Source organism: Myxococcus sp. AB036A (assembly GCF_006547355.1).
Classification (GTDB): domain Bacteria; phylum Myxococcota; class Myxococcia; order Myxococcales; family Myxococcaceae; genus Myxococcus; species Myxococcus virescens.
In genome coordinates, this window is record NZ_VHLC01000078.1 from 1 (window position 1) to 43,287 (window position 43,287).

At 69.7% G+C, this 43,287-nt stretch carries 35 protein-coding genes; 19 read left to right on the forward strand and 16 right to left on the reverse strand.

Annotated features, from left to right (window positions below; genetic code table 11):
* Positions 1 to 76: 76 nt before the first annotated feature.
* Complete coding sequence (locus tag FL344_RS26965; protein ID WP_141620548.1) at positions 77 to 1,840, forward strand: OPT/YSL family transporter; 1,764 nt, start codon at positions 77 to 79, stop codon at positions 1,838 to 1,840.
* Between the two features lie 279 nt (positions 1,841 to 2,119).
* The gene (thrS, locus tag FL344_RS26970) at positions 2,120 to 3,322 is read left to right on the forward strand and encodes a threonine--tRNA ligase (RefSeq protein WP_141620549.1); all 1,203 of its coding nucleotides are present in this window, start codon (positions 2,120 to 2,122) and stop codon (positions 3,320 to 3,322) included.
* A 51-nt stretch (positions 3,323 to 3,373) separates the two neighbouring features.
* Here thrS and FL344_RS26975 read toward each other — a convergent pair whose 3' ends face one another.
* Positions 3,374 to 3,811 (reverse strand): CBS domain-containing protein, encoded by a 438-nt coding sequence (locus FL344_RS26975; RefSeq protein ID WP_228558049.1) that lies wholly within the window; start codon positions 3,809 to 3,811, stop codon positions 3,374 to 3,376.
* A 189-nt stretch (positions 3,812 to 4,000) separates the two neighbouring features.
* Between FL344_RS26975 and msrB the strand changes: the two genes are divergently transcribed.
* Positions 4,001 to 4,423, forward strand: a complete 423-nt coding sequence (gene msrB, locus FL344_RS26980) for a peptide-methionine (R)-S-oxide reductase MsrB (protein WP_090489950.1) — start codon at positions 4,001 to 4,003, stop codon at positions 4,421 to 4,423.
* A gap of 72 nt (positions 4,424 to 4,495) precedes the next feature.
* Here the strand turns inward: msrB and purL are convergent, their stop codons facing one another.
* The 3 genes from purL to FL344_RS26995 all read right to left on the reverse strand — a co-directional run bounded on the left by purL (position 4,496) and on the right by FL344_RS26995 (position 10,976).
* Positions 4,496 to 8,404, reverse strand: a complete 3,909-nt coding sequence (gene purL, locus FL344_RS26985; protein ID WP_141620550.1) for a phosphoribosylformylglycinamidine synthase — start codon at positions 8,402 to 8,404, stop codon at positions 4,496 to 4,498.
* 295 nt (positions 8,405 to 8,699) lie between these two features.
* A complete protein-coding gene (locus tag FL344_RS26990) occupies positions 8,700 to 9,554 on the reverse strand; it encodes a metal-dependent hydrolase (RefSeq protein ID WP_141620551.1) in 855 nt (284 codons plus the stop codon).
* Between the two features lie 36 nt (positions 9,555 to 9,590).
* A complete protein-coding gene (locus FL344_RS26995; protein ID WP_228565404.1) occupies positions 9,591 to 10,976 on the reverse strand; it encodes a hypothetical protein in 1,386 nt (461 codons plus the stop codon).
* 510 nt (positions 10,977 to 11,486) lie between these two features.
* On the opposite strand from FL344_RS26995, the gene FL344_RS27000 reads away from it, so the two are divergent.
* On the forward strand, positions 11,487 to 11,855 hold the full coding sequence (locus FL344_RS27000; protein ID WP_228565405.1) for a hypothetical protein: 369 nt from the start codon (positions 11,487 to 11,489) through the stop codon (positions 11,853 to 11,855).
* A gap of 93 nt (positions 11,856 to 11,948) precedes the next feature.
* Entirely contained in the window at positions 11,949 to 13,043 is a 1,095-nt protein-coding gene (locus FL344_RS27005) for a hypothetical protein (protein WP_141620554.1), read from the forward strand.
* A 13-nt stretch (positions 13,044 to 13,056) separates the two neighbouring features.
* Here FL344_RS27005 and FL344_RS27010 read toward each other — a convergent pair whose 3' ends face one another.
* Both FL344_RS27010 and FL344_RS27015 read right to left on the reverse strand, forming a co-directional pair.
* Positions 13,057 to 13,830, reverse strand: a complete 774-nt coding sequence (locus FL344_RS27010) for a hypothetical protein (protein WP_090489643.1) — start codon at positions 13,828 to 13,830, stop codon at positions 13,057 to 13,059.
* A 219-nt stretch (positions 13,831 to 14,049) separates the two neighbouring features.
* Positions 14,050 to 14,487, reverse strand: coding sequence for a DUF2383 domain-containing protein (locus tag FL344_RS27015; RefSeq protein ID WP_194858428.1), 438 nt, complete (start codon positions 14,485 to 14,487; stop codon positions 14,050 to 14,052).
* A 694-nt stretch (positions 14,488 to 15,181) separates the two neighbouring features.
* Here FL344_RS27015 and FL344_RS27020 point away from each other — a divergent pair.
* The 7 genes from FL344_RS27020 to cysI are packed head-to-tail and all read left to right on the forward strand — an operon-like array spanning position 15,182 to position 23,521.
* The gene (locus tag FL344_RS27020; protein ID WP_141620555.1) at positions 15,182 to 15,904 is read left to right on the forward strand and encodes a phosphoadenylyl-sulfate reductase; all 723 of its coding nucleotides are present in this window, start codon (positions 15,182 to 15,184) and stop codon (positions 15,902 to 15,904) included.
* Complete coding sequence (locus tag FL344_RS27025) at positions 15,901 to 16,566, forward strand: bifunctional precorrin-2 dehydrogenase/sirohydrochlorin ferrochelatase (RefSeq protein WP_141620556.1); 666 nt, start codon at positions 15,901 to 15,903, stop codon at positions 16,564 to 16,566. The genes FL344_RS27020 and FL344_RS27025 overlap by 4 nt, the downstream gene beginning before the upstream one ends.
* A complete protein-coding gene (gene cobA / locus FL344_RS27030; protein ID WP_141620557.1) occupies positions 16,563 to 17,363 on the forward strand; it encodes a uroporphyrinogen-III C-methyltransferase in 801 nt (266 codons plus the stop codon). Before FL344_RS27025 ends, cobA begins: the two co-directional genes overlap by 4 nt.
* Entirely contained in the window at positions 17,356 to 18,273 is a 918-nt protein-coding gene (cysD, locus tag FL344_RS27035; protein ID WP_141620558.1) for a sulfate adenylyltransferase subunit CysD, read from the forward strand. The genes cobA and cysD overlap by 8 nt, the downstream gene beginning before the upstream one ends.
* A complete protein-coding gene (locus FL344_RS27040) occupies positions 18,273 to 19,985 on the forward strand; it encodes a sulfate adenylyltransferase subunit 1 (RefSeq protein WP_141620559.1) in 1,713 nt (570 codons plus the stop codon). The genes cysD and FL344_RS27040 overlap by 1 nt, the downstream gene beginning before the upstream one ends.
* Positions 19,982 to 21,808 (forward strand): assimilatory sulfite reductase (NADPH) flavoprotein subunit, encoded by a 1,827-nt coding sequence (locus FL344_RS27045; protein ID WP_141620560.1) that lies wholly within the window; start codon positions 19,982 to 19,984, stop codon positions 21,806 to 21,808. Before FL344_RS27040 ends, FL344_RS27045 begins: the two co-directional genes overlap by 4 nt.
* A 24-nt stretch (positions 21,809 to 21,832) precedes the next feature.
* The gene (gene cysI, locus FL344_RS27050) at positions 21,833 to 23,521 is read left to right on the forward strand and encodes an assimilatory sulfite reductase (NADPH) hemoprotein subunit (protein WP_141620561.1); all 1,689 of its coding nucleotides are present in this window, start codon (positions 21,833 to 21,835) and stop codon (positions 23,519 to 23,521) included.
* Between the two features lie 21 nt (positions 23,522 to 23,542).
* On the opposite strand, the gene FL344_RS27055 is transcribed toward cysI, so the two are convergent.
* Complete coding sequence (locus FL344_RS27055) at positions 23,543 to 24,505, reverse strand: trans-aconitate 2-methyltransferase (RefSeq protein WP_194863269.1); 963 nt, start codon at positions 24,503 to 24,505, stop codon at positions 23,543 to 23,545.
* 372 nt (positions 24,506 to 24,877) lie between these two features.
* On the opposite strand from FL344_RS27055, the gene gspC reads away from it, so the two are divergent.
* A complete protein-coding gene (gene gspC / locus FL344_RS27060; RefSeq protein WP_141620563.1) occupies positions 24,878 to 25,747 on the forward strand; it encodes a type II secretion system protein GspC in 870 nt (289 codons plus the stop codon).
* Between the two features lie 15 nt (positions 25,748 to 25,762).
* Here gspC and FL344_RS27065 read toward each other — a convergent pair whose 3' ends face one another.
* The gene (locus tag FL344_RS27065) at positions 25,763 to 26,626 is read right to left on the reverse strand and encodes an NAD-dependent protein deacetylase (RefSeq protein WP_141620564.1); all 864 of its coding nucleotides are present in this window, start codon (positions 26,624 to 26,626) and stop codon (positions 25,763 to 25,765) included.
* 128 nt (positions 26,627 to 26,754) lie between these two features.
* The gene (locus FL344_RS27070; protein WP_228565409.1) at positions 26,755 to 27,825 is read right to left on the reverse strand and encodes an AbrB family transcriptional regulator; all 1,071 of its coding nucleotides are present in this window, start codon (positions 27,823 to 27,825) and stop codon (positions 26,755 to 26,757) included.
* A gap of 93 nt (positions 27,826 to 27,918) precedes the next feature.
* Here FL344_RS27070 and FL344_RS27075 point away from each other — a divergent pair, with 93 nt between their 5' ends.
* The 3 genes from FL344_RS27075 (at position 27,919) to FL344_RS27085 (ending at position 31,596) form a co-directional block, all read left to right on the forward strand.
* Positions 27,919 to 28,392 carry a GNAT family N-acetyltransferase gene (locus FL344_RS27075; RefSeq protein ID WP_194863270.1) on the forward strand — a complete coding sequence of 158 codons (474 nt, stop codon included), beginning with the start codon at positions 27,919 to 27,921 and terminating at the stop codon, positions 28,390 to 28,392.
* 100 nt (positions 28,393 to 28,492) lie between these two features.
* Complete coding sequence (locus FL344_RS27080) at positions 28,493 to 30,067, forward strand: DUF1570 domain-containing protein (RefSeq protein WP_141620566.1); 1,575 nt, start codon at positions 28,493 to 28,495, stop codon at positions 30,065 to 30,067.
* A 137-nt stretch (positions 30,068 to 30,204) separates the two neighbouring features.
* A complete protein-coding gene (locus FL344_RS27085) occupies positions 30,205 to 31,596 on the forward strand; it encodes an aldehyde dehydrogenase family protein (RefSeq protein WP_141620567.1) in 1,392 nt (463 codons plus the stop codon).
* A 7-nt stretch (positions 31,597 to 31,603) separates the two neighbouring features.
* On the opposite strand, the gene coaA is transcribed toward FL344_RS27085, so the two are convergent.
* Together coaA and FL344_RS27095 are read right to left on the reverse strand one after the other, a co-directional pair.
* Positions 31,604 to 32,557 (reverse strand): type I pantothenate kinase, encoded by a 954-nt coding sequence (gene coaA, locus FL344_RS27090; protein ID WP_141591208.1) that lies wholly within the window; start codon positions 32,555 to 32,557, stop codon positions 31,604 to 31,606.
* 69 nt (positions 32,558 to 32,626) lie between these two features.
* A complete protein-coding gene (locus FL344_RS27095; RefSeq protein ID WP_194863271.1) occupies positions 32,627 to 33,358 on the reverse strand; it encodes a M90 family metallopeptidase in 732 nt (243 codons plus the stop codon).
* 116 nt (positions 33,359 to 33,474) lie between these two features.
* Between FL344_RS27095 and FL344_RS27100 the strand changes: the two genes are divergently transcribed.
* A complete protein-coding gene (locus FL344_RS27100) occupies positions 33,475 to 34,845 on the forward strand; it encodes a BamA/TamA family outer membrane protein (RefSeq protein WP_228565406.1) in 1,371 nt (456 codons plus the stop codon).
* A 107-nt stretch (positions 34,846 to 34,952) separates the two neighbouring features.
* The gene (locus FL344_RS27105) at positions 34,953 to 35,210 is read left to right on the forward strand and encodes a DUF504 domain-containing protein (protein WP_171410160.1); all 258 of its coding nucleotides are present in this window, start codon (positions 34,953 to 34,955) and stop codon (positions 35,208 to 35,210) included.
* A gap of 101 nt (positions 35,211 to 35,311) precedes the next feature.
* Here FL344_RS27105 and FL344_RS27110 read toward each other — a convergent pair whose 3' ends face one another.
* The 5 genes from FL344_RS27110 to FL344_RS27130 all read right to left on the reverse strand — a co-directional run bounded on the left by FL344_RS27110 (position 35,312) and on the right by FL344_RS27130 (position 42,584).
* Positions 35,312 to 36,100: a nucleotidyltransferase domain-containing protein gene (locus FL344_RS27110; RefSeq protein ID WP_194863272.1), complete on the reverse strand. Its 789-nt coding sequence runs from the start codon at positions 36,098 to 36,100 to the stop codon at positions 35,312 to 35,314.
* Positions 36,097 to 37,392 (reverse strand): nucleotidyltransferase domain-containing protein, encoded by a 1,296-nt coding sequence (locus FL344_RS27115; RefSeq protein WP_141620570.1) that lies wholly within the window; start codon positions 37,390 to 37,392, stop codon positions 36,097 to 36,099. The genes FL344_RS27110 and FL344_RS27115 overlap by 4 nt, the downstream gene beginning before the upstream one ends.
* 83 nt (positions 37,393 to 37,475) lie before the next feature.
* Complete coding sequence (gene gor, locus FL344_RS27120; protein WP_141620571.1) at positions 37,476 to 38,894, reverse strand: glutathione-disulfide reductase; 1,419 nt, start codon at positions 38,892 to 38,894, stop codon at positions 37,476 to 37,478.
* 123 nt (positions 38,895 to 39,017) lie between these two features.
* On the reverse strand, positions 39,018 to 41,852 hold the full coding sequence (locus tag FL344_RS27125; protein ID WP_141620572.1) for a response regulator: 2,835 nt from the start codon (positions 41,850 to 41,852) through the stop codon (positions 39,018 to 39,020).
* A 42-nt stretch (positions 41,853 to 41,894) separates the two neighbouring features.
* Entirely contained in the window at positions 41,895 to 42,584 is a 690-nt protein-coding gene (locus FL344_RS27130) for an EF-hand domain-containing protein (protein ID WP_141620573.1), read from the reverse strand.
* A gap of 306 nt (positions 42,585 to 42,890) precedes the next feature.
* Between FL344_RS27130 and FL344_RS27135 the strand changes: the two genes are divergently transcribed.
* Positions 42,891 to 43,287: RIO1 family regulatory kinase/ATPase (locus FL344_RS27135; RefSeq protein ID WP_305021774.1), on the forward strand; the 397-nt coding region annotated here is incomplete at its 3' end.

Sequence of the window (43,287 nt, forward strand, 5' to 3'; positions counted from 1 at the left end):
CCCGGAGCCCCCTCCCCCGTCCTCGGGCGGCGCCCTCGCGGAGCCCTCCCAACGTCGCTTCCACTGGCTGCCCCCCGTGGGGACGTGGAAGTACCACCTGCTGCTGAGCGCCGTGGCCCTGTTCATCCTGGGGCCCCTGGGCGGCATCGCCGCGTCGTACATGAACTTCAGCGTGGGCTTCTTCGTCGGCGGCCAGGTGCTGGCCGGCATCCTCGGCAGCGCCGTCACCTACGGGTACGGCGCGGAGGGCAAGCACGGCGCCAACTACATGCAGACGATGGCCGCGTCAGTGGCCTCGCTGTGCGCCATGTCCGTGCTCATCCAGTCCATGGTGTGGCTGGGCATGGAGATGCCCGCGGCCTGGCAGCTCATGCTCTTCGTCGGCTGCGTGGGCATGTTCGCCGTGGGCGTGGGCATGCTCTACACGCCCCTGCTCGTGGACAAGCTCCAGCTCGACTATCCGTCCGGGCTGGCGGTGGCCAACATCCTGCGCGCCCTCACGGACAAGCGCCTGCTCAAGGCGTCCATCTCCAAGCTGGGCGGCGGCACCCTGCTGGGCGCCCTGGCGGCGTGGATGACGGAGAAGGTGGCCTTCGTCGCCTCCATCGGCACCAGCGCGGCGACGCTGGGCGCGGGCATGATTGTCGGCAGCCGCATCACCGTCCCCGCCATCGTGATGGCCGTCATCGGCGCGGTGCTGGTGCCCACCCTCCGAGAGATAGGCTGGCTCGGCCCTCAGGACCCGTTCCGTAAAATCGGCTTCGTCATCGGCCTGGGGATGATTTGCGGCGCGGCCGTGGTGGACCTGTCGCTGCTGGCGGTCCAGGCGGCGAAGCGCATCCGCGAACGGGCCTCGGCGAAAGACGAAGAGGCGGAGGAGTCCTGGAAGAAGGTCAACATCCCCCGGCTGCTGGCCTGGGTGGTTGTCTGGGGCGGCGCGACGCTGGTGGTGGGCACGCAGGTGCTGAATCAGCCCGTCGGCTGGCTCCTCTTCGGCATGCTGCTCGCCCTGCTGTTCGTGCTCATCAACGGCATCTCGTTTGGAATCACCGACCAGAACCCCATCTCCAGCGCCTTCGTCATCTCCGTGCTGATGATGTCCATGATGGGCCTGCGCGTTCCGCTGGTGGGCATGATGGCCGCCACCATCCTGCTCATCTCCACCTCCGTGGGCTGCGACATGCAGCAGGACCGCTCCACCGGCTGGCGCCTGGGCACCAACCGCGTCACCCAGTTCCGCTATCAGGTGCTGGGCGTCATCATGGGCGCGCTGCTGTGCGTGGGCCTGGCGCGCGTGTTCATGACCGCCTACCCGGCGCTCACCATCAACCAGCTCGACAACCCCAACGCCGAGGTGGGCCAGTGGGGCTCCGCGATGACGTACAAGCTGGTGGGCGCCATCCGCGACCTCGGCTCGCTGTCGCAGGCCGTCGTGAATGCCCTGCTCCTCGGACTGGCCATCGGCTTCATCTACGAACTGCTGCGCAAGGTGGTGCGAGGCAACGCGCGCTACCAGCGGTACGTGAAGGGCTCCCGCCAGGGCTTCGCCGTCGGCTGGACGGTGGACGCCATCCTGCTTCCCAGCCCCTACGCGTCGTCGTTCGGCGGCTTCGTGGCGTTCCCGGTGTCGCTGTGGTTCGGCGCGGGCGGCATCGTGACGTCCGTCTGGAACACGTTCTCCAAGCGTGGAGCGCCCGCGGTGAGTGGCAGCCCGGGTGAAGGCGAGGCCCTTCCGGAGGACATGAGCACCATGTCCCTCATGGGCGGTGGCCTCATCGCCGGTGAGTCGCTGTTCTTCCTCATCGCCGGCCTCATCGGGCTCGCGTCGCTGTTGGCGTAGCAACACCTGCACGGGCCCTCCCAGTAGCGCAGGGTCCGTGCAGGGGGCCGAGTTGACAATTCTCCGCCCCCCTCGCATCTTCTTCGCCGTGAGCTTCGTCATCACCACCACGACCACCGGCACCACGACTCGCTTCGGCGGGCGTGGAGCCGTGCGCGTCACGTGGTGAGCTGACGAACGCACGGTTCCCTGCCCCGCCTTCTCCGGCCGGGGCAACCGTGCGCTCGCTCAGCGCTCCGACCGGATGGCGTTTCACCCTTCCGAATCGGAGACGAAGCAATGCTCGACGAACACGACCACCGCGCGCTGGGCCAACGCCTGGACCTCTTCCACCTGCAGGAAGAGGCACCCGGCATGGTGTTCTGGCACCCGCGCGGACTGGTGCTGTACCGGCTGCTGGAGGAGCACGTCCGCCAGCGCATGCGCCGCGAGGGCTACCAGGAAGTCCGCACCCCACAGCTCTACGCGCAGCCCTTGTGGGAGCGCAGCGGCCACTGGGACAACTTCCGGGAGAACATGTTCCTGGTGGAGGACGGCGCGCGGCACCTGGGCGTGAAGCCGGTGAGCTGCCCCGGCCACATCGAACTGGTGCAGCGCATGGCGCCCAGCTACCGCGACCTGCCGCTGCGCCTGGGCGAGTTCGGTCTGGTGCACCGCGCGGAGCCCGGCGGCGCGCTCCATGGCCTGTTCCGCCTGCGGCAGTTCACCCAGGATGACGGCCACATCTTCTGCGCCGAGCCGCAGGTGGTGCCGGAGGTCGTCCGCTTCGCCCGCTCGCTGAAGGACTTCTACGCGGGCTTCGGCTTCGACGACGTCCAGGTGGCCTTCTCCGGCCGGCCCGCGTCGCGCGCGGGGCGCGATGAGCTCTGGGACAAGGCCGAGTCCTGGCTCCTCCTCGCGGCGAAGGAAGCGGGGCTCCAGTGCCACATGCAGCCGGGCGAGGGGGCCTTCTACGGGCCCAAGCTGGAGTTCGTCTTGAAGGACCGGCTGGGGCGTGCGTGGCAGTGCGGAACCATCCAACTGGACCTCGTGCTGCCGGAGCGCTTCGACCTCCACTACGTCGACGCCTCCGGTGCCCGCGTCCGTCCGGTGATGCTTCACCGCGCGCTGCTCGGGAGCCTGGAGCGCTTCATCGGCGTCATGCTGGAACACCACGGCGGCGCGCTGCCGCCCTGGCTGGCGCCGCAACAGGTGGTGGTGGCCGCCGTGGGTGAAGCCGCAGGCGACTACGCCGAGCGCTTCGCCGCGAAGCTCCAGGAGGCAGGCTGCCGCGCCAGCGTGGACCGGCGGGGTGAATCCCTGTCCCGCAAGGTCCTGGATGCCCACGCGGCGGGCGTCCCGTGGCTGGTGGTGGCGGGCGCACGCGAGGTGGCCGCGGGCAACGTCCGCCTGCGGCAGCGGGACGGCGCGCAGCGGGACGTCCCGTGGGAGGACGCCGCGGCGGAGCTCGTCGCGTCGTGCCGGCCGGCCCCGGACGCCTGAGGGTGACACCAGGGCGCGAGCGGTGAACCGCACCGCTCGCGCCCCGTCGCTTCAGACCTGCTGGAGCCGCTCCAGCACCTCGCCCGCGTGCAGGACTTCCTCTGGCACTGTGGCCAGGTCGTCCAGGCTCAAGAGCCCCACCGGCCGCCGCTCACCGTCCACCACCACGAGGCGACGCACCATCTTCTCCTCCATCACCTTTTCCGCCACGTCGAGCGTCGCGTCCACGTCGCAGGTGATGACCGTGGCCGTCATCACCTCGCGCACGGGCGTGGTGTTCGGGTCCTGCCCCAGCGCCGCGGACCGCACCGCGATGTCCCGGTCCGTCAGCATGCCCACCAACTGCCCACCCTCCAGCACCGGCAGGGAGCCGATGTTGCACGTGCGCATCCTCAGCGCCGCGGCCCGGATGGGCTCGCCCGCTTCGATGGTCTCCAGGTTCTTGGTCATCAGCTCGCCAATCCGCATTGCACGCTCCTCACTTGGCATGACGCCCCTCCCCACTCCCGTTGAACCCCGACGCCCCGCCGTCGCCTCCCGGATTGCGCCTGGCCCTGGAGCGAGGAGCCGGACGAGCTCCCTCACACCTTGCTGCCCACCAGGCGCGACGCTGGGGCAGGATGCGCATCTGATGTGCGCGTGGGCCCCGGTCCGGGCCCGGACAAGGAGCAGGAAGGCATGGTCGACAAGCTCACCCTCAGCGACGACGAATGGCGCAAGCGCTTGAGCCCCCAGGAGTATGAAGTCCTCCGCCGCCAGGGCACCGAGCGGCCTGGCTCCGGGTGCTTCCTGGGCACGAAGACGCCCGGCACCTACGTGTGCGCAGGCTGCGGCAATCCCCTGTTCAAGGCGGGAACGAAGTTCGAGTCCGGCACGGGCTGGCCGTCCTTCACGCAGCCGGTGGCTCCCGACGCGGTGGCGGAAATCCAGGACGTCTCGCACGGCATGATTCGCACCGAGGTCCGCTGCGCGCGCTGCGACGGGCACCTGGGCCACGTCTTCCCCGACGGCCCCCCGCCTACCGGCCTGCGCTACTGCATGAACTCGGTGTCCATGAAGCACGTCCCCGAAGGCCAGCCGCTGGAGCTGGTCAAGGCATAGCCTCCTCACGGAACGGGTGAGCGGGCCGGATGCTGTCCCGGCCCTGCTCCCCGCCCAGCGAACCCGCGGCGCTCAGCCCAGCCAGACGCGGGCGTTGCGGAACATGCGCATCCAGGGGCCGTCGTCGCCCCACTCGCGAGGCCGCCACGAGTGCTGCACGGAGCGATGCACCCGCTCCGGATGCGGCATGGTGATGGTGAAGCGGCCATCCCGCGTCGTCAGCCCCGCGATGCCGTGCGGCGAGCCGTTCGGATTGGCGGGATACGACTCCGCCACGCGCCCGTGGTTGTCCACCCAGCGCGTCGTCACCAGCCCCAGCCCGTTGACGCGGGCGGCGTCCTCCGCGCTAGGGAACTCCGCGCGGCCCTCGCCGTGCGAGGTGACGATGAGCATCCGGCTGCCTTCCATGCCCTGGTAGAAGAGTGACGGCGTCTTCGACACCTCCACCAGGGACAAGCGCGCCTCGTACTGCTCCGAGGCGTTGCGCACGAAGCGGGGGAAGTGCTCCGCGCCCGGGATGATGTCCTTGAGCTGCGACATCATCTGGCAGCCGTTGCACACGCCCAGGCCGAAGCTGTCCGGCCGCGCGAAGAAGGCGGCGAAGGCGTCTCGCGCACGCGGGTTGAAGAGGATGGACTTCGCCCACCCGCCGCCCGCGCCCAGCACGTCGCCGTAGGAGAAGCCGCCGCACGCCAACACGCCCTTGAAGCCTTCGAGCGACACCCGCCCCGACAGGATGTCACTCATGTGGACATCCACCGCGGCGAAGCCCGCCCGCGTGAAGGCCGCGGCCATCTCTTGCTGGCTGTTGACGCCCTGCTCGCGCAGCACGGCCACCCGAGGACGAGCCCCCTTCGCGATGAAGGGCGCGGCCACGTCCTGGGCCGGGTCGAAGGTCAGCTTCGGCGACAGGCCCGGGTCCGCCGCGTCAGTCCTCGCGGCGGACTCCTGGTCCGCACAGGTGGGATTGTCGCGCAGCTTCTGCATCTCGTAGCTGACGCGGGACCACGTGCGGCGCAGGGCCAACGTGTCCTCCGCCAGCAATGTGTCGCCGCCGTGGCGCACGCGCACCTGCAACGCCGTCACCGGGCGGCCCAGCTCGTGGACATCCCGTGACAGGCCGTGCTGTGCCAGCACCTCGCGCACGCGCGCCACATCCGAGGCGCGCACCTGCACCACCGCGCCCAGCTCTTCGTTGAAGAGGGCCGCCGCCACGTCACCGCCCAGCGGCGCCAGGTCCACATCCAGTCCGCAGCGACCCGCGAAGGCCATCTCGCACAGCGTGGCCCACAGACCGCCGTCGGAACGGTCGTGGTACGCCAACAGCGAACCGCTTTCGCTGAGCGCCTGCACCGCGGCGAAGAAGCCACGCAGCAGCGCCGGGTCCTCTACGTCCGGGCTCTCCGGCCCCACCTGCCCGTTGACGTGCGCCACCACGGAGCCGCCCAGCCGCTGCTTCCCGCGCGCCAGGTCGATGAAGAGCAGCCGGGTGTCGTCCGCCACGTCTACCAGTTGCGGCGTCAGGGACTTGCGCACGTCCAGCACCGGCGCGAACGCGGAGATGATGAGCGACACCGGCGACGTCACGGCCTTGCGGGCACCGCCCTCCTCCCAGACGGTGCGCATGGACATGGAGTCCTTGCCCACGGGGATGGTGAGGCCCAGCGCGGGGCACAGCTCCATGCCCACCGCGTGGACGGCGGCGTAGAGGCTGGCGTCCTCGCCCGGGCTGCCCGCCGCGGCCATCCAGTTGGCGGACAGCTTCACATCGGACAGCTTGCCGATGCGGGCCGCGGCGATGTTGGTGAGCGCCTCGCCCACCGCCATGCGCGCCGAGGCCGCCGCGTCGATGAGGGCCAGCGGCGTGCGCTCGCCCATGGCCATGGCCTCACCCGTGGTGCTCGTCACGGTGGACAGCGTCACCGCGCAGTCCGCCACCGGCACCTGCCAGGGGCCCACCATCTGGTCCCGGCTGCTGAGCCCGGACACGGTGCGGTCGCCAATGGTGATGAGGAAGCTCTTGTCCGCCACCGTGGGGTGGCCCAACACGCGCTCCGCCAGCACCGCCAGCGAGCCATCCAGCGTCAGCGGCGCGAACGACACCGGGCGCGACGTCACGTCACGGTGCATGCGCGGCGGCTTGCCGAACAGCACGTCCATGGGCAGGTCGATGGGCGCGTTGCCGAACTGCGTGTCCCCCAGCTTCAGGGTCTGCTCGGCGGTGGCGTCACCCAGCACGGAGAAGGGCGCGCGCTCCCGCTCGCACAGCGCGGCGAAGCGGGCCAGGTCCTCTGGCGCCACGCCCAGCACGTAGCGCTCCTGCGCCTCGTTGCACCAGATCTCCACCGGCGACATGCCCGGCTCTGCGTTGGGCACCGCGCGCAGCTCCAGGCGTCCACCCAGGTCGTTGTCGTGGGCCAGCTCCGGCACCGCGTTGGACAGACCGCCAGCGCCAACGTCGTGGATGGAGCGGATGGGGTTCTTGTCGCCCAGCGCCCAGCAACTGTCGATGACCTCCTGGCAGCGCCGCTCCATCTCCGCGTTGTCCCGCTGCACGGAGGCGAAGTCGAGGTCCGCCGCGCTCGCGCCCTGCGCCATGGAGGACGCCGCGCCACCGCCCAGGCCGATGAGCATCGCGGGCCCACCCAGGACGATGAGCTTGTCACCCGGCTGCAGACGCCCCTTCTGCACGTGCGACGCGCGGATGTTGCCCAGGCCACCGGCAATCATGATGGGCTTGTGGTAGCCGCGCACCTCCACGCCGCCGGGCGTGGGGACCTGCACCTCGTAGCTGCGGAAGTAGCCCGTGAGGTTCGGCCGGCCGAACTCGTTGTTGAAGGCCGCGCCGCCCAGGGGGCCGTCCACCATGATGTCCAGCGCGGAGACGATGCGGTCCGGCTTGCCGTAGGGCTGCTCCCAAGGCTGCTCGAAGCCCGGGATGCGCAGGTGGCTCACGCTGAAGCCGGTGAGGCCCGCCTTGGGCCGGGCGCCACGGCCGGTGGCCCCTTCATCGCGAATCTCGCCGCCCGCGCCGGTGGCGGCGCCCGGGTACGGGGAGATGGCCGTCGGGTGGTTGTGCGTCTCCACCTTGATCATGATGTGGGCCGGCTCGCGCACGGAGCCCCACTCACCGGATTCGGGGGACGGGAAGAAGCGGTCCACCTCGAAGCCTTCGATGACGGCCGCGTTGTCCTTGTACGCGCCGAGCACGCCTTCCTTGTGCTGGACGTAGGTGTTCTTGATGGCCTGGAAGAGCGAGCGCTCCTGCGGCTTGCCATCGATGGTCCAGCTCGCGTTGAAGATCTTGTGCCGGCAGTGCTCGCTGTTGGCCTGCGCGAACATCATCAGCTCGACGTCGGTGGGGTTGCGCTTCAGCTCGGTGAAGCGCGCCACCAGGTAGTCCATCTCGTCGTCGGCCAGGGCCAGGCCCAGCTCGCGGTTGGCGGTCACCAATGCCGCGCGGCCTCCGCCCAGCACGTCCACCGTCGTGAAGGGCCGGGGCGTGTGCCCGGCGAACAGGATGGCCGCGTCTTCGAGACGCCCCACCACCGCCTGCGTCATCCGGTCATGCAGCACCGGCTTCAGGCGCTCCAGCGCCGCGTCCTGCAACGCCTGCCCGTCGGGGCCCGCGATGAAGAAGGCGGTGCCGCGCTCCATGCGCCGCACCCGCTCGCCCAGGCCGCAGTTGTGGGCGATGTCCGTGGCCTTGGAGGACCAGGGGGAGATGGTGCCCGGCCGAGGCAGCACGAGCAGCAGGCTGCCGGTGCGCGCGCCCGTGGCCACGCGGGGCCCGTAGTCGAGCAGGCGGCCCAGGGTGGCCAGGTCCGCCTCGGAGAGGGGCGCCGGAGCGTCGATGAGGTGCACGAACTCCGCATAGACGGATGAAACGGAGGGCACCCGCTCATGGCACTGGGCCAGGAGCTTGGCGAGCCTGAAGTCAGAAAGGGCCGGAGCCCCACGCAGGGTGTGCATGCTGGACATGGGTCGAGATCGTGGCTCTGGGTAACAGCGGGGCCGTCCTTATCACCGTGTGTCGGCCCGGCGCGTGAAGAGTTCGCGCCGGGACGCCTGCCGGACATGCGGGGAGGAGCCACGGTAGGTGTCAGCCGCACGTCAGAGCCTGCGCGGCGCACGTGACAAAGCCGGAAGCTCCGCCAACAGCCCTATCGGTTCCCCCAGGGCGCCGGACGGGGCATCGCAGGAGCAAGCAACCTTCACGCTCCTCCAGGGCCCCCCCCGCGTGGAATACCCCCTCGCCAGGCGCGCGCTCACGCCGCTATGCCGCTTCGCGCTCCGGGACCTCCGGAGGCGGCGCCTCCAGCGTCGCCAGGTGGGCCCTGGCCAACTCCAGGTTGTCATTGTCCAGCGGGTGGAAGGAGGGGCGCAGGTACTGCTGCAAGCCCCGCCCCAGCACTTGGAACAGCACCGGGTCCTTCCGGTGAGCGCGCCACAGCTCGCGCAGCAGCCCCGTCCACCCCAGCCCACGCTCCTGGCGCAGCAGCGTCACCGTGGCGGCGAACCACAGGGCGAAGAGCGACAACACGCCCAGCACCATGCCCAGCACGCGCAGCCCGTAGCCCGGTGCCACCTTCCGCAGCACGTCGAAGGCCACCGCCTTGTGCTCAATCTCCTCGGCGGCGTGCCACTCGATGAGGTTGCGCATCGCCGGGTGGCCGTCCGCGAACACGCCCAGCGTCAGCGTGTTCTCGCCCATCAGCGCCGTGTAGTGCTCCAGCGCGGCGGTGATGGACAGCCGCAGCGACGGCGGAAACTTCGCGTCGATGACGCCCCAGAGGAATGACTCGTACCGCCGCATGAAGCGGCGGATGTCGTAGCCCTGGGACTCCAGCAGCTCGATGTAGTCCTGGTGCTCGCGCGCGTGCTTGCCTTCCTGCGCGAAGAAGGCCTTCACCTGCGCGTGCAGCGCGGGCGTGTCCGCCAGCTGCGGCATGTAGTGGTTGACGCTGCGCACGAAGAACCGCTCCCCCTGGGGGAAGAGCATGTTGAGCCCGTTCCACAGGTGCGTGGTGCCAGGGCCGTTGCGGTGCCAGATGCGCGGGAAGCTCGCGTCGAAGGGGAACTGGAGGTGCGGTCGCGGCCGGATGCGTCCGGGGTCGTGGGGGGAGACCATGGAGAGCTCTCGTGACGGAAGACCAGGAAGGTTCATTCAAGGGAGTGCCGGACGTCGCGGCCGGACCCTGCTGACCGCCTCCGCGACGAGCACATCCCGGAAGGCCAGCAGCTTCTCGCGCGTGCCCAGGGCACCACTGCCCGCGAGCGCCGCGAAGAAGCGCTTGCGCACGCCCGAGGGCGTCGCGTGGAGGACCTCCGTCACGCAGAGGGCCACGCCGCCCCCCACGGCACACAGCGGTCGCATCGTGTTGAAGAAGAGCGGGGAATGCCGCGCCAGCGCTTCATCATCGTCGACCTCCAAGGTGATTTTGGACAGCAGGGCATTGCCTCCCAGGGCGGCGGGCACCTGCCGCAGCAAGGGCGTGAAGGCGAAGCCGTGCGTGGTGAGCGAGGGCAACCACCACGGCAGCGCCGGTGAGTACAACGTGGAGAAGATGTCCTTCAGCACGCCGCCGCCCCGCCGCGTCTGCTCCAGCAGGTGCGCGACGTGCGCGGGCGTCATCGGCCCTGTGCGCGTCCGCGAGGGCACCACCGCGATATCAATGCGCCGCCACTTCCGCGCCACGGTGTGCGGCGACGCGGGCAGCACCGGCACCAGCAGCGTGGGATTGTCGACGGGGAACACACCCTCGCCGGCCCGCTGCACCGCCTGGAGCATCGCGCAGGTGAGGTTCCGGAAGTCGAGCCCCTCCGGAAGCTCCACTCGCAGCAGCGGCGACGGCTCCGCGGGACCGGTGAGCCATTCGCCCGGCGCCGCGCGGCCCTCGCTGCGCGGCAAGCCCTCCGAGGCCGCCAGCGAGAGCTCGGCCATCGCGGTGCCATCCATCACCAGGTGGTCGAAGCTCAGCTCCAGGGCGCCCGTCGCCGCGTCCACTCTCGCACCGAGCCAGGCGCTCGACGTCAGCAGGTGGGACGTCCAGGCGCTGTCGCCTCGCGAGGCGCGGTCCACCAGCACCTGCGGGAACAAGCCATCCCGCCGCGCCTCGGCCAGCGAGCGGCTGGGCGTGCGCGCCAGCAACGCCGCCACCGCATCAGGCGTCAACGCCGCGTCGTCCAGCGACAAACGCACCACCTGGAACCCACCGTCCTCGCACGTGATGGCGGCGGTGAGCACATCCGCGTCCTGGACGCGTTGGCGTGCATCGGAGCCTTCACGACCCAGGCGCGCCACCCAGACGTCCAGGGGCTGGTTCTGCCGGCGCACGCCGCGGCTGTCGCGGTACCAGCGCGCCACACGCGCCAGCAGCACCGGTGCCCACGTCCCACCGTCCGTTTCCACGCCCAATGGCTGCACCGTCACCATGATGCGGCGCGAGCGGGGCTCGGTCGTCAGGAACTGCTCCCACGTCGTCAGCGCGGGCACCACCTGGGTCGGCCGCCGCGCCGGAAACAGCCGCCGCCACCCGTCGCAGAAACGCACGAGCCCGCTGATGGCATGACGCGCCGCCGGATGCAGGTGTGGAAACTGATGTGTCAGCGCAGCATGCACGCGTCCGATGACGCCAACGTCCTGGGCTTCAACCGGAAACGGGAGGGGACCGGATCCGTCCATGGCACACCTCCGAGTGGTCAACGGGGGGATGACCCACGGCATTGGCTGCGTAGCCTACCGGACACGCCACCTGTACCGTCAGGTCATAGCGTTATTTCACTTACAGCCATGCTTTTTGACCTGCCTGCGCGGGTGAAACACGACTCACGAAGGCGTCCCCTCACGGAGCGCATGGGCAGCTCACGCAGCGGGCGTGATACGCAGTGCATCAGCCGGGACGGAATCTTCGCGCGACGTGCCACGTCGGCCGGCACGAATGTCTGACATTGAATGCAAGCGAGCAAGAACGCGTGCCTTCACCCCAGACACATCCTGGTATTCTTTGACAGCCTGACATTCCCATGCACTCCCGCCCGGGGTGTCGGCTCAGGAGCATCCATGTCTTTCATCCCCAGTCCCTTCGCCTGGAGTGCCGCCCTGCTGCTGACGTTCGCGACCGTCGCGGCGGCTGAACCCGTCAGCTCCGGGCCCGAGGCGCTCTGTGAGAACAGCGCGAGCGCCGAGTCCTCGCTGGCCATCTGCTTCCAGTCCTTCTGTGACGAGGACTGGGAGTGTGCGAACGCGTGTCCCAGTGCGCAGACGGCCGCCTGCGTGAACTCCATGTGCGAGTACACCTATCGAACGGGCGGAGGCTCCGGCGGCTCAGGTGGCCCCTTCTGCTCGGCGATGTTCTGTGCGGATGACTACGACTGTCAGTGCGGAGACCGTCAGGGCTACTGCGGCTTCGACTCCATCTGCTACTTCTAGGCCGCTCGACGCGTCGTTCCGCTCGTCAGGCTCCGGGAAGAAAGCCCGCGCCAGTGAGTCCGGCGCGTCGGTGGACACATTCCCGGAGCCGCCATGCCACGCATGCTCGACAGCCTTCCCCTTCTCTACCGCGACCTTCTTCCTGACTTCTTCCGGCAGGACGTTCCCGAGGAGAGCAAGGCCACCTGTTCGAACTGCGCCATGAGCCAGGACTCCGCGCAGGGCGCCGTCGACTCCGTGGACGGCGTGAGCCGCATGTTCCGGCCGGACACCAAGTGCTGCACGTACTCGCCGCGCCTGCCCAACTACCTGGTGGGCGCGCTGCTGTCCGATGACCGCCCCGAGCTGGCCGAGGGCCGGCGCCGCATGGAGGCAAAAATCGCCAGCCGCGTGGGCGTCACGCCGCAGTGGGTGAAGCCTCCCGCCAAGTTCCAGTTCCTCTACAAGAACGGCCACCAGTTCTTCGGCCGGGCCGCGTCCCTGCGCTGCGGCTACTTCTCCGCGGACAGCGGCGGCTGCACCATCTGGCCCTACCGCGAAGCCGTTTGCTCCACCTTCTTCTGCAAGTACGTGGCGGGCGCGGACGGTCGCAAGTTCTGGATGTCCCTCAAGACGTACCTGACGCTGGCCGAAATCCAACTGTCACGCTGGACGGCGCTCCAACTCCTCCCCGACTACGTGCTGTCCGGAAGGGACCGCGCGGAGACGCAGCCCGGGCCGCTCACCGTCGAGGACCTGGATGACACCGCGCCGCCCGCCAAGACCTACGCGGCGCTGTGGCAGGGTTACGAGGGACTCGAGCTCGACTACTTCCGGGAGTGCTACCGCCTGGTGAAGGCGCTGCCCCCGGACGGCGTGGAGAAGCTGCTGGGCCTGGATGGCACCATCGAGCTGAAGACGCTGGAGAAGCTCCGCCACACCGCCGTGGCGCCAAAGTTGCCGCGCACGCTCAAACTCAACCCCGATGCCACCGTCCAGTGGATGCAGGACGGCAGCGTGGCCCTGGGCGCGTACAGCGAATACGACGCCGTGGCCCTGCCCGGTGAAGCCTATGGACTGCTCGTCGACTTCACCGGACGCGAGCCCGTGGACGCCGTGCGCAAGCACCTGCGCGAGCACAAGCAGGCGGACCTGTCCGAGGACGTCCTGCTGGAGCTGTACCGGCACCGCATCCTCGTGGATGCGTGAGGCAGGCGTCCGGCTACGACTGCTGGGACAGCTCTCCCAGCTCGCGCAGCGTGCGGACGGAGGCGTGGGCGTTGCGCCACGCGAAGACTGTCTCTGACAGGTGGTCCGCCATCCACGAGCAGAAGCCCGGGTCTCCGGCGCCCAGCCACGCCGCGGACTCGGACAGCTCCGTCTCCGCGGCTTCCCACGCGCGACGGTAGGCGCTGGCCGCGGTCATCAGCTCGGACAGGGAGTGGGTGAAGGCGTCCAGGGCCGCGCGCAGCTCCAGCGGCGCGCCCGGCTCCCCCCGGCGAGAATCGCGCAGCCGCCCCAGGTGGACCAGGAGCCCCTGCTCCAGCGCGGCGGCGGTCCCCAGCCGCGCCTGGGCGCCGTGGAGCAGGACCTGGAGGTCCTCGCCCAGTTCATGCTGCAGCTCCTCGGTGGAGCGCGCCACCGGGCGTCCCAGCCGCGTACACACCGCCTGCCACAGGTTGCTGTACCCCAGGAGCTCCGCCACGCCGCGGCGCACATGAGGCGGGACGCGATCCAGGAACTCGAGCGCGCACTGACGGGCGGACGTGGCCAGGGGGCCCGCGCCCGGCCCCGCCTTCGCGCACTTCAGCACCCGCCAGGCCCACTGGAGCGTCGTCTCGGTGGAGCGGAAGAGGGCTTCACAACCCGCGCTCAGCGTCCCCGCATGGCTGGCGTCCATCAGCGAGGTGGAGGTCGCGGGCACGGTCCGGGCTTCCTCGCCGGAGACCTGCTCCGGGCGTGGCTCCCGTTCCGATGAACCGCGGTCCGGCGACATGCTCCGCCTCCCTCAACGCGACGAGCTACCCCAGGTATCGCATGCCCTGCGCACAAGCTCCAACACCCCATCAGGGGAGGGTTCAAGGCGCCGCGCGTGGACTGAGACGGGCGGGATGCCCGGGGATTCAAGCCGGTGTCGTGTCGCACGGGTTGAGAAAAATCCGGCCGGGCGCCCGGAACGAGACACCCGGCCGGCGCGCATCCGCGCGGCACGCGCTCAGTGGAGGGTGCGCTTGAGACGGCTGAGCCGCTCATGCGTCCGCTTCTGCGCGGGAATCAACTCCATCCGCACGAAGCGCCGATTCTCGCCATGCACCTGGTCCGCGTCGCGCTGGTAGTCGGCGAGGCCATGGTCCTCGCCCTCCTCCAGCGCCTGGATGGCGGCCTTCTCGCCCAGGATGTCCGCGCCGCCTTGGACCAGCTTGGCGAAGGTGCCCCACATGCCCGAGCTCTCCACGGGCTCACCGCCCATCTTCAGGATGCGCTCGCGAATCTCCTCGACCCGGTGCTCATGGTCGTGCTGGCAATACTCCAGCGCGTCACGAGCCAGTCCGTCCGAGACGTGCCCGATCGCCTTGCGATAGGTCTCCACGGCGGAGATTTCGCCGCGCAGGAACGAGTTGAGCATCTCGACGTCCTTGTTGGTGCTCGCCATCGATGGCCTCCATGGGTGACGGGTGAATCCGGCTTGCCGCAAAAGGTGATGCCCGCTGCCGCATGGGCAACGAGGGCTCGCTTCCCCGCCTCCTTCCAAGGTCTGCGCGGACGTTCACCCGATGGCGCCGTGTCCCGCCCCCAGGCGTGCGGGCGAGCGGGCGTCCCCTCGGGCTGGCCCAGCCCCGCATACCGCATTGAGGTGGACGGGTTGACGCGCGCCTGAAACAGCCGCTAGCGTAGGTGTTCGCGATGACGCACTTCCCCACACCGACCGCCGCGCCGTTTGCCAGCCGCTGCTGTCCGCCGTGTGCCTGCTGTCGTCAGCCGGACCTGGGTTGTTGACGCGCACACGGGACGCCCTTCCAAGCCTCCCTCCTCGCGCTCTTCCCGGCCCGGTCTCCTCTCCCAGGAACCGGGCCGTTTTCGTTTCCTCACCCAGCCAGCCCTGCACCGCGCCTCTCCCATGACCTTCACCGCCGACGCCCGTGTCCCCTGCTCTCCCGTGCTCCCCGCCGGGAATGATGACGCCTGTGCCACGTGTGGCGCGTTCTGTCTGTGCCGTGCGTGTCCCGTGTGTCCGCCTGCAGGCGGGTGCCGAGCATCGAGAAGCGTGTAGCGCGTCCTTCTCGAACCTTCTTGCTCGTGCGGCCCGCCCTCGAAAGAGGCGGGCCTTTTCTTTTCCTGGAGTCACCATGTCGCCCTCGCAGCCCCAGGCCTCGGCCCTGCTCGCCGAAGCCGCTGAAGTGAAGGACGCCCCCGCGCAGGACCTCCTCGCCTGGACCGAGCGCCGCTTCGGTGCGCGCGCGGCCATCGCCTCCAGCTTCGGCGTGGAGGACATGGTCCTCATCGACCTGGCGCGCCAGCATGCGCCCAGCCTGCGCCTCTTCACGCTCGACACCGGACGCCTGCCCCCGGAGACGTACGAGCTCATGGAGGTGGTGCGGAAGCGCTACGGCGTCACCGTGGAGACGTACTTCCCCGAGCGCGCGCGCGTGGAGGAGTTGGAGTCCACGAACGGCTACTTCTCCTTCCGCCAGAGCCTGGAGGCACGCAAGGCGTGCTGCGCCATCCGCAAGGTGGAGCCCCTGTCGCGCGCGCTCGCGGGTCAACAGGCGTGGGTGACGGGCTTGCGCCGTGAGCAGTCCGTCACCCGCACCGACGTGGCGACGCTGGAGGTGGACAATGTGCATGGGCTGCTCAAGCTCAACCCGCTGGCCACATGGAGCAGCCGGGACATCTGGGCCTACGTCCGGGCGAAGAGCGTGCCCTACAACGCGCTCCATGACCGTGGCTACCCGTCCATCGGCTGTGCGCCCTGCACGCGCGCGGTGAAACCCTACGAGGACGAGCGCGCGGGCCGCTGGTGGTGGGAGTCCGCGGAGAACCGCGAGTGCGGCCTCCACCCGGTCCGATGAAACGCGCCATGCCTTCACACCCCCTGGATTATCCCGTGTGCCTTCGACTCGAGGGACGCTCCGTCCTGCTGGTGGGCGGCGGCGCCATCGCGGAGGGCCGTGCCCTCGCGGTGCTCGACGCCGGCGCGCGACTGCGTGTCATCGCGCCGGAGGCCACCGCCACGCTGCGGCGGCTCGCAGCCGATGGACGCCTGGAGTGGCAGCCCCGTTCCTACGAGGTCGGCGACGTGCGCGGCCATCACCTGGTGCTCGCGGCCACGGATGACGTGGCCGTGGGCCGGCAGGTGGCCACCGAAGCCCGAGACCTGGGCCTGTGGGTCAACACCGCGGACGAACCGGCGCTGTGTGACTTCACCCTGCCCTCCGTCGGCAGGCGCGGCCCCATCACCGTCGCCGTGTCCTCGGCGGGGCGGGCCCCCGCGCTCGCCAGCCACCTGCGCAAAACGCTCACCGGGCAGGTGACGCGACACCACATCTGGCTGGCGCGACTCAGCGGCTGGCTCCGCGAACACCTGCCCCGAGGCGAAGCGCGCCAGCGGCTGCTGAAGCAGGTGGCGGTGGGAGACATCGGCGCGCTCCTGGAGCAAGGCGAGCGCAAGGCCGCCTGGGCTCGGCTCCGCACGGAGTTGGAGCACTCGAAGATACCTGGAGAGACACGATGAGAGAGCAGACGAGAGGCCGAGTGTTCCTGGTCGGCGCGGGTCCGGGAGACCCGGAGCTGTTGACCTTGCGCGCCGCGCGCGTGCTCCGGGAGGCGGACACCGTCGTTCATGACCGGTTGGTCCACCCTGGCGTACTCGAGCATGCGCGACCCCACGCCCGGCTCATCTACGTGGGCAAGGAGGGCGGCGGAGACTCCGTGAGCCAGGAGGAGATTCACGTCATCCTCATCGCCCAGGCGCTGCTGGGGCGCCGCGTGGTGCGGCTCAAGGGCGGTGACCCTTTCGTCTTCGGCCGCGGCGGCGAGGAAGCGCTCGCGCTGGAAGAGGCGGGCGTCCCGTATGAAGTCGTGCCCGGCCTCACCGCGGGGACAGCCGTGCCCGCGGCGGCTGCCATTCCCGTCACACACCGGGGTGTCTCCGGCGCGGTGACGTTCGCCACCGCATACCGAGGCGGCAGCCCGCCGGCCTGGGACTTCCTGGCGAAGGCCCAGACGCTGGTCCTCTACATGGCGGGCAGCCGGTTGGAGGAGACGGTGCGCGCGCTGGTCGGCGCGGGGCGTTCCGCGTCCACCCCAGCCGCCGTGGTGGAGGCGGGCACGTGGGAGCATCAACGGGTGGTGGAGGCTCCGCTGAGCCACATCGCCCAGGCGGCGACGCGTGACGCGCTCGGCTCGCCGTCGCTGCTCATCGTGGGCGAGGTCGTCTCGCTGCGCGGACGCCTGCCTTCACTGGTGGCGCAAGGATCCACGGAGCATGGACACGCGCCAGCGCGCGTGGCGGAGGGCGGTCATGAGTGAGCACACGTTCGCGCGGTCGTCCCATCTGTCGGAACTGGAAGCGGAGAGCATCCACATCCTCCGGGAGACAGTGGCGGAGTTCGCCAGCCCGGTGATGCTCTACAGCATCGGCAAGGACTCCCAGGTCCTGCTGCACCTGGCGCGCAAGGCCTTCCACCCCGCGCCCCTGCCCTTCCCGCTGCTCCACGTGGACACCACCTGGAAGTTCCGGGACATGTATGCGTTCCGGGACGCCTTCGTGGCGCGCCACGGACTGCGCCTCATCATCCACCGGAACCAGCGCGCGCTGGCCGAGGGCATCAACCCCTTCGACCACGGTAGCCAGAAGTACACCCATGCGATGAAGACACAGGCGCTGCTGGAGGCGCTGGCGGCGCATGGCTTCGACGCGGCCTTCGGTGGCGCGCGGCGCGACGAGGAGAAGTCCCGCGCCAAGGAGCGGGTGTTCTCCTTCCGGGACCGGCACGGACAGTGGGACCCGCGCCGCCAGCGGCCGGAGCTGTGGAACCTCTTCAACGGCCGCGTCGACGCGGGCGAGAGCATGCGCGTCTTCCCGCTGTCCAACTGGACGGAGCTGGACGTGTGGCACTACGTGCTGCGCGAGCGCATCCCCGTGGTGCCGCTCTACTTCGCGGCGGAGCGTCCTGTCATTGACCGGGGCGGAACGCTGCTCATGGTGGATGACGAGCGCATGCGGCTGCGGCCCGGGGAGAAGCCCGAACTCCGGCGCGTGCGCTTCCGGACCCTGGGCTGCTACCCGCTCAGCGGCGCCATCGAATCCTCCGCCACCACGGTGGAGACCGTCATCCACGAGATGGTGAACGCCCGCCAGTCCGAGCGGCAGGGCCGACTCATCGACCACGACGAAGAGGGCTCCATGGAGTTCAAGAAGCGCGAGGGCTACTTCTAATGGACACCGGCTTGCAGCAACTGCTCGACCAGCATGCCTCCCGGGAGCTGCTCCGACTCGTCGTGGTCGGCTCCGTGGATGACGGGAAGTCCACCCTCATCGGCAGGCTCCTCTACGAGTGCGACGGGCTCTTCGAGGACCAGATTTCCGCCGTGCGGAAGGCCAGCGCGAAGCGGACCGCCGCCGCCGTGTCCGTGCCCTCCGAAGCGCTGGTCCAGGGACTGAAGGCCGCGGCCGGCGCGGACGGGGAGGAACTGGACTTCTCCCTCTTCACCGACGGCCTGCGCGCCGAGCGTGAGCAGGGCATCACCATCGACGTTGCCTACCGCTACCTCAGCACCGCGCGGCGCAAGGTCATCGTCGCGGACACGCCGGGCCACATCCAGTACACGCGCAACATGGCCACCGGCGCCTCCACCGCGGACGCGGCGGTCATCCTGGTGGACGCGCGACTGGGCGTGCTGCCGCAGACGCGCCGCCACGCGTACATCGCCTCGCTGCTGGGCATCCCCTACCTGGCCGTAGCGGTGAACAAGATGGACCTCACGGACTTCGACCGCGGCACCTTCGAGCGCATCGGCGCCGAGCTGGTGGACTTCGCTCACGCGCTCGGCTTCGAGGGCGTGCGGCTCTTCCCCATCAGCGCCAGTCGCGGGGACAACATCACCCGGCCCAGCGCCCGCACGCCCTGGCATGAAGGCGGCAGCCTGCTCGCGTGGCTGGAGTCCCTGCCTCACCAGCGCCGGCAGGACGACGCGCCCTTCCGCTTCCCCGTTCAGTACGTGCTCCGGCCCCACCAGGACTACCGAGGGCTGGCGGGACAGATTGCCTCCGGCACCGTCCGCGTCGGGGATGAAATCCAGGTCCATCCCTCCGGGCGGCGCACGCGCGTGGCGAGCATCGACACCTTCGACGGACCGCTGGAGGAGGCCGCGTCCCCCGCGTCCGTCACGCTGCGGCTCGCAGACGAAGTGGACGCCAGCCGAGGCGACGTGCTGGCCCATGTGGACCAGCCGCCGCTGTCGCTCCACCAGCTCGACGCGATGCTCGTGTGGTTCGGAGAACAGCCGCTGGACTGCTCGCGCCGCTACCTGGTGAAGCAGGCCTCGCGGACCGCGCCCGCGCACATCGAGCGGGTGCTGTGGCGCAAGGAACTGGCGGACCTGTCCGAACAACCCGCCGAGTCCCTGTCGCTCAACGACATCGGCCGGGTGCGGGTGGTGTGCCGTCGGCCGCTGCTGACCGACCCGTACCGCGACAATCGCCGCACGGGCGCCTTCATCGTCATCGACGCGCTCACGCACGACACGGTGGCCGCGGGCATGGTCCTGGGTCCTGCGGAGGAGTCGACGAAGGGCGACGTGGCCTCGTCGCTCATCACGCAGTCCGAGCGGCGGGGACGGCTGGGTCAGCCCGGCGCCATCGTCCTGCTGCCCGCCACGCCGGACGCGGGCTCACGCGCCTTCCAGTTGGAGCGCCGGCTGTTCGACCTGGGCTGGCACGTCACCACCAGCCCCGGTGATGTGGAGGTCGCGCTGGCGCTCGCGGCGGCGGGATTGGTGGCCCTGGTCCACACCGACGCGCCCCAGACACGCCGGGCCCTGCGCGCGGAGGCCCGCGATGCCGGCGCCGCGTGGCTGGAGCTGGAAGCCACTGAAGACCTGGAGCAGCACCTCGACCGAATCATCTCCCTCCGGGAGGCCGCACGATGAGCGCATCCCCTGCCACCCATGCTCCCCCGTTCATCAACGCGCTGCTGGGTGAGAACAAGAGTGCCCTGCTGCTCAAGCTCGTGGAGGAGATGGACGCCTCCGCCCTGCACTGGCTGAGCGGCTACACGGCGGGACTGGCCGTCCGCGCCCCCCAGGTCACCGTCGTCCCCGTGACGCCCGTACCCGTGGCGGCCCCCGCCGGCCACTTCACCATCATCTACGGGACGCAGACGGGTAACAGCCGCCTCCTGGCCGAGCGCCTCAAGCACCAGGTGGAGTCCGCCGGGCTCGCCACGCGGCTGTTCCGGGCCAGCGACTATCCGGTGCGGGAGCTGGCCAAGGAGAAGCTGCTCTGCGTGGTCATCAGCACCCAGGGAGATGGCGACCCGCCGGACGACGCACGCGGCTTCTGTGAGTTCATCCTCGGCAAGCGCGCGCCTCGCATGGAGGGGCTGCGCTACGCCGTGCTGGGGCTGGGAGACTCCAGCTACCCGCGCTTCTGCGAGGTGGGCCGGCGGCTCGACGCCCGCTTCGCGGAGCTGGGCGCCAGCCAGTTGTTGGCGCGTGCCGATTGCGACGTGGACTTCGAGCCCGTGGCCAAGGGCTGGCTCGACCAGGCCTACACCCTGGCGCGCGAAGCCCTGACTCCGCAGACGACGGTGACGGCCACTGTCGTGCCGCTGCGGGAGCTGCCCGCCACGCCCGCGTTCACCAAGGAAGCGCCCTACACGGCGGAGGTGCTGCTCAATCAGCGCATCACCGCACGCGGCGCGCTCAAGGACGTGCGACACCTGGAGCTGTCGCTCGCGGGCTCCGGGCTGGAATACGCCCCCGGCGACGCGCTGGGCGTGTGGCCCCACAATCCGCCGGAGCTGGTGGCGTCCTTCCTGTCCGAGCTGCGCCTCGACGGAGAAGCGGCGGTCACCCGAGAGGGCCGCACGCTCCCGCTGGCGCGCTGGCTGAGTGACGAGCTGGAAATCACCAGGCTCAACCGCCCCTTCCTGGAGCGGCACGCCACGCTGTCCGGCAGCGCGGCGCTGCGCGAAGTGCTCGAACCGGGCCGCGCCGAGGCCTTCCGCGCGTTGCTGGCGGGGCATCAGGTCATCGACGTACTCCGCGCCCACAAGGCCACCTGGGACGCCACGGAGCTGGTCCAGTCCCTGCGCCGGCTGACGCCCCGGTTGTACTCGATTGCCTCCAGCCCCAAGCGCGTGGGTGAAGAAGCACACCTCACGGTGGCGGTGGTGGACTACACGGTGTTCGATCTGCGGCACTTCGGCGCGGCGTCGTACCACCTGGCCACTCGCACGGCCGGAGCCGACACGGTCCGCGTCTTCATCGAGCCGAACGAACGCTTCCGGCTGCCGGAGGACGGCACCAAGGACGTGCTGATGATTGGCCCTGGCACCGGCGTGGCGCCCTTCCGGGCCTTCGTCCAGGAGCGCGCGGAGACCGGAGCGAAGGGCCGCAACTGGCTCTTCTTTGGTGAGCAGCACTTCCGCACCCAGTTCCTCTACCAGACGGAGTGGCAGGAGGCCCTGAAGAAGCAGACGCTGCACCGGCTGTCACTCGCCTTCTCGCGGGACCGCGCACAGAAGGTCTACGTGCAGCACCGGCTGCGTGAGTCCGGACGTGACGTCTACGAATGGCTCGAAGGCGGCGCCCACCTCTACGTGTGCGGCGACGCCCAGCGCATGGCCCCGGATGTCCACGCGGCACTGGTGGACGTCGTCTCCACCCACGGCGGCAAGAGCCGCGAGGACGCGCACGCCTGGCTCGAAACCCTGCGCGAGCAGCGGCGCTACCTGCGCGACGTCTACTGACCCATTCCGATTGCGAGCAACGACATGAGCCACCAGCCCAAGCCACTCTCCGAAGTGGAGCACATCAAGACCCAGAGCCGCCTGCTCCGGGGCAGTCTGGCGGAGAGCCTGGAGGACCCGGTGACGGGCGGCCTCGCCGCGCCGGACACCAACCTCATCAAGTTCCACGGCAGCTATCAGCAGGACGACCGCGACGTGCGCGAGGAGCGGCGTCAGCAGAAGCTGGAGCCCGACTACAGCTTCATGCTCCGCACCCGCCTGCCTGGAGGTGTGTGCACACCGGCCCAGTGGCTGGTGATGGACGCCCTGGCGCGCGAGCACGCCAACCACACGCTGCGCATCACCACGCGGCAGGCCTTTCAGCTGCACGGCGTCATCAAGGATGACCTCCGGCCCACCATCGCCCGCATCAACGAAGCGATGATGGACACGCTGGCCGCCTGCGGCGACGTGAACCGCAACGTGCTGTGCAACCCCAATCCGGTGGACTCGCGCGTCCACGAGACGGTGTACCAGTGGGCGGTGCGCATCTCCGAGCACCTGCTGCCGAAGACGCGCGCCTACTACGAAGTCTGGCTGGGGAAGGAGAAGGTGGCCGGCGGTGAGGACGAGCCCATCTACGGCGCCACGTACCTGCCCCGGAAGTTCAAGGCCGCCGTGGCGGTTCCGCCCCTCAACGACGTGGATGTCTTCGCGCAGGACCTGGGCTTCATCGCCATCATCGAGGGCGACGCGCTCGTGGGCTTCAACGTCTCCGTGGGCGGCGGCATGGGCGCCACGCATGGTGACGCGGCCACCTATCCCCGGCTGGCTGACGTCGTCGGCTTCATCCCGCCGGAACAGACGCTCGCCGTCGCCGAGGAGGTGGTGAAGATTCACCGCGACTTCGGGAACCGCACCAACCGCAAGCACGCGCGCCTGAAGTACGTCCTGGAGGAGCGCGGCGTTCCCTGGTTCACGGCGGAGCTGGAGAAGCGGCTCGGCTTCCCGCTCCAGCCAGCGCGCCCCTTCGCTTTCGAGCACAACGGAGACCGCTTCGGGTGGACGGAGGGCCATGACGGCCGGTGGCATCTGACGTTGCACCTGGACAGCGGCCGCGTGGCGGACCGGCCCGGCGCCCCGCACTTGACGGGCCTGCGGGAGATTGCGCGCATCCACACCGGGGACTTCCGGCTCACGGCGAACCAGAACCTCGTCATCGCGGGTGTGACGCCCGAGGCTCGCGACGCCATCGGCGCGCTGGTGACGGCGCACGCGCTGGACAGCTTCCGCAGCGCCAGCCCGGTGCACCGCAACGCGCTGGCGTGCGTGGCGCTGCCGACGTGCGGGCTCGCCATGGCGGAGGCGGAGCGCTACCTGCCCACCTTCGTGGGACGGCTGGAGGACCGGCTGCGGGCGCATGGCCTGCAGGACGCCAACCTGCTGCTCCGCATCACCGGATGCCCCAACGGCTGCGCGAGGCCGTACCTGGCGGAGGTGGGACTCGTGGGCAAGGCGCCAGGCCGCTACAACCTGCACCTGGGCGGAGATGCGCGAGGCCAGCGCCTCAGTCATCTCTACAGGGAGAACATCGACGAGGACGCCATCCTCGCCGCGCTGGAGCCATTGTTCGAAGGCTACGCACGCGAACGTCAGCCCGGTGAAGGCTTTGGCGACTTCGTGGTGCGCGCTGGCCACGTCCCCAGCCCAGCCGTTCCGCCTCGGCCGTCCTGAGCCAACGCGGCCCGCGCGCGTTCACTCGCCCGCGTCCCGCACCGCGGTGAGGAGCAGGTCGTACTTGCCGCCCAGGAACGTGCGGAAGCCGTGCTGGTGCAGATAGCGACGGTAGAAGGACAGGTCCTTCACCAGCAGCGATAGGTCGGGCTCGCGCAGGTTCCGCACCCGCGCGCCATAGACGACCTCACCGTCCCGGAAGCGGGAATTCGGGAAGCCCAGCAGCAGCGCCGAGCGCGGCTCCAGGTGCTCCTGCACCAGCCTGCGCAGCAGTGCATGGTCATCCACGCCGGGACTCTGCAACGTGCCCACCGACACCACCAGGTGGAAGCGTCCCAGGTCCTCCGGCAGCGCGTTGAGGTCGGCGACGACGAAGCGGTGCCGAGCATCGGGGAAGCGGGCACGAGCCTCTTCGATGGCGCTGGCGCTGTGGTCCACCCCCACGAAGCGCACATCCGGGGCCTCCTCCAGCCACGAGAACGCCGCCAGCTCATCCCCACGATTGACACCCAGGTCGAGCACGCGGCCTGACTCCGGCAACCGGATGCGCCCAAGCGCTTCGAGCCACGGCAGCAGGAAGCCCGCGTCCTCCAGCTTGCGCAGGCGCGCGAACGCGGAGGCCGCGCCATAGCGTTCTTGCGGTGACACCGCTTCGTCCGCCTGGCCTCCCGCGTGCCAGGGCGCCTCGGGCCCCAGCCGCTCGAAGGTCAGCGAGATGTGCGTCGCATCCACCGCGCGGGGCGTGAGCAGCCGGCACGCGAGCCCCTCCGCCAGGTCGCACCAACTGCGCAGGGGCCGATGGAGCAGCGCGCCGGACGGGCCCACCCGCTCGCCGGGGTAGCACCCCCTGCCCAGGTCCGGGTCTGGCACCTCGATGGTGACAGGCCCCGCCCCGAGCGATGCCAGCAAGTGCCGATGGATGTGGGTCAGGGGCTCGGCATGGAAGCGGCGAGGGTGCGCAGCGGACTCGGTGGGGCTCGACATGATGGGGCGGAGCCTAGCGCGGCACCTGTCCTGTTCCATGGCTTCCGCGCCGTGCACAATCTCCCCAATCGAAGGCCCGTACCGCGTGGCGGTGGTCGCCGTCGCGAACCTGACCGTTTGCGGCGCTCGCCGAACGGTTGGCCGTGCCAGAGCCCGTGGTGCCACCATCCCGCGTGGGTGCGTTCTCGAACGCGTCCGGACTCTTCAAGTGGCGTGACAGCAAGTCACACACGTGTCCCCCTTCCGTGACAGCGGTGGCTGGGGAAGTCCCGTGCGGGCAAGGCGTCCAGAGTGAGCGCAGCCCCACTCAGGCCCTGGCCTCGTGCTTGCTCAAGGGCCGCGTGTCACTCCTGAACCCAAAGGCACTCGGCCATGGCCACCCCACTCCGGAAGCACTTCTGGCTCGTCACGACGACATTCATCGCACTCGCCATGCTTCTCCTGGCGAGCACGACGAACCTGCTCGTGGAGTTCGCATTCACTCCCCGCATTTCAAACATGCGGGATGAGCAAGCCTCGCCGGCCGAGGCTGCCTCACGCGCCCGCGCGGCATTGGAAGGCAGTCGTCTGGCAAAGCTCACAGGACTGACCCTCGACAAATCGCCGGAGCCGCTGCCGCCCTCGGGTGGCGGCACGGCCATGAACACGTCCCTGCGGTTGAAGCTGCTCGGCACCCTGGTGGCGCATGACTCGCAGTGGTCGCTCGCCTCGCTCGAGGACCTCGACGCGAAGCGCATCCGCAGCGTGATGACCGGTGACGACCTGCAGGGCGCTCGCGTCGTCTCCATCGAGCGCGAGCGCATCACCTTCCTGGTGGACGGCCGGGAGGAGTTCATCCACGCCGACCGCCATGGCGGCGTCTCACACGCGCCCTTCCTGGCGAACGCCGCGCCCGCGCAGACGGGCATCCGCACGGTGGGTGAGCACACCTATGAGGTGTCCCGCCGCGCTGTCGAAGACGCGCTTGCCAATATGGACGGCCTGCTCACCCAGGCCCGCGTGGTGCCTGCCTTCCGCGACGGCAAGCCCGAGGGCTTCAAGGTCTTCTCCATCAAGAAGGGCTCCCTCTACGAGCAGCTCGGCATCCAGTCTGGTGACGTGCTCCGGCGCGTCAATGGCATCTCGCTCGACGCGCCCGACAGAGCCCTGGAGGCCTTCATGCTGCTACGGGGCGCTTCGCACCTCGAGCTCGACATCGAGCGAGGAGGGGGCCAGGTCCGCAAGGTGTACGACGTGAAGTGATTGCCGTACGGCCCTTCAGCTCCGGGCCAGTGCCGCCGCGAGCCGGGGGAGCGCATCCCCTGCCCGCGCCTCCAGGTGCACGTCCGCGAGCTCCACGCCCCGGCACTCTCCCAGGTTGAGGATGGCGATGGGCATGCGACGCTCGGACGCGCGCACCAGGAAGCGGTAGCCGGAGAAGATGGCCAGCGAAGAGCCCACCACCAGCAGCGCGTCGCCCTCCTCCAACAGGGCGAACGCCGACGCCACGGTGGGAACCGGCACGTTGTCTCCGAAGAAGACGACGTCCGGCTTGAGCGTGCCACCACACGCCAGGCACGCAGGGACCTGGAAGGAAGACAACTGCTCGGAGGTCAGGTCCGCGTCACCGTCCGGACGCAGCTCCAGCACCTCGAGGGAGAAGCCAGGGTTGAGCGACAGCAGCCGCGCCTGCAATGCCTCGCGCGCCTCCTGCGCGCCGCACGCCAGGCACCGGACCTGGGCCAGCGCGCCATGCAGCTCAATCACCCGCGAGCTACCAGCGGCATGGTGAAGCCCGTCCACGTTCTGGGTGATGAGGCCTCGGACATGGCCCGCCTGCTCCAGCTCCGCCAGCGCCGCGTGCGCCGCGTTGGGCCGGGCCGAGGAGAAGCGCGGCCAGCCCCTCAGGCTTCGCGCCCAGTAGCGCGCCCGGACCTCGGGGCGCGTGAGGAACTCGCGATGCTGAATGGGATTGCGCGCCCGCGCCCGCGTCCCGGGCCCCCGATAGTCGGGGATGCCTGACTCGGTGCTGCACCCCGCCCCGGTGAGCACCACCGTGCTGCGGCGCGTGAGCAATGAGACCAGCGCCTCCATGCTCGGAGCGAGGCTGGGAACAGGCAAGGCATCGTGCGGGGCAGTCATCGCGGCCTACATATTAACCGCGCGTCCCTGGCCGCGCCGAACGTCCGCCCTCGCCTGGGACCTCCCGGGCGCACACCTGCCCCCACCCACTCTGGCAGGCACGCCTGCCAGCCCGGCCAGCGGGGTGCTCACGCGCTCCGGGCGGAAGACAGCCTGCGCAGGAACGTCGGCGCGACGAGGAAGATCAAGAGCAGCCGTCCCACCTGGACCGCCAGCACGACGGACAAAGTGGCACGCGTGCCCAGCGCGATGGCCAGCACGGAGTCAGCGCCGCCTGGAGACGTCGCGAAGTAGGTGGTGAGCAGGTCCACGCCCGTGGCGGCGGACCAGCCCCACGCCAGCAGCAGACACCCCACCACCATCGCCACCGAGGCCGCCAGTGCGACGTGAGCGACGCGCTTCAGATCCTGCACCGCCGAGGCATCGAACTGGCTGCCCACGCGCACGCCCAGCACCCACAGGCCCAACGGGAGGAGGCCCGGAGGCCACGCGCCCACCGGCAGGCCCAGCGCCGTGAGGGGGATGCCCAGCAACACGGGCCCCAGGAAGGCACCGGCCGGCAGCTTCAAGCGCAGCCCCAGGAAACTGCCCACGACGGACACTCCCGCCGTCGTCAGCCATGCCCACAACGGTGGCGGCGAGCCCGGCAGGTCCGCCGCGCGGGCCACCGCCACGTCCGGCGTATCCCCCACCCACCGCCCCACCACCACGGCCACGAGAATCACGATGCACAGGCGCATGAACTGGAAGAGCGTCACCAGCCGCGCGTCCGCGCCCAGCTCGTCGCTCAGCGCCACCATCGCGGACGCGCCCCCCGGCATCAGCCCCAAGGTGGCGGTGCGCGAGTCCAGGTAGCCCAGCTTCGCGCACACCCACGCCACGCCCTGCGCCACGGCCACCACGCCCACCACGGCGCCCAGTGACACGGCCCAGCTTTCCGCGAGCGCGCTCCAGGCCTCCGGAGAGAAGGACGAACACAGCGCGCCCCCCAGCACCGAATGCGCCACCAGCAGCCCCCGGCGCGGCACCGGGACGTGCACGGACAGCGTCAGCGACGCGGCGATGGACACCACCATCGCCCCCAGCAATGCCCCGGCAGGCAGGTGGACGAGCTCCGCGAGTCCAGCGGCGAGCAGCGTCGCCACGGTGACGGCCACCACGCGGCGTGAGCGGCGTCCAGGCGCGGAGTCATTCGTCATCACGGCGCCGAACGTACCAATGAAGGATGGGACATGCGCCGGGTATCCGCCGAGGAAAGCCCCGCACGCTTACCCGTGCTAGACGCCCTCCTCATGCGATGCTGGCAATGGAAGTCCTTCCAGGAGCTGTCCCTCGACGAGCTGTACGACGTGCTCGCCCTGCGACAGGAAGTCTTCGTGGTGGAGCAGCGCTCCATCTACCAGGACGTGGACGGTTTCGACCGGAGCGCGGAACACCTGCTGCTCCACACGGAGTCGCAGGGTACCCGGCTGCTCGCCGGGTACTTGAGGGTGCTGCCTCCCGGTGTGAAGTATCCCCAGGAGAGCAGCCTGGGCCGCGTGGTGACGTCGCCCCGCGCACGGGCCCAGGGGCTGGGGCGCGAGCTGGTGGCGCGTGGCCTTGCCCGGCTGGACAGCCTGTACCCACAGGCCGCCGTCCACATCGGGGCCCAGCACTACCTCCAGCGCTTCTACGAAGACTTCGGATTCCAGACGCAGGGCGACGTCTATGACGAGGACGGCATTCCCCACATCGACATGGTGCGGCCAGCGGGCGGGACACGCTGACGCCGGGCCACGGCCAGCGCTCGCCGCTATGTCCCGGGTGGTCAGACGTTACATGGCCCATGCGCCGGGGACCGCGCCCCGGCCGAGGAGACGACCCGACTTGCGCCACGACCTCGCGATGGGGGCACTGCTTGCACTGCTCTCCACCACCCAGCTCGCGTGCGTCGTGGGCCCGCGCTTCACCACGTGCCCGGGTGAAGGCGGCCGGCCCTGGCTGCGCCTGGACAGTGACCACTACACGCTGCACACGGACCTCCCCGCCGAAGAGGCCCGCGAGGCCATGCAGCGCCTGGAGCGGACCCGCGCCGCCATCCTCACGTCGATGTGGCCGCAGTCCCTGGGCCAGCAGATGGCGAAGCTGGACGTCTACGTGCTTCAGAACCCGCGCGAGTTCGAGGGCCTCTACCCACGCCGCGTGCGCGCCTTCTTCTTCCGCTCCGACAGCGAGGCACTCATCGTCCTGTCGGGACGGCCCGGCACTTGGGAGCAGACCTTCTCCGGAATGTCCCTGGCGTCCTCATCCTCACTGAACCACGAACTCGCCCACTACCTGAGCGCCTATCCACTCTCTCGTCAGCCCCGCTGGTTGTCCGAGGGCCTGGCCGAGTACCTCGAAACGCTGCGCCTCTCGGAGGATGGACAGACTGCTGTCGTTGGCGTGCCGCACTGGACGGCCATCGCGCAAATGACGTCCTGGCTCGACGGCGTCCGGCGGGACGTGGCACGAGGCTGGACGATGCAGCGAGTCCTCCAGTGGGACCGAACCCTGGAGGCTCGCGAGCAAGACCAGGCCGTTGGCACGAACTACGCAGGGAGCTGGCTGCTGGTGCATTGGCTGCTGAATGAGCGGCCCCAGCCCTTCGCCGAATACCTGGCGCTGCTCAACCAGGGAGTCGCCCCTGAGCAGGCACTCGCGCGGGCGCTGCCCGAGCTGATGTCCCCCTCGCTCGACGGCGTGCTCTACGACTACCTGCGCAACCGCCGTTTCGTGCAGCGAACCGTCTCCGTGCCGTCCGTGGGAACGGCCTTCGTCGAGGAGTACCTCGATGACGCCCAAGTCCATGCCATCCGCGCCAGGCTCGCCGCGCTGGGGGCACACCTGGCGCATCGGGAACCCTTCATCACCAACCGCCAGAAGGTGGCGAGGGACGAACTCGACGAGGCGCTCCGGCTGAACCCCACGGGACTCCTGGCGCTGTCCGCGAAGCTGCGCGGCGCGCCACCGTCCGAACAGGTGGCCATTGGCCGAAGCATCGTGGAGGCCCATCCCCACGAGAGCGAGGCGTGGCTGCTGCTGGGCATGGCGCTGCGGCACGCCCCCGCCGCGGAAGAGGAGCGCGAGGCCACCTATCGCGAAGCCCTGCGGCTCGATCCGCGCAACGCCAACGCGGCGCGTGAGCTGGCGTGGATGCTCATCAACCAGGACCGGAGCGAGGAAGCCCTGCCGCTGGCGCGCTGGGCCGTGGCGCTCGCGCCGTGGAGCCCCAACGCCCTGGACACGCTGGCCCTGGCGCTGGCCGGCACCGGCGCCTGCGAGGAGGCACGGCAGGCGGAGCACCGGGCCCTGGAGTTCATCCAGGAGGAAGGCGCACCGGAGCTGGAGAACCTGCTCCGCCAGCGCATCGCCGGGCTCGAGGACGGCACCCTTTGCGTGGCGTCCCCGCCCGGCACCTGAAGCACGGAGGCTGGCGATGGGCCGACAACACTTCCCGGACGCAGTCTGTCGCGTACCTCACGCGCCGGGGGGCTGGGGCGGCCGGCGACTTCGTGGACCCATGACGCAATGCGCGTCCATGGCTTTCCTGCGAGGCCATGAGCCAGTTCACTCACATCGTCGACAATCCCTTCACCGGCGACGTCGCCGCTTCGGTCGAGCCCACGTCGCCCGCGAAGCTGGACACCGTGCTGGAGCGAGCCCGCGCCGCGTCGCGCGCGCTGCGCGCCCTGAGCGTGGCGGAGCGCGTGAAGCTGGTGCTGCGCGCGTGCGAGGCGATGGAGAAGAACACCGACGCCATCGCACGGGACATCACCCGGCAGATGGGCAAGCCGCTGTCCCAGGCCCGGGGTGAGGTGGGCGGCATGGCGGGACGCCTGCGTCACATGGCCGCCATCGCCGAGGAATCCCTGGCGGACATCGTCCTGCCGCCCAAGGACGGCTTCGAGCGGAGAATCGCGAAGGAGCCGCTGGGCGTGGTGCTGGACCTGCCCGCCTGGAACTACCCACTCCTCACCGCGGTGAATGCCATCGCGCCCGCCGTGCTCGCGGGCAACGCGGTCATCGTGAAGCACTCACCGCGCACGCCCCTGTGCGGTGGCCACTTCGCGCGCGCCTTCGCCGAAGCAGGCGCGCCCGACGGCGCGGTGCAGGCCATCTTCCTGGACTACCCAGGCACGGAGCAGCTCGTCGGTGACGCGCGGGTGGACCACGTCCTCTTCACGGGCTCGGTGCTCGGCGGCCACAGAATGCAGACGGCCGCGCGTGAGCGATTCCTCCACATGGGCCTGGAGCTGGGAGGCAACGACCCGGCCTACGTCGCGCCGGACTGTGACTTCGACAAGACGGTGGAGAACATCGTCGACGGTGCCATGTACAACGCGGGGCAGAGCTGCTGCGCCGTGGAGCGGGTGTACGTGCACCGCTCGCTGTACGAGCGCTTCATCACCGCCGCGGAGCCACTCGTGCGCGCCTACGTGCTGGGCGACCCGGAGTCCGAGCGGACGACGATGGGCCCCATCGCCCAGCCCTGGCACCCCGCCGAGCTGCAGTCCTTCGTCCAGGATGCCATGAGCCTGGGCGCACGGCTCGTCACGGGTGGCCGCGCGGCACAAGTGGAAGGACGGGGCCGGTTCTTCGAGCCCACCCTGCTCCGCGACGTGTGCCACCAGGCGCGGCTGATGCGCGAAGAGTCCTTCGGGCCACTGCTGCCCATCGCGCCGGTGGACTCGGATGAGGAGGCCCTGGCGCTGATGAATGCCTCGCGGCTGGGCCTCACCGCGAGCGTGTGGACATCCGACCGGGAGCGCGCGGACCGGCTGGCGCGGCAACTGGAAGCGGGCACCGTCTACATGAACCGCTGTGACGCGCTGGACCCCGCGCTGCCATGGAGCGGCGTGAAGGACTCCGGACGCGGCGTGACGCTGAGCGCGCTGGGCTTCGACGCCCTGACGCGGCCCAAGGCGCTCCACTACCGCCTGCGTTTCTGACGCGCGGCTACAGCTTGCGCAGCCTCACCCGCTTCACCTTGTGGTCGGGGCCCTTGAGGAGGATGAGGCGCGCGCGCGAACGGGTGGGCGCGATGTTCTGGGCCAGGTTGGGCCCGTTGATTTCACCCCACACCGACTCGGCGAGCTGAATCGCCTGCTCGTGGTTCAGCTCGGAGAACCGGCGGAAATAGCTGCGCTCGTCGCGAAACGCCGTCTGCTGGAGCTTGAGGAAACGGTTGACGTACCAGCGGCGGATGTCGTGCTCGTGCGCGTCCACGTAGATGGAGAAGTCGAAGAAGTCGGAGAGGAACGTCGCCGGCATCTGCTTCCCCTCCTGCGCCCCGGCCTGGAGGACGTTGAGCCCTTCCAGGATGAGGATGTCGGGCTGGCGGACCACCTGCGCCTCACCGGGCACCACGTCGTAGACGAGGTGCGAATACACCGGCGCCGCCACCTCCGCGCGTCCGGCCTTCAGCTCCGCCAGGAAGCGCACCAGGGCGCGCCGGTCGTAGCTCTCCGGGAAACCCTTGCGCTTCATCAAGTCGCGCTCGGTGAGGACGTCGTTGGGGAAGAGGAACCCGTCCGTCGTCACCAACTCCACGCGCGGGTGGTCCGGCCACCGCTTCAGCAGCGCCTGGAGGATGCGCGCCGTCGTGCTCTTGCCCACCGCCACGCTCCCCGCGATGGCGATGATGTACGGCACCTTCTGCGCCGAACCTCCCAGGAAGGCTTGCTGCTCCGCCCACAGCCGCTGCGCCGCGGCCACCTGCAGGTTCAGCAACCGGGACAAGGGCAGGTAGACGTCCACCACCTCGTCCAGGTCGAGGTGCTCTCCCAGGCCCCGCAGTCCATCAATGTCCTCGGACTTCAGCGGCAGAGGCGTAGCGGCACGCAGCGCCCGCCAGGCCTCCCGTTCCAGGTCGATGAACATGGATGGGGACAGACCGGTGGCTAAGGCCATGGATTCCACTCCAGGAGATGAACATCCTAGCCGCCGCGTAGCACAGCCGAGACATTCACGCTCGGACGTTCAGGTGCCAGCCGCAGGATCCCACCCGTAGAAGCGCTTCAGCTCCTCATAGAGCTCCGGCGTCTTCTCCTGCATTTGCCGGGGTTTCTCGAAAAACGACTCGGTGGCCACCGCGAAGAACTCGGCCTCGTTGAGCCCACCGTAGTCATCCAGCACCTGCCGTTCCCGGCGCTGGCCCTGCTGAAGCTTGTGGAAGTGCTCGCTCATCACCGCGCTCCAGGCCCGGTAATGCGAATACGCGCGCAGGTTGGGCGTGCCATCGAAGGCGCCGTCGGCCCGGTCCAACACGTGGGCGAACTCATGCGTGGCGGTGTCGTGACCATCGCCGGGGTTGCGCAGCCCCGCGAGCACCGACTCCCACGAGAGGATGACGGAGCCCCAGTTCTTCGCCTCGCCCAGCACCCCTCCCGTGCGGTCCGGGATTCGGAAGGCGCTGGGATAGACGATGACCTCCCGCAGCCGGTCGTAATACGACAGGCCCAGGTGCACCACGAGCTGCACCGCGGTGGCGGATATCACCACGCGAATCTCGTCGGTGACCTCCAGGCCGCCGGCGCCGATGAACTCCTTCTCCCACGCGAACACCTTGAGCTTGTCCAGGAAGGACTGCCGCAGCTCCGGGGAGAGGGTGCGGAAGAAGGGCACGCGCGCGTCGAGGTAGCCCAGCCAGGCCTCCGGAAAGGGGCGGCGAAGCAGTCGCCGACGCCGGAACTGGCGGATGAAGGAGAACATGCGCCCTGGCATAGCAGACGTGTACGGCGCGAGGAGCACCTCCCGGGGCGAAACTGGAGGTAGATTGCACCTCGCGGGCCCGGCCGGCAGCCCCTTTCACGGACGTGCAACGAGTGATGAGCAGACGCGTGTGGGTTCGATGCGCGGCGCTGGGGCTGAGCCTCCTGGCGTCCCAGGCACCGGCGCAAATCACGGAGTCAGACCCGGTCGTCGAGGAAGTGGTGGTCCGCGGACCGGAGAAGACCCAGCCGGACACGGTGCGCGCCTATGCGCGTGTGGGGGAAGGAGACCCGCTCACGCTCGAGGACCTGGCCAAGGTCGAGCGGCGGCTGGTCGCCACGGGCCTCTTCCAGGAGGTGAAGGTCAGCTACGAGCCTTCCGGGCCGGGCCGGGTGCGGCTGATTCTGGAGGTGGAGGACAAGGCCTCCTGGGTGGTGGCGCCCACCTTCGTGCTGCAATCCGACAACGTCGGCGGCGGCGTGCTGTACGCGGAGAACAACCTCTGGGGCCGCAGCAAGAAGTTCGCGACCGCGGCCCAGGTGAGCACGGCGGAAAGCGGCATCTTCGCGGGCTTCCTGGACCCGAACCTCTTCGGGCTGCCCCAGCTCCGCTTCAGCCTGGAAGGCCAGCTTCGCAGCGACCGGGTAGATGAGTACCAGGCCGGCTCCGGCCAGCGGCGTCCCGAGGTGGTGCGACGGACGCGGATGAACTCCGCGTCCATCGCCGGAGAGCTGGGCTTCCTGCTGTTCGAGCGCGTCCGCGCGGCGGCCAAGTACCGGCTGATGTCCATCGACGCGAAGTCCCCCGACACCTCCGAGGAGGTGACGACGCCCGCGTTCTCCCTGGGCCCGTCGCAGCAGGATGCGTCCCTGCGGCTGATGGTGGGCATCGACACGCGGCAGAACCTGCACGCGGTGATGGAGGGCCTCAACCTGGAGGCTTCCTACGAGCGCTCCAATCCCAGCGTCGGCAGTGACTTCCGCTACGAGCGCTTCGGACTGCTGTACCGCCATGGCCTGCGGCTGGTGGGTGAACACAATCTGGTGCTGCGCGGCGAGGCCGTGGCGGGGGTGGACCTGCCGTTCCATCAGGAGTTCGTGATGGGCGGCAATTCACTGCGCGGCTTCGTCTACCGCCAGTTCCGGGGCGACACGCGCCTGTCCTTCACCGCCGAGTACCACTTCCCCCTCTTCACGGTGAACCCGCTGTCCTTCCGCGGCGTCGCCTTCTCCGACACGGGGATGATGATGTGGCGCAAGCTGCCCGGGGACCGGGAGTTGCGGGACGTCAATGGGCGCGTGGTGCGCAGCTACCTCCCGGACGCGGCAGGCGGGCTGGGGAACGCCACGGTGGCCCAGGGCGTGGGCGCCGGCCTGCGGCTGTACCTGCGCAACATCGTGCTGCCCCTGGTGGGCGTGGACGCGGCCTACAGCGTCAACTCGGGCGAGTTCCGCTTCTATCTGGTGGCGGGGGTGAATCCGTCCTAGGGACGACACGTCAGGCGGCCCCGCGGTGGGGCGTCGGGTGCGGCGCGCCATGCCTCCATGTCATGAGGACATGCGCGTCTCCCCTCCCCGCTTCCCGCGAGTCCGCCATGTCCGACGAACGCTTCACGACCAGCCGCGAGGTCTACCACCGCATCCAGTGGGACCCGCGGTTCGACCCCCGCGAGTTCACCATCGGCTACGACGCCCATGGTGAGACGCGCGAGGAGATGCCATTCGCGGCCTTCGTTCCAGATGGCGAGATTCCCTGGCACCGCGTCTGGTACTTCAAGCGGGGCCACCAGGTGGTCTGGGACCGCGAGCAGCGCTTGGACCTGCTGAATTCGCCGCAACCTCCGCCCGGGTAGCGCGTTGAAGGGGTACGGAGGCGAAAATCACGAGCATGTTGCGAACCCTTCGCGGAGGTGAAGCCCCTCATCCGGGCGGCGCTGGCCCCCTGAACCAGCGGCTATCCGTCGAAGCGCCTCCGCCGCAGGTCCAGCATCCACGCCTCCAGCGCGGCCACGGCCTCGTCGGGCGGAGACTCGGGCAGCACCGAGTCCGCCCGCGCGGCTTCGAGCACCTCGAATGCGCGGGACACCTCACCGCGCCACCGCTCGCTCAGGGCCTCCGGAAGCTCGCTTTTCTCCCCGCGCAGCTTCTGCTCCACCAGGGCATGGGCCTCCGCGAAGCCGTACTGCGACAGCAGCTCCGTGACGTCCGTCTCCACCACGCCGGTCCGCAGCGCATGGGTCCCCGTCAACGTGGTGCGCAGCACGTAGAGCAGCCGCTTCGCCGAACGGAAGCCGCTCTTCTCCCACTCGCGCAGCTGTCCCTGGGCAAAGCCGTTGTAGTGCCGGTACATCTTGCGCGACAGCACCGCGCGCACCAGCGGACGCAGCGACTCCAGTTCCGGAGACACGCGCAGGGGAATGGCCCCCAGCACCCGCTCCAGGTAGTTCCCATTGCCTTGCAGGATGCCCTGGAGCACCGGCAGCAGTTCGTTGGACGAGTAGTCCACCTCCACACCCTCCAGCACCTCCAGTCGCTCCGTGGGGACGTGCACGGGCTGCAGCGTCAACAACGCCGCGGTATTCGCGACGTGGATGGACTTCAGGTCCAGGTCGCTGTCCGGCGAGGGGAAGCCATAGGCGTGCGCTCCGGACAGGGAGACGACCAGATGCGTGCGGTGCCGGGACTCCTCATCCAGCACCCGGTCCGCCATCGCGCGTTGATGTTCCGTCAAGGTGCCCTTCATTCCGAATCCCTCCACCCCATGGCCGGGGCCTCCGGCGCGTCACGTCCCAGCGGCCCGGGTTCCTTCAGCACCCAGCGCCGCGCCAGCTCCTCGCCCACGCGCCGCAGCAACCGGTCCGCGCGCTCGAAGTCCGGATGCTCCGGCAGACGGCTCTCCCGGTGCGCGGCCTCCAGGTCCGGCGCAAGGGCCTCCGCGTCCCGCAGCACGTCCTCCAGCGGCACGCGGCCCGCCTTGATGTCCAGCAGCCGCGCCTTCAGTGCGCCAGAGGCTTCGAAGACGGGCGTGCCCTCGCGCAGCCATCCAGTCGCCGTGGCCACCAGCCTCAGCAGGTTGTAGGCGTTCTTCGGGCGCAGCTCGCGCGCGGAGGGAGGCCGTTGACCGCCGCTTCGCGCATAGGCGGTGAGCGCCTTGAAGTCGTTGGCCGCCAGCAGCCCCTGGTCCCAGAGCGAGCGATAGAGCTGCTTCACGTAGGTCTTCGCCGCCAGTAGCGCGTCCTGCGCCGACGGCGCCTCGCGGGGCGACACGGCCGACAGCCGGCGCGCCACCTCGTCCAGGTCCGGCGCGGGCTCCTCGCACAGCCATTCGAGCAGCAGGTCCCGATGCTCCGCCAGTCGCTGGCTGCGCGTGAGCTTGTCGAGCTGGCTCATGGCATAACGCCCGAAGCTGCCGAACAGGGCCTTGGACACGAAGGCGTCGCGCTCCGCCAGGAGCCACTCGCCCACCGGGTCCAACGCCTTCGCGCCCGGCACGAAGAGCGTCTCCAGCGTGTTCGGGTCCGCGCGGAGCGCCTGCTCCACCGCCTTGTGGACCTCCCAGTACGTGGTGCTGCCATCCGCGCTCACCAAATCCCTGGGCGCGTCCACCAGTCCGAACCGCCAGGGGAGCGGCAAGGCGAACACGCCGCGCACATCCACGTCCGAGCGCTCGTCGGCGAGCCCCCATGCATGGCTGCCCACGCGCGTCTCCAGCACCACACACGGCGTCAGCGCGCTCCAGGCCGCCTCGCGGCGCTGGGCGAACTGCACCTGCCCCGGGCGCCGGGGCACCAGTTCGTCCCGCGCGAACCACACCTCCCCCACGCCGACAATCTGCACGTCGAAGCCGCCGTCATGCGCGCGGACCACACGGCCCACGACGCCCTGCGGAATGCGGCGGCCTCCCGAGGCCAGGCGCTCCACGCGCGTCGTCACCTCGGTGCCGTGGGGCAACGGCACCGACAACCGGTCCACCTGCTCCAGCCCCCGGATGCGCGCGCCGCCCGGGGAGGGAGCCTCCGTCGATGAATCACTCATGGGGTCGTCACCTCTCGAATCAGTGCGAAAGCCGCCCAGGGACGGCGGGACGAGTGCCCCCCTGACCCGACCCGAGGCGGGCCTCAGCGCCGGGTAGACGCCGCCGCATCACGGCCCAGCTCCGCCGCCAGCCGCTCGTCAGGGTCCGGCCGCTTGTCGCGCAGGGTGACGAACTCCTCGGCCGCGGTGGGGTGGATGCCCACGGTGGCATCGAGCTGCTTCTTGGTGACGCCACACTTCACCGCCACCGCCAGTCCCTGGATGATTTCCGGCGCGTCCGCCCCCACCATGTGACAGCCGAGCACGCGGTTGGACTCGCGCTCCACGACCACCTTCATCATGGTGCGCTCGTTGCGCCCGCTCAGGGTGTGCTTCATGGGGCGGAAGCTGGTGACGTAGATGTCCAGCTTCCCATGGCGCTCCCGCGCCTCCTGCTCCGTCAGTCCCACGGAAGCCACGGGCGGCTGGCTGAAGACAGCCGACGGTACGTTGGAGTGGTCCATCTGCGTCGGGTTATCGTTGAAGAGCGTCTCCGCCAGGGCACGCCCTTCTGAGATGGCCACCGGCGTGAGGTTGATGCGGTCGGTGATGTCGCCCACCGCATAGATGCTCTCCACCGAGGTGCGGGACCACGCGTCCACCACCACCGCGCCGCGCGCGTCCAGTGTCACTCCCACTTCCTCCAGTCCCAGTCCCCCCGAGTTGGGAACGCGCCCGGTGGCGAACAGCACCGCGTCCGCCTCCACCGTCTCGCCCCCTCCCGTCAGCAGGCTCACCCCACCCTCGGCGCGCTTTTCGATGTCCCGGATGAAGGTGTCCGTCATCAGCTCGATGCCCTTCTTGCGCATCTCGTCCGTGAGGAAGGAGCGGACGTCGTCATCGAACCCGCCCAGCACGCTGGCGCCGCGAATCAACATCGTCACCTTGGAGCCCAGCCCGTGGAAGACGCCCGCCAGCTCCACGCCGATGTACCCGGCCCCGACGACGGCCAGCCGCCGGGGCAGCTCGGGGAAGGACAGCGCCTCATCGGAGGTGATGGCGTGCTCGATGCCGGTGATGTCGGGCGGAAGGTAGGGCCGCGAGCCGGTGGCAATCAGGATGCGCTCGGCCGTGTACAGCTTTCCGGCCACCTCCACCGTGTGCGGGTCCACCACGCGCCCGCGCCCTTCCAGCAGCGTCACGCCCGAGTCGCGCAACAGGCGCGCATACACGCCACGCAGCCGGTCCAACTCCTTGTCCTTGGCGGCCAGCAGCTTGCTCCAGGTGAACAGCGGCTCCTGGACCGTCCAGCCATAGCCCTCCGCGTCCTGGAACTCCTCCCGGAAGTGCGCGCCGTACACCAGGAGCTTCTTGGGCACGCAGCCACGGTGGACACACGTGCCGCCCACGTCGCGGTCCTCACACAGCGCCACCCGGGCCCCGTGTGCCCCGGCCCTGCGGCTGGCCGCCACACCGCCAGAGCCGCCGCCAATGGTGAACAGGTCGAAGTCGTATCGGGCCATGCGTTTTGACTCTCCTCGGTGGCATTCGCGAATGAGCCTGAAGAGATAGCGCTCGGATGGGGCGTCGCGCACGGTCGACGTGCGCCTCCGCCGCGTAATCCGGGTCGCCCCACTCGCCGCGTGTCAAGCGCCGGACAGGGCCAGGACGCTGTCCCGCAGGCGGCCCAGCAAGAGCCGCGTCACTTCCAGCTCCGCCCGGCACCGCTCGAGCCGCTCGGGCATGTCCTCCAGCAGCCCGGAGTCCGCCTGCAATTCGATGTCGCGGGCCTGCGACTCCAGTGCGCTGGCGCCGAACCAGGCCGCGTTCGATTTGAGCGTATGCGCCGCCCGGCCCAGGTCGTCCGCGTGCCCACGCACCAGCGCCGAGTACGCGTCCTCCAGGAGCGCCGGCATGCTGTGCAGCGCGGTGTCGATGAGCTCGGGGAGAATCTGCGCCGCCTGCGCCCCCAGCTCCGCCCACAGCCGGGCGAGCGCGGCAGACTCCAGGCCCGGGATGCGCGCCGCGTCCGGCAGGCCTTCCATGACTGTTTGCAGCGGCGTCAGCGCGACCGCGCCGCTCGCGACCCGCCGCTCCGGCGCCACCTCCGAACGCCGGGGCTGGCAGCGCAGCAGCGCCGCCGTCAGCGCCTCCACGCGGATGGGCTTGCCCAGGAAGTCATCCATGCCCGCCGAGAAGCACTGCTCCCGGTCGGAGTCCATGGCGTTGGCCGTCATCGCGATGACCCAGGGCTGCGCCTTGGGCGGCAGTTCCTGGCGGATGCGGCGCGTGGCCTCCAGGCCGTCCATCTCCGGCATCTGCAGGTCCATGAGGACCGCGTCGTAGCGCTTCTGGGACAACGCCTGCAGCGCCTGGCGTCCGTTCAGCGCCACGTCAGCGCGGTAGCCGAGCCGCTCCAGCACGAGCAGCGCCAGCTTCTGATTGGTGGCGTTGTCCTCCACCAGGAGGATGTCCAGCGGCACGGTGTCCCCCGGCCGCTCCTCCGGAAAGGGCCCCGCTTGCGAGGGCCGCGTCTGCCGGGGCTCCGGGAGCTGGGGAAGGTGCTGCGAGAAGCACGACACCAGCGCGTCGTAGAGCTGCGAGTCCTTCAGCGGACGCGACAACACGGCCGCGAACAGGCCCTCGGGGGGATTGCCCCGCCGGCCCGGCGTCGACACCAGCACCAGGGGAAGGGCCCGCGTCTCATCGCGCTGCCGGATGCGCTCGGCCAGCGCGGTGCCATCCAGCCCCGGCATGTGGTGGTCGATGAGCACCGCGTCGAACGAAGCCCCCGCCTCGAGTTGGGCGAGCGCCTCCATCCCCGACGCGGACTCCACGGGCACCAGGCCCCACGCCTGGAGCTGCCGGCCCAGCAACCTGCGAAACAGGGCGTTGTCATCCACGACGAGCACGCGCCGGCCCTGCAGTAGCCCCTGCTCCTGGCGCGGCTGCACCGCGTAGGCCTGTGGCGCAGCCTGGGCGCGCAGGGTGAAGCGGAAGGTGGTGCCTTGTCCGGGCACGCCCTCACTCTCCACCCAGATGGTGCCGCCCATGGCCTCCACCAGCCGCTTGGAGATGGCCAACCCCAGCCCCGTGCCACCAAAGCGCCGCGATACGGAGGCATCCAACTGGTTGAACGGCTGGAACAGCCCGGTGCGCCGGTCGTCGGGAATCCCGGGGCCGGTGTCCTGCACGCTGAAGGTCAGCTCCCAGTCCGCCGCACCCTCCGCGCCGCCCAGGGCCAATCCCTCCACGCTCACCACCGCGCCGCCGTGCTCGGTGAACTTGAGCGCGTTCCCCACCAGGTTGAGCAGCACCTGGCGGAGGCGCGACGCATCGCCCACCAGCATCTGCGGCAGATGCGGCGCGAGGTCACACCCCAGGTCCAGCCCCTTCTCGCTGGCGCGCACGGCCATCAGGTCCAGGACGGACTCCACGCACTGGCGCAAGTCGAAGGGCCGCAGCTCCGCCTCGAAGCGACCGGCCTCGATTTTGGAGAAGTCCAGTACGTCGTTGAGCAACGTCAGCAGCGCCTCGCTGCTCTGCCGGATGGTGGCGACGAAGTCGCGCTGCTCTTCCGTCAGCGCCCGGTCCAGGAGCAGGCCCGTCATGCCGATGATGGCGTTCATCGGCGTGCGGATTTCGTGGCTCATGGTGGCCAGGAACAGACTCTTGGCCTGATTGGCCGCCTCCGCCGCCTTGCGTGCCCGTTCGAGGTCGGTGATGTCGTGGTAGATGGCGATGAAGCCGAGCTGCCGCCCGCCCACCGACACCGGCAGCGCCCGCAGCTCCACGTCCACCACGCTGCCATCCTTGCGGACCCGCCGGGTGACGGAGCGCAGCCGCCCGCGCTGCACGACCTCGCGCGACGCCTGCTCCGCTTCCGGGAGGACGGTGGGCTCGGTGGCGACCAGTTCGAAGATGTGCTTGCCGAGCGCTTCCGCTGGCGAATATCCGAACAGGCGCGTGGCCTCGGGGTTCCACGACAGCACGCGAAACTGGCGGGTGATGGTGATGATGGCCACCGGGCTGTTGATGACCACCGCCTCGAAGAACTCCTTCTGCTGCCGGAGCGAGGCCTCCACCTCCAGGCGGGCCGTCATGTCATGGAGCTGCAAGACCCAGCCCCCGTCCTCTTCTCCGGACAGGGGCAGCGTCACCACCCGCAGGTAGTGCGCGGGGCCGGAGCCGCCCGGGCGATGTCCAGCCAGCTCCGTCTCGCGTAGGGCGGCATCGGCGGGAACCCGGGGCTCGGGAGGACGCCAGCCGGGCAGGAGCAGCCCCACCGGCTGCCCCACGAGTCTGCCACGCGGCCCGAAGATGCGTTCCGCGGCGCGGTTGACCTCCACGATGCGCTGCCCAGCATCCAGCACGAGCACCCCATCCCGCGAGTGCTCGAAAATCGCTGCATGTGCGCTTGACGCCAGGTCAGCCACCCTTCCCCCTGCCACGAGAATGAAGGCCCGCTCGGACCGCATCATGCCAGACGCGCGCGCGGACCAAGTCGGTGTTGCGACGAGCCGTCAGCGGCTGTTCCACCAGGCCTTGAACTCGTTCCAGGAAATCTTCCCGGTGCGGTCCGTGTCGACGATGTCGACGGCGATTTCCAACTCCTCGTCGGAGATGTTCTGCCCCAGCGCCTCCAGCAAGCGCGCGAACTCCGCACGGTCGATGGTGCCGGTCCGGTCGCGGTCGTACCGCTGGAAGATGTCGAGCACCTCGTCGCCGGAGCTGGTGAACTCGTCCACCGCGGCGTGGACGGGCGCCAGGGGCTGGAGCCCCGCGGACGTCGTCTCCACCTGCTCGACGAAGGGCGCCCCTGTCGTGGGCCGCTCACGCCGGGACTTGGAGGTCCGCCGCGTCGCCGCCTTGCGCGTGGTGGCCTTCTTCGCGGGGGGCTTCCTGGCCGCTGCCTTCTTCGCCGTCGTCTTCTTCGCGGGGGCCTTCTTCGCCGCCGCCTTCTTCGCCGTGGTCTTTTTCGCCGTCGTCTTCTTCGTGGTGGTTTTCTTCTTCGCGGTGGTCTTCTTCGCGCCGCGCGCCTTGCCAGCCGCCTTCTTCGGCGTGGCCTTCTTCGCCGTCGCGGTACGCCGGGATGACTTCTTCGCAACAGCCGTCTTGCGTGACTTCGTCGCCATGATGAACCCCTCCCTGGACGGCGCGCATCGTAGCGCTCCCTCGTTCGGGTCCAAGCATCGGCGCGCGCCCCAACCCACCCATTATGGGGTGCGGCCTCCGTCCCCTGGCGAACGCGGACCGTGGGGAGGGCCTGGAATCAAGCCCAAAACATGGTCCAAGATGACCCACCCCGCGCATTCAAAGCCCAGGCTACCCTGGAACCCCGGGAGGCAAACTGCTAGCAGGCCGTCCGCCAGCCTTCTTGACTGCTTGCCGCACTGTGTTGGTAGCAAGAAGGGCCCGCGAGATGTTCACATGCCGCCGTGCGCCGCGAACAGGGCCGCCCGCACGCTCGCTACTGCGCCGCCAATCCTGCCCGGCCCCCACTGGAACCCCGCGTCGGAATGAATGACTCGCTAGAGACCCTCCTGGCCGATGGCATCATCGAAGCCATCATCGGCCAGCTGAAGACGGGCAAGGAGGCCGAGGTATGGCTGGTCCAGCATGCCGGCCAGGTGGTCGCGGCCAAGCTGTACAAGGAGCGCCACGAGCGCAACTTCCGCAACAACGCGGGCTACCGGGAAGGCCGCGAGGTGCGCAACTCGCGCACGCGCCGCGCCATGGAGAAGGGCAGCCGCTTCGGCCAGAACGCCGCCGAGGACGCCTGGAAGAGCGCGGAGTCTGACTCGCTCTACAAGCTGCACGCCCAAGGGGTGCGCGTGCCCACGCCGGTGCTGTTCTACGAGGGCATCCTCCTCATGGACTGTCTCTTATACAATCTCCGAGCCCACGAGACGCTCA

Bases quoted from the DNA above. Each gene is read 5' to 3' on its own strand.
- thrS (WP_141620549.1), top strand. From the start codon at position 2,120: ATGCTCGACGAACACGACCACCGCGCGCTGGGCCAACGCCTGGACCTC.
- FL344_RS26975 (WP_228558049.1), bottom strand. From the start codon at position 3,811: ATGCCAAGTGAGGAGCGTGCAATGCGGATTGGCGAGCTGATGACCAAG.
- msrB (WP_090489950.1), top strand. From the start codon at position 4,001: ATGGTCGACAAGCTCACCCTCAGCGACGACGAATGGCGCAAGCGCTTG.
- purL (WP_141620550.1), bottom strand. From the start codon at position 8,404: ATGTCCAGCATGCACACCCTGCGTGGGGCTCCGGCCCTTTCTGACTTC.
- FL344_RS26990 (WP_141620551.1), bottom strand. From the start codon at position 9,554: ATGGTCTCCCCCCACGACCCCGGACGCATCCGGCCGCGACCGCACCTC.
- FL344_RS27000 (WP_228565405.1), top strand. From the start codon at position 11,487: ATGTCTTTCATCCCCAGTCCCTTCGCCTGGAGTGCCGCCCTGCTGCTG.
- FL344_RS27005 (WP_141620554.1), top strand. From the start codon at position 11,949: ATGCCACGCATGCTCGACAGCCTTCCCCTTCTCTACCGCGACCTTCTT.
- FL344_RS27010 (WP_090489643.1), bottom strand. From the start codon at position 13,830: ATGTCGCCGGACCGCGGTTCATCGGAACGGGAGCCACGCCCGGAGCAG.
- FL344_RS27015 (WP_194858428.1), bottom strand. From the start codon at position 14,487: ATGGCGAGCACCAACAAGGACGTCGAGATGCTCAACTCGTTCCTGCGC.
- FL344_RS27020 (WP_141620555.1), top strand. From the start codon at position 15,182: ATGTCGCCCTCGCAGCCCCAGGCCTCGGCCCTGCTCGCCGAAGCCGCT.
- FL344_RS27025 (WP_141620556.1), top strand. From the start codon at position 15,901: ATGAAACGCGCCATGCCTTCACACCCCCTGGATTATCCCGTGTGCCTT.
- cobA (WP_141620557.1), top strand. From the start codon at position 16,563: ATGAGAGAGCAGACGAGAGGCCGAGTGTTCCTGGTCGGCGCGGGTCCG.
- cysD (WP_141620558.1), top strand. From the start codon at position 17,356: ATGAGTGAGCACACGTTCGCGCGGTCGTCCCATCTGTCGGAACTGGAA.
- FL344_RS27040 (WP_141620559.1), top strand. From the start codon at position 18,273: ATGGACACCGGCTTGCAGCAACTGCTCGACCAGCATGCCTCCCGGGAG.
- FL344_RS27045 (WP_141620560.1), top strand. From the start codon at position 19,982: ATGAGCGCATCCCCTGCCACCCATGCTCCCCCGTTCATCAACGCGCTG.
- cysI (WP_141620561.1), top strand. From the start codon at position 21,833: ATGAGCCACCAGCCCAAGCCACTCTCCGAAGTGGAGCACATCAAGACC.
- FL344_RS27055 (WP_194863269.1), bottom strand. From the start codon at position 24,505: ATGTCGAGCCCCACCGAGTCCGCTGCGCACCCTCGCCGCTTCCATGCC.
- gspC (WP_141620563.1), top strand. From the start codon at position 24,878: ATGGCCACCCCACTCCGGAAGCACTTCTGGCTCGTCACGACGACATTC.
- FL344_RS27065 (WP_141620564.1), bottom strand. From the start codon at position 26,626: ATGACTGCCCCGCACGATGCCTTGCCTGTTCCCAGCCTCGCTCCGAGC.
- FL344_RS27070 (WP_228565409.1), bottom strand. From the start codon at position 27,825: ATGACGAATGACTCCGCGCCTGGACGCCGCTCACGCCGCGTGGTGGCC.
- FL344_RS27075 (WP_194863270.1), top strand. From the start codon at position 27,919: ATGCGATGCTGGCAATGGAAGTCCTTCCAGGAGCTGTCCCTCGACGAG.
- FL344_RS27085 (WP_141620567.1), top strand. From the start codon at position 30,205: ATGAGCCAGTTCACTCACATCGTCGACAATCCCTTCACCGGCGACGTC.
- coaA (WP_141591208.1), bottom strand. From the start codon at position 32,557: ATGGCCTTAGCCACCGGTCTGTCCCCATCCATGTTCATCGACCTGGAA.
- FL344_RS27095 (WP_194863271.1), bottom strand. From the start codon at position 33,358: ATGTTCTCCTTCATCCGCCAGTTCCGGCGTCGGCGACTGCTTCGCCGC.
- FL344_RS27100 (WP_228565406.1), top strand. From the start codon at position 33,475: ATGAGCAGACGCGTGTGGGTTCGATGCGCGGCGCTGGGGCTGAGCCTC.
- FL344_RS27105 (WP_171410160.1), top strand. From the start codon at position 34,953: ATGTCCGACGAACGCTTCACGACCAGCCGCGAGGTCTACCACCGCATC.
- FL344_RS27110 (WP_194863272.1), bottom strand. From the start codon at position 36,100: ATGAAGGGCACCTTGACGGAACATCAACGCGCGATGGCGGACCGGGTG.
- FL344_RS27115 (WP_141620570.1), bottom strand. From the start codon at position 37,392: ATGAGTGATTCATCGACGGAGGCTCCCTCCCCGGGCGGCGCGCGCATC.
- gor (WP_141620571.1), bottom strand. From the start codon at position 38,894: ATGGCCCGATACGACTTCGACCTGTTCACCATTGGCGGCGGCTCTGGC.
- FL344_RS27125 (WP_141620572.1), bottom strand. From the start codon at position 41,852: ATGATGCGGTCCGAGCGGGCCTTCATTCTCGTGGCAGGGGGAAGGGTG.